Annotated in this window: 58 protein-coding genes and 1 pseudogene (2 of these 59 running past the window's edge); 37 read left to right on the top strand and 22 right to left on the bottom strand. The window is 71.9% G+C overall.

Annotated features, from left to right (window positions below; genetic code table 11):
• Positions 1–757, top strand: the 3' portion of a protein-coding gene (locus tag AC1DPN_RS15295) for a pentapeptide repeat-containing protein (RefSeq protein WP_477085626.1). 47 nt of this gene lie to the left of the window's left edge; only the last 757 of its 804 coding nucleotides appear in the window; its start codon lies beyond the left edge, outside the window; it ends in the stop codon at positions 755–757.
• Here the strand turns inward: AC1DPN_RS15295 and AC1DPN_RS15290 are convergent.
• The 3 genes from AC1DPN_RS15290 to AC1DPN_RS15280 form a co-directional block, all read right to left on the bottom strand.
• Positions 754–2688, bottom strand: a complete 1935-nt coding sequence (locus AC1DPN_RS15290) for a glycosyltransferase family 2 protein (RefSeq protein WP_477085625.1) — start codon at positions 2686–2688, stop codon at positions 754–756. The two genes, AC1DPN_RS15295 and AC1DPN_RS15290, sit on opposite strands and share 4 nt — an antisense overlap.
• Positions 2689–2805: 117 nt before the next feature.
• Positions 2806–3681 (bottom strand): LLM class F420-dependent oxidoreductase, encoded by an 876-nt coding sequence (locus AC1DPN_RS15285; protein ID WP_477085624.1) that lies wholly within the window; start codon positions 3679–3681, stop codon positions 2806–2808.
• Between the two features lie 62 nt (positions 3682–3743).
• Entirely contained in the window at positions 3744–4613 is an 870-nt protein-coding gene (locus AC1DPN_RS15280; RefSeq protein WP_477085623.1) for a UbiA family prenyltransferase, read from the bottom strand.
• A 123-nt stretch (positions 4614–4736) separates the two neighbouring features.
• Here AC1DPN_RS15280 and AC1DPN_RS15275 point away from each other — a divergent pair, with 123 nt between their 5' ends.
• The 3 genes from AC1DPN_RS15275 to AC1DPN_RS15265 are packed head-to-tail and all read left to right on the top strand — an operon-like array spanning position 4737 to position 7356.
• On the top strand, positions 4737–5798 hold the full coding sequence (locus AC1DPN_RS15275; RefSeq protein ID WP_477085622.1) for a type III polyketide synthase: 1062 nt from the start codon (positions 4737–4739) through the stop codon (positions 5796–5798).
• Positions 5795–6319 (top strand): isoprenylcysteine carboxyl methyltransferase family protein, encoded by a 525-nt coding sequence (locus AC1DPN_RS15270; protein WP_477085621.1) that lies wholly within the window; start codon positions 5795–5797, stop codon positions 6317–6319. Before AC1DPN_RS15275 ends, AC1DPN_RS15270 begins: the two co-directional genes overlap by 4 nt.
• Positions 6316–7356 carry an NAD(P)/FAD-dependent oxidoreductase gene (locus AC1DPN_RS15265; protein WP_477085620.1) on the top strand — a complete coding sequence of 347 codons (1041 nt, stop codon included), beginning with the start codon at positions 6316–6318 and terminating at the stop codon, positions 7354–7356. Before AC1DPN_RS15270 ends, AC1DPN_RS15265 begins: the two co-directional genes overlap by 4 nt.
• Here the strand turns inward: AC1DPN_RS15265 and AC1DPN_RS15260 are convergent, their stop codons facing one another.
• Complete coding sequence (locus AC1DPN_RS15260) at positions 7357–8073, bottom strand: SDR family NAD(P)-dependent oxidoreductase (RefSeq protein ID WP_477085619.1); 717 nt, start codon at positions 8071–8073, stop codon at positions 7357–7359.
• Positions 8074–8173: 100 nt separating this feature from the next.
• Here AC1DPN_RS15260 and AC1DPN_RS15255 point away from each other — a divergent pair, with 100 nt between their 5' ends.
• Positions 8174–9058 (top strand): helix-turn-helix transcriptional regulator, encoded by an 885-nt coding sequence (locus AC1DPN_RS15255; protein WP_477085618.1) that lies wholly within the window; start codon positions 8174–8176, stop codon positions 9056–9058.
• Here AC1DPN_RS15255 and AC1DPN_RS15250 read toward each other — a convergent pair.
• Positions 9023–9490 (bottom strand): NUDIX hydrolase, encoded by a 468-nt coding sequence (locus AC1DPN_RS15250; protein ID WP_477085617.1) that lies wholly within the window; start codon positions 9488–9490, stop codon positions 9023–9025. The two genes, AC1DPN_RS15255 and AC1DPN_RS15250, sit on opposite strands and share 36 nt — an antisense overlap.
• Positions 9491–9499: 9 nt before the next feature.
• Positions 9500–9901, bottom strand: coding sequence for a hotdog fold thioesterase (locus tag AC1DPN_RS15245; protein ID WP_477085616.1), 402 nt, complete (start codon positions 9899–9901; stop codon positions 9500–9502).
• 137 nt (positions 9902–10038) lie between these two features.
• Here AC1DPN_RS15245 and paaI point away from each other — a divergent pair, with 137 nt between their 5' ends.
• From paaI to paaZ, 4 genes are all read left to right on the top strand, one after another.
• On the top strand, positions 10039–10476 hold the full coding sequence (gene paaI, locus AC1DPN_RS15240; RefSeq protein ID WP_477085615.1) for a hydroxyphenylacetyl-CoA thioesterase PaaI: 438 nt from the start codon (positions 10039–10041) through the stop codon (positions 10474–10476).
• 140 nt (positions 10477–10616) lie between these two features.
• Entirely contained in the window at positions 10617–11354 is a 738-nt protein-coding gene (locus tag AC1DPN_RS15235; RefSeq protein WP_477085614.1) for an enoyl-CoA hydratase/isomerase family protein, read from the top strand.
• Positions 11351–12202 (top strand): 3-hydroxyacyl-CoA dehydrogenase family protein, encoded by an 852-nt coding sequence (locus AC1DPN_RS15230; protein ID WP_477085613.1) that lies wholly within the window; start codon positions 11351–11353, stop codon positions 12200–12202. The genes AC1DPN_RS15235 and AC1DPN_RS15230 overlap by 4 nt, the downstream gene beginning before the upstream one ends.
• Positions 12203–12215: 13 nt before the next feature.
• Positions 12216–14279: a phenylacetic acid degradation bifunctional protein PaaZ gene (gene paaZ, locus AC1DPN_RS15225; protein WP_477085612.1), complete on the top strand. Its 2064-nt coding sequence runs from the start codon at positions 12216–12218 to the stop codon at positions 14277–14279.
• A 4-nt stretch (positions 14280–14283) separates the two neighbouring features.
• Here paaZ and AC1DPN_RS15220 read toward each other — a convergent pair whose 3' ends face one another.
• Positions 14284–14910, bottom strand: coding sequence for a TetR/AcrR family transcriptional regulator (locus tag AC1DPN_RS15220; protein ID WP_477085611.1), 627 nt, complete (start codon positions 14908–14910; stop codon positions 14284–14286).
• Between the two features lie 110 nt (positions 14911–15020).
• Here AC1DPN_RS15220 and paaA point away from each other — a divergent pair, with 110 nt between their 5' ends.
• Genes paaA through AC1DPN_RS15190 form a run of 6 tightly spaced genes read left to right on the top strand, consistent with a single transcriptional unit; the run spans position 15021 to position 19530 of the window.
• Positions 15021–15980 carry a 1,2-phenylacetyl-CoA epoxidase subunit PaaA gene (gene paaA, locus AC1DPN_RS15215; RefSeq protein ID WP_477085610.1) on the top strand — a complete coding sequence of 320 codons (960 nt, stop codon included), beginning with the start codon at positions 15021–15023 and terminating at the stop codon, positions 15978–15980.
• A complete protein-coding gene (paaB, locus tag AC1DPN_RS15210) occupies positions 15977–16285 on the top strand; it encodes a 1,2-phenylacetyl-CoA epoxidase subunit PaaB (protein ID WP_477085609.1) in 309 nt (102 codons plus the stop codon). The genes paaA and paaB overlap by 4 nt, the downstream gene beginning before the upstream one ends.
• A complete protein-coding gene (gene paaC, locus AC1DPN_RS15205) occupies positions 16282–17097 on the top strand; it encodes a 1,2-phenylacetyl-CoA epoxidase subunit PaaC (protein WP_477085608.1) in 816 nt (271 codons plus the stop codon). Before paaB ends, paaC begins: the two co-directional genes overlap by 4 nt.
• A complete protein-coding gene (gene paaD, locus AC1DPN_RS15200; RefSeq protein WP_477085607.1) occupies positions 17094–17612 on the top strand; it encodes a 1,2-phenylacetyl-CoA epoxidase subunit PaaD in 519 nt (172 codons plus the stop codon). The genes paaC and paaD overlap by 4 nt, the downstream gene beginning before the upstream one ends.
• Complete coding sequence (gene paaE / locus AC1DPN_RS15195) at positions 17613–18725, top strand: 1,2-phenylacetyl-CoA epoxidase subunit PaaE (protein ID WP_477085606.1); 1113 nt, start codon at positions 17613–17615, stop codon at positions 18723–18725.
• Between the two features lie 31 nt (positions 18726–18756).
• Positions 18757–19530, top strand: coding sequence for an enoyl-CoA hydratase/isomerase family protein (locus AC1DPN_RS15190; protein WP_477085605.1), 774 nt, complete (start codon positions 18757–18759; stop codon positions 19528–19530).
• On the opposite strand, the gene AC1DPN_RS15185 is transcribed toward AC1DPN_RS15190, so the two are convergent.
• The 4 genes from AC1DPN_RS15185 to AC1DPN_RS15170 all read right to left on the bottom strand — a co-directional run bounded on the left by AC1DPN_RS15185 (position 19527) and on the right by AC1DPN_RS15170 (position 23559).
• Entirely contained in the window at positions 19527–20828 is a 1302-nt protein-coding gene (locus AC1DPN_RS15185; RefSeq protein ID WP_477085604.1) for a dihydrolipoamide acetyltransferase family protein, read from the bottom strand. The genes AC1DPN_RS15190 and AC1DPN_RS15185 overlap by 4 nt on opposite strands.
• Before the next feature lie 5 nt (positions 20829–20833).
• Positions 20834–21877 carry an alpha-ketoacid dehydrogenase subunit beta gene (locus tag AC1DPN_RS15180; RefSeq protein ID WP_477085603.1) on the bottom strand — a complete coding sequence of 348 codons (1044 nt, stop codon included), beginning with the start codon at positions 21875–21877 and terminating at the stop codon, positions 20834–20836.
• Positions 21874–22983 (bottom strand): pyruvate dehydrogenase (acetyl-transferring) E1 component subunit alpha, encoded by a 1110-nt coding sequence (pdhA, locus tag AC1DPN_RS15175; protein ID WP_477085602.1) that lies wholly within the window; start codon positions 22981–22983, stop codon positions 21874–21876. Before pdhA ends, AC1DPN_RS15180 begins: the two co-directional genes overlap by 4 nt.
• A 105-nt stretch (positions 22984–23088) precedes the next feature.
• Complete coding sequence (locus AC1DPN_RS15170) at positions 23089–23559, bottom strand: Lrp/AsnC family transcriptional regulator (protein WP_477085601.1); 471 nt, start codon at positions 23557–23559, stop codon at positions 23089–23091.
• A 140-nt stretch (positions 23560–23699) separates the two neighbouring features.
• Here AC1DPN_RS15170 and AC1DPN_RS15165 point away from each other — a divergent pair, with 140 nt between their 5' ends.
• The 5 genes from AC1DPN_RS15165 to AC1DPN_RS15145 all read left to right on the top strand — a co-directional run bounded on the left by AC1DPN_RS15165 (position 23700) and on the right by AC1DPN_RS15145 (position 27861).
• The gene (locus AC1DPN_RS15165; protein WP_477085815.1) at positions 23700–24152 is read left to right on the top strand and encodes an S-ribosylhomocysteine lyase; all 453 of its coding nucleotides are present in this window, start codon (positions 23700–23702) and stop codon (positions 24150–24152) included.
• The gene (locus AC1DPN_RS15160; RefSeq protein WP_477085600.1) at positions 24149–24868 is read left to right on the top strand and encodes a 5'-methylthioadenosine/adenosylhomocysteine nucleosidase; all 720 of its coding nucleotides are present in this window, start codon (positions 24149–24151) and stop codon (positions 24866–24868) included. Before AC1DPN_RS15165 ends, AC1DPN_RS15160 begins: the two co-directional genes overlap by 4 nt.
• An 81-nt stretch (positions 24869–24949) precedes the next feature.
• The gene (locus tag AC1DPN_RS15155) at positions 24950–26476 is read left to right on the top strand and encodes an MmgE/PrpD family protein (RefSeq protein WP_477085599.1); all 1527 of its coding nucleotides are present in this window, start codon (positions 24950–24952) and stop codon (positions 26474–26476) included.
• Positions 26476–27369, top strand: coding sequence for a methylisocitrate lyase (gene prpB / locus AC1DPN_RS15150; protein WP_477085598.1), 894 nt, complete (start codon positions 26476–26478; stop codon positions 27367–27369). Before AC1DPN_RS15155 ends, prpB begins: the two co-directional genes overlap by 1 nt.
• A gap of 90 nt (positions 27370–27459) precedes the next feature.
• Positions 27460–27861 (top strand): RidA family protein, encoded by a 402-nt coding sequence (locus AC1DPN_RS15145; RefSeq protein WP_477085597.1) that lies wholly within the window; start codon positions 27460–27462, stop codon positions 27859–27861.
• 53 nt (positions 27862–27914) lie between these two features.
• Here the strand turns inward: AC1DPN_RS15145 and AC1DPN_RS15140 are convergent.
• The 3 genes and pseudogenes from AC1DPN_RS15140 to AC1DPN_RS15130 form a co-directional block, all read right to left on the bottom strand.
• Positions 27915–28952, bottom strand: a pseudogene (locus AC1DPN_RS15140) (GtrA family protein); the annotation flags it as partial.
• 5 nt (positions 28953–28957) lie between these two features.
• The gene (locus AC1DPN_RS15135; protein WP_477085596.1) at positions 28958–29884 is read right to left on the bottom strand and encodes a phosphodiester glycosidase family protein; all 927 of its coding nucleotides are present in this window, start codon (positions 29882–29884) and stop codon (positions 28958–28960) included.
• Positions 29885–29946: 62 nt separating this feature from the next.
• The gene (locus AC1DPN_RS15130; RefSeq protein WP_477085595.1) at positions 29947–30564 is read right to left on the bottom strand and encodes a TetR/AcrR family transcriptional regulator; all 618 of its coding nucleotides are present in this window, start codon (positions 30562–30564) and stop codon (positions 29947–29949) included.
• 99 nt (positions 30565–30663) lie between these two features.
• Here AC1DPN_RS15130 and AC1DPN_RS15125 point away from each other — a divergent pair, with 99 nt between their 5' ends.
• Positions 30664–32103 (top strand): FAD-dependent monooxygenase, encoded by a 1440-nt coding sequence (locus tag AC1DPN_RS15125; RefSeq protein WP_477085594.1) that lies wholly within the window; start codon positions 30664–30666, stop codon positions 32101–32103.
• Between the two features lie 68 nt (positions 32104–32171).
• The gene (locus AC1DPN_RS15120) at positions 32172–32867 is read left to right on the top strand and encodes a Clp protease N-terminal domain-containing protein (protein WP_477085593.1); all 696 of its coding nucleotides are present in this window, start codon (positions 32172–32174) and stop codon (positions 32865–32867) included.
• Between the two features lie 91 nt (positions 32868–32958).
• On the opposite strand, the gene AC1DPN_RS15115 is transcribed toward AC1DPN_RS15120, so the two are convergent.
• The gene (locus AC1DPN_RS15115; RefSeq protein ID WP_477085592.1) at positions 32959–33315 is read right to left on the bottom strand and encodes a cupin domain-containing protein; all 357 of its coding nucleotides are present in this window, start codon (positions 33313–33315) and stop codon (positions 32959–32961) included.
• Between the two features lie 68 nt (positions 33316–33383).
• Between AC1DPN_RS15115 and AC1DPN_RS15110 the strand changes: the two genes are divergently transcribed.
• Positions 33384–34703, top strand: a complete 1320-nt coding sequence (locus tag AC1DPN_RS15110) for an NYN domain-containing protein (protein ID WP_477085591.1) — start codon at positions 33384–33386, stop codon at positions 34701–34703.
• A gap of 21 nt (positions 34704–34724) precedes the next feature.
• Here AC1DPN_RS15110 and AC1DPN_RS15105 read toward each other — a convergent pair whose 3' ends face one another.
• Positions 34725–35459, bottom strand: a complete 735-nt coding sequence (locus AC1DPN_RS15105) for a GntR family transcriptional regulator (protein ID WP_477085590.1) — start codon at positions 35457–35459, stop codon at positions 34725–34727.
• Between the two features lie 124 nt (positions 35460–35583).
• Between AC1DPN_RS15105 and AC1DPN_RS15100 the strand changes: the two genes are divergently transcribed.
• The 5 genes from AC1DPN_RS15100 (at position 35584) to AC1DPN_RS15080 (ending at position 40422) form a co-directional block, all read left to right on the top strand.
• Positions 35584–36417, top strand: a complete 834-nt coding sequence (locus AC1DPN_RS15100) for a class II fructose-bisphosphate aldolase (protein WP_477085589.1) — start codon at positions 35584–35586, stop codon at positions 36415–36417.
• Positions 36418–36451: 34 nt separating this feature from the next.
• On the top strand, positions 36452–37240 hold the full coding sequence (locus AC1DPN_RS15095; protein ID WP_477085588.1) for an HAD-IA family hydrolase: 789 nt from the start codon (positions 36452–36454) through the stop codon (positions 37238–37240).
• A complete protein-coding gene (gene dhaL / locus AC1DPN_RS15090) occupies positions 37230–37841 on the top strand; it encodes a dihydroxyacetone kinase subunit DhaL (protein ID WP_477085587.1) in 612 nt (203 codons plus the stop codon). Before AC1DPN_RS15095 ends, dhaL begins: the two co-directional genes overlap by 11 nt.
• A 75-nt stretch (positions 37842–37916) precedes the next feature.
• Positions 37917–38978, top strand: coding sequence for a dihydroxyacetone kinase subunit DhaK (dhaK, locus tag AC1DPN_RS15085; RefSeq protein WP_477085586.1), 1062 nt, complete (start codon positions 37917–37919; stop codon positions 38976–38978).
• A 157-nt stretch (positions 38979–39135) separates the two neighbouring features.
• Positions 39136–40422, top strand: coding sequence for a glycoside hydrolase family 6 protein (locus tag AC1DPN_RS15080; protein ID WP_477085585.1), 1287 nt, complete (start codon positions 39136–39138; stop codon positions 40420–40422).
• Positions 40423–40460: 38 nt separating this feature from the next.
• On the opposite strand, the gene AC1DPN_RS15075 is transcribed toward AC1DPN_RS15080, so the two are convergent.
• The gene (locus tag AC1DPN_RS15075) at positions 40461–41231 is read right to left on the bottom strand and encodes a glycoside hydrolase family 16 protein (protein ID WP_477085584.1); all 771 of its coding nucleotides are present in this window, start codon (positions 41229–41231) and stop codon (positions 40461–40463) included.
• 47 nt (positions 41232–41278) lie between these two features.
• On the opposite strand from AC1DPN_RS15075, the gene AC1DPN_RS15070 reads away from it, so the two are divergent.
• Both AC1DPN_RS15070 and AC1DPN_RS15065 read left to right on the top strand, forming a co-directional pair.
• Entirely contained in the window at positions 41279–41881 is a 603-nt protein-coding gene (locus tag AC1DPN_RS15070; RefSeq protein WP_477085583.1) for a DUF998 domain-containing protein, read from the top strand.
• Between the two features lie 46 nt (positions 41882–41927).
• Positions 41928–42542, top strand: a complete 615-nt coding sequence (locus AC1DPN_RS15065; protein WP_477085582.1) for a dihydrofolate reductase family protein — start codon at positions 41928–41930, stop codon at positions 42540–42542.
• Here AC1DPN_RS15065 and AC1DPN_RS15060 read toward each other — a convergent pair.
• The 5 genes from AC1DPN_RS15060 to AC1DPN_RS15040 form a co-directional block, all read right to left on the bottom strand.
• The gene (locus tag AC1DPN_RS15060; RefSeq protein ID WP_477085581.1) at positions 42523–43626 is read right to left on the bottom strand and encodes a flavin-containing monooxygenase; all 1104 of its coding nucleotides are present in this window, start codon (positions 43624–43626) and stop codon (positions 42523–42525) included. The two genes, AC1DPN_RS15065 and AC1DPN_RS15060, sit on opposite strands and share 20 nt — an antisense overlap.
• Before the next feature lie 46 nt (positions 43627–43672).
• Positions 43673–44788 carry a 23S rRNA (uracil(747)-C(5))-methyltransferase RlmC gene (gene rlmC / locus AC1DPN_RS15055; protein ID WP_477085580.1) on the bottom strand — a complete coding sequence of 372 codons (1116 nt, stop codon included), beginning with the start codon at positions 44786–44788 and terminating at the stop codon, positions 43673–43675.
• Between the two features lie 10 nt (positions 44789–44798).
• Entirely contained in the window at positions 44799–45308 is a 510-nt protein-coding gene (locus AC1DPN_RS15050) for a mycothiol transferase (RefSeq protein WP_477085579.1), read from the bottom strand.
• A 109-nt stretch (positions 45309–45417) separates the two neighbouring features.
• The gene (locus tag AC1DPN_RS15045; RefSeq protein WP_477085578.1) at positions 45418–47553 is read right to left on the bottom strand and encodes an alpha/beta fold hydrolase; all 2136 of its coding nucleotides are present in this window, start codon (positions 47551–47553) and stop codon (positions 45418–45420) included.
• Between the two features lie 32 nt (positions 47554–47585).
• Entirely contained in the window at positions 47586–48677 is a 1092-nt protein-coding gene (locus tag AC1DPN_RS15040; protein ID WP_477085577.1) for a class I SAM-dependent methyltransferase, read from the bottom strand.
• A gap of 111 nt (positions 48678–48788) precedes the next feature.
• On the opposite strand from AC1DPN_RS15040, the gene AC1DPN_RS15035 reads away from it, so the two are divergent.
• From AC1DPN_RS15035 to AC1DPN_RS15005, 7 genes are all read left to right on the top strand, one after another.
• Entirely contained in the window at positions 48789–51539 is a 2751-nt protein-coding gene (locus AC1DPN_RS15035) for a helix-turn-helix transcriptional regulator (RefSeq protein ID WP_477085576.1), read from the top strand.
• An 88-nt stretch (positions 51540–51627) separates the two neighbouring features.
• Positions 51628–52248 (top strand): hypothetical protein, encoded by a 621-nt coding sequence (locus tag AC1DPN_RS15030; RefSeq protein WP_477085575.1) that lies wholly within the window; start codon positions 51628–51630, stop codon positions 52246–52248.
• A complete protein-coding gene (locus AC1DPN_RS15025; RefSeq protein WP_477085574.1) occupies positions 52241–52522 on the top strand; it encodes a hypothetical protein in 282 nt (93 codons plus the stop codon). Before AC1DPN_RS15030 ends, AC1DPN_RS15025 begins: the two co-directional genes overlap by 8 nt.
• Positions 52523–52531: 9 nt before the next feature.
• Positions 52532–52825, top strand: a complete 294-nt coding sequence (locus AC1DPN_RS15020; protein ID WP_477085573.1) for a DUF1905 domain-containing protein — start codon at positions 52532–52534, stop codon at positions 52823–52825.
• A 31-nt stretch (positions 52826–52856) separates the two neighbouring features.
• A complete protein-coding gene (locus tag AC1DPN_RS15015; RefSeq protein ID WP_477085572.1) occupies positions 52857–53510 on the top strand; it encodes a hypothetical protein in 654 nt (217 codons plus the stop codon).
• 22 nt (positions 53511–53532) lie between these two features.
• Positions 53533–54210 (top strand): alpha/beta fold hydrolase, encoded by a 678-nt coding sequence (locus tag AC1DPN_RS15010; protein ID WP_477085571.1) that lies wholly within the window; start codon positions 53533–53535, stop codon positions 54208–54210.
• A gap of 63 nt (positions 54211–54273) precedes the next feature.
• A protein-coding gene (locus AC1DPN_RS15005; protein ID WP_477085570.1) for an FAD binding domain-containing protein crosses the window boundary here: on the top strand, positions 54274–54480 show its 5' portion. It continues 585 nt past the right edge of the window; only the first 207 of its 792 coding nucleotides appear in the window; its start codon is at positions 54274–54276; its stop codon lies off the right edge, out of view.

The raw sequence follows: 54480 nt of genomic DNA, 5'->3' as shown, positions 1-54480 counted from the left end.
CCGGTGCGTCGGCCTGTGCTGTGTCGCGCATGCACTGACGCGCTCGTCGGACTTCGCGTTCGACAAGCCGGCGAGCACGCCGTGCCGGAACCTGCAGAGCGACTTCCGCTGCGGCATCCACACCGAGCTCCGGGAGCGCGGGATGCCCGGCTGCACCGTCTACGAGTGCTTCGGGGCCGGGCAGCAGGTCACGCAGGTGCTCTACAGCGGGCGGAGCTGGCGCGACGAGCCCGAGATCGCCGCCGACATGTTCGCGGACTTCGGGGCCGCGCGGACCGTGCACGAGCTGCTCTGGTACCTGACCGAGGCGCTGGACCTGGCAGCCGGCACCATGCACGCCGAGGTCGCCGCGATGGTCGACGAGCTCGCGGCGCTGACCGCCGACCTCGACGCGCTGCGCTCGGTGGACGCGTTGAGCTACCCCGGCGTCGTGGGACCGCTGCTCGACCAGGTCGTGGCGATCGCGCGCGCCGGTGCGCACGGGCCGCAGCACCGCCGGGCCGACCTCGTCGGGAAGCGGCTGACGGACCTTCGCGACGCCGACCTGCGCGGCGCGAGCCTGCTGGGAGCCGACCTGCGCGACGCCGACCTGCACCGCGCCGACCTGCTGGGAGCCGACCTACGGGGTGCCGACCTGCGCGGCGCGGACCTGTCGGGCGCCTTCTTCGTGACGCCGAGCCAGATGGCCTCCGCCCGCGGCGACGCGTCGACCCGGCTGCCGGAACGGCTCGGCGCGCCTCCGTCGCACTGGGGCTAGGACCCGTCACCTGCGCGGAGTCGGACGAGTCGATGGGCCGTCTTGCGGATCGGGGGCAGAAGCTGGAACAGGCTCAACGCGGCGAAGAACAGCGTGTTGATCCCGACGAACAGGCCCAGCGCCTCGAACCAGGACGACTGCAGCACCGAGTACGGCAGGGGGCTCCATGCCGGCACGACGAACGGGACGAGCGCTGGGAGGGCGAACGCCGCCATCGCCGGCCGCGGCACGTAGTTCCACCCAGCCCGCTTGTGCGTCGCGATCTGCACGAGCGAGGTGACGAAGCACCACTGCAGCGCCAGGGCATACGCGAGCTCGAGGACCAGCGGCGCGGCCAGGAGGCGTCCCCGCCATCCGGCGGCCCACGCCGTCAGCACCCGCTCGACGAAGAAGATCGAGCCGACCGCCAGCCAGAAGGGCGACCACATGATGTTGTCCGTCGCCAGCAGGGCGATCGCGAGCATCAGAAGGTACGAGTTCAGCGCGAGCACGCCGTACCCGAGAGCGAGCTGCTGACCCCAGTACTGCGCCGTCGTCCGCGTGAACCCGTACGCCGCGACGTTCTCGACAGCACCACGCTGCCAACGCAGCCGCTGCCGCCACAGGGCGCGCCACGTCGGCATCACCTCGGTGACGACGCGGCACTCCGTGGGCGACCTGAGCTCGGCCCCGAGCGACTTCAGCGCGAGAGTGAGCTCGTTGTCCTCAGTCAGCGCGAGGGTGTCGTACACGTGCCCGTGCGAACCGGGGACCAACGAGCCTCTGGACTCCGCCACGGCGCGCAGCGCGTACGCCCGGAACACCGACGCCGTGCCCGTCAGCACGAAGACACGCCCCTCCCGCCGCGTCAGGGTGCGCTGGTACCGCGTGAACTCGTTGCGCTGCGCCTGCCCCAGCAAGCCCGCGCCCTCCTCGCCGGAGAACAGTCCACCGACCGCCATGAGGTCGATGTCGTCCTCCAGCAGCCCCATCGCGACCTCGAGGAACTGCGGGCCGATGGTCGAGTCGGCGTCCATCACCAGCACGACGTGGTCGGCGCCGTCGTCCTGCAGCAGCGTGTCGAGTGCCTGGTTGAGCGCGCCGGCCTTGTGGTCGGTGTTACCGACGGTCTCGAAGACCTCCGAGCCGTTCTCGAGCGCGATCCTCACGGTTGCGTCCGTGCAGTTGTCGGCGACGACGAGCACACGGGCCGGCGGTCTCGTCTGGCTCTCGAGCGAGGCCAGCGTCCGACCGAGGACCGCCTCCTCGTCGTGCGCCGGGATCACGACCGTGCAGTGCAGCGTCAGGCCCGGGGCGTCCGCCTCCGGAGGGAACGCCGAGACCGGCCAGTCCGGCAGCCGGTCGACCTCCAGGGCGCGCGTCGCGACGGGCCCCAGGACGCGTCGGGTCATCACAGCAGCGGTTCCGGAGATCGGCTCGACGAGCCCTCGGCCGCGGGACAGGACCCGCATGGCCACCGCCGCCTGGAAGGCCAGCATCCCGACGAGACCTGCCGCGAGGCCGAGGCCCAGGCCGATCATGATCCCGGGACGAGGCGCAGCGATCTGCACGTCGACCGGCAGCATGGCCGTCGCGGCGTCGACCGCGACCTGCTGGTCGTCCGGGACGATCCGGGGCTGCTGCGTCGCCAGCATCCAGATGGAGCCCCCCAGCATCACCGCCGCGAGCACGGCCAGGACCAGTGCCGTCCAGCCGAGCCGAGCGGACCGGCGCTGCCAGGTCAGCCGCGGCGCGGCTGACGGCTGAGGCTCGTCCGGCACGGTCGTGGCCGATGCGCGGCGGAGTCGGCTGCGGCGCAGGCTGAGGATGATCGCCACGAGTGCGACCAGGAGCAGCACGTCCCCGATCCAGATCAGGATGTCGCCGACGCCGCCGAACCCCAGAGCGGCCAGGACGACGCCCGCGAGCGCCAGGACCAACCACAGCGGCACGATCGGCACCCTCTCGTCATATGGCTGCTCCGAGACTAGCGGGGTGCAGCCGGTCGCCGTGGTGATACGTGCCGACGTTCGACGTGCTGGCTGAGCTCCTGCCAGCTGAGCTGTGTGCTAGTTCAGCTCCGCCAACCGCGGCACCGCCGGTGCGACGTTGTCGCGGACCCAGGCGGCCAGGCTCGTGGCGGGCGGGCGCAGGATCACGGTCTCGACGCCGAGCGCGCGGTAGGGAGTGATCTTCTCGACGAAGGCGTCCACGTCGCCGGTCATCAGGTCGTCAGCGCCGTGCAGCATCGTGATGCGGATCTCGGCGGGGTCGCGGCCGAGGTCGGCACAGTGCCCGTGCAGCACCTCGATCTTGTGGGCGACCTGCTCGGGCGTGGTCGCGAACAGGTTGCACGCGTCGCCGTACTGCGCCACGAGCCGCAGCGTCTTGCGCTCCCCGCCGCCGCCGATCATGATCTCCGGCGTCGCCAGCGGGAGCGGCGAGCAGAGCGTCTCGGCGAGCTGGTAGTGCGTGCCCTCGTACGGCCCGTTCGTGCTCGGGTCGAACATCTGCCGGCAGATCTGGAGGGTCTCCTCGAGGCGCTCGAAACGCTCCTTGAGCGGCGGGTACGGCACTCCGAACGCTTGGTGCTCCTCCTCGTACCAGGCGGCGCCGATGCCGAGCGTGGCACGACCGCCCGAGAGCACGTCGAGAGTCGCGACGATCTTGGCCAGCAAGCCGGGGTGGCGGTACGTCACGCCTGTGACGAGCACGCCGAGCTGCACCTGGGACGTCACCCCCGCGAGGTAGCCGAGCGTCGCGTAGGCCTCGAGCATCGGGTCCTCGCGCGGGAAACCGGCGGCGATCATCTGGAAGTAGTGGTCCATGACCGAGACCCAGGCGACACCGGCCTCCTCTGCGGCGGCGGCCGTGTCCGCGAGCTCCTGGCGCAGGGCCGCGGGGGGCACCGAGTCGAATCGCATGAGGTGGACACCGACGCGCACGGGTAGCTCCTTCGACGATCAGCAGGACACCAAGCAGCCTGCCCCTTCGAGTGCGCTCTAAGTCAACTGGCGGAGTAGACGACCCAGTCCGACGCCACGAGCAGGACGACGTCCACTGCGGCGACGGCGATGGCTGCGGTGAAGGGCAGCCGGCTACGGCCTCCGCTGAGCGCGATCGTGGTGCCGAGGATGGCCAGTCCGATGGCGAGGACGAGCGCGGCGGCGCCGCGGATCGACGGTTCTCCGGGCGGCGCGAGCACGACGAGCACGGTCGCCGCGACGAGCGCCGCCGCGGACCCGATGCTCGTGGCGGTCGCACCCACGCGGTGCGGCAGACCGCGGACCCCGGTGGCGGTGTCGTCCTGGAGGTCCGGGATGACGTTCGCGCCGTGGGCACCGATGCCGAGCAGCGCTCCACCGACGATCGCCCACCATGCCGCCGTCGGGTGGCCCGGCAGCGCCAGCGCGATCGCGAGCGGCAGGAAGCCGAACGAGAACGCGTACGGCGCCCACGACCACACCGTGCTCTTGAGCCGGAGGTTGTACGACCACGCCGACGCGACCGTCGCCAGGTGCACGAGACCCGCACGCCACCCCAACGACATCGACAGGACGACGCACGCCCCGAGAGCGACGAGTGCGGCGGCGCGTACGGCCGAGACGGTCAGCCTGCCGTCCCCGACGGGCTTGTCGGTGCGGCCGACCGCGGCGTCCCGCTCGGCGTCGATCCAGTCGTTCGACCAGCCGATCGAGAGCTGACCCGCGAGGACCGCGGCACCGACCAGGCCTGTGGTCCGTGCGGGGGCGCCGGCTCCCGCGGCCATCGCGACCGCGAACGCGCTGACCGCGACCGTCGGACCCGGGTGCGACGCGAGAGCCAGATCCACGGCGCGACGCGCGACCGAGCGTTCGCGGACCGGCTCGTCGACCATCGTGCTCCCTCGCTCGGAATGCGGTCATCGTCGCAGGTCTCGGCACACGGCACGGTCTGCGCCCACAGCCGGCACCGTCCGTGTCAGGAGCGCGCCACGCCGTCCGCATGGCACGATGCGCGAATGGTGCGAATCGCCTCGATCGCGGCCGTCCTGCCCGAGCACGCGCACGCGCAGACGGAGATCGCGGACATGCTCGCGCCCCTGCTCACCGCGGACGAGCGCCTGTGGCCGACCATCCGCCGGGTGCACGCCGCCGAGGGCATCGAGACCCGCCACCACGCGCTCGCGCTGGAGGAGTACGCCGGGCTCACCACCTTCGACCAGACCAACGACACGTTCCTGCGGGTGGGCACGGACCTCGCCGCGGACGCGTGCCGGCGCGCGCTCGCCGAGGCCGGCCTGACCGCGACCGACGTGGACTACGTCCTGTTCACGTCGGTGACCGGGATCGGCGCCCCGTCGATCGACGTGCTCCTGGCCGACCGGCTGGGCATGCGCTCCGACGTCAAGCACCTCCCCGTGTTCGGACTCGGCTGCGTCGGCGGCGCCGCCGGGATCGCACGCGTGCGTGACTACCTGCAGGGGCACCCGCACGACGTGGCGCTCCTCGTGTCGGTCGAGCTGTGCTCGCTGACGCTGCAGAAGGGCGACTGCTCGATGGCGAACATCGTCTCGAGCGGGTTGTTCGGCGACGGAGCGTCGGCGGTCGTGATGGTGGGTGCGGGACGCGACGAGCCGGGAGTCGAGGTCGTCGACACGCGTAGCGCGCTGTACCCGGACACGCTGGACCAGCTCGGCTGGGACATCGGCGGCAGCGGCTTCCGGATCATCCTGTCGCCGAGCCTGGCCGACCTGGTCGAGGAGCATCTCGGCCGCGACGTCACCGACCTGCTCGCGGCGCACGGCCTCAAGGTCAGCGACGTCGGCACGTGGGTGGCGCACACCGGTGGCCCGCGGATCCTCGAGTCGGCGGCACGCGCGCTCGGGCTGCCCGACGAGGCCCTCGCGGCGAGCTGGGCATCGCTGGCCCGGGCGGGGAACCTCTCCTCGTCGGGCGTCCTGCACGTGCTGGCCGACGAGCTCGACGCAGGCGGGCAGCTGCCGGGCTCCGTCGGCGTGATCTTCGCGTTCGGGCCGGGTGTGTGTGCCGAGCTGGTCCTGCTGCGGTGGCCGGAGCGATGACCTGGTACCTGGTGCTCGTCCTCGCGACCGGCGTCGAGCGCCTCGCGGAGCTCGTCGTCGCCAAACGGCACGCGGCCTGGGCGTTCGCGCACGGTGGCGTCGAGACCGGGCAGCGGCACTACCCGCCCATGGTCGCCCTGCACACCGGGCTGCTGGTGGCGTGCCTCGTCGAGGTGCAGGTGGCCGACAGGCCGTTCTTGCCGGTGCTCGGGTGGACCGCGTTCGCCCTGGTCCTGGCCTCTCAGGGGCTGCGGTGGTGGTGCATCGCCACGCTGGGCAACCTCTGGAACACCCGCGTCATCGTGGTTCCCGGGGTCGCACTCGTGCATCGCGGGCCGTACCGCCTGCTGCGGCACCCGAACTACGTCGCGGTCGCGGTCGAGGGCGCCGCGCTCCCCCTCGTGCACACGGCGTGGGTGACCGCGCTGGCGTTCACGGTGCTCAACGCGATCCTGCTGCTCGGCTTCCGCATCCCCACGGAGGAGCGTGCGCTGCGCTCCGTGGCGGTCACGCAGGCGTGACCCCGGACGTCGACCTCCTCGTCGCCGGGGGTGGGCCGGTCGGGCTCGCCGTCGCGATCGAGGGCCGGCTCGCGGGCCTGCGGGTGGTCGTCGTCGAGCCGCGTTCGACGCCGATCGACAAGGCGTGCGGCGAGGGCCTGATGCCCGGGGCGGTCGCGGCCCTGGCACGGCTGGGAGTACACCCGGAGGGACACACGCTGACGGGCATCCGCTACATCTCGGGCGACCGGGCGGCCGACCACCTGTTCGCACGCTCGACGGGCCTCGGGGTGCGCCGCACGACCCTGCACCTCGCGCTCGCGATCCGCGCGGAGGAGCTCGGCGTCGAGGTGGTCCCGGGCAAGGTGGACACCCTCGCCCAGGACGACGGCTCCGTCACGGCCGCGGGGATCCGGGCGAGCTGGCTCATGGCCTGCGACGGGCTGCACTCGACCGTGCGACGGCAGGTCGGGCTCAGCCGGCCGCGCCACGCGCGCGACGACCGGCGGTACGGCGTCCGACGGCACTACCAGGTTGCGCCGTGGACCGACCTCGTCGAGGTGCACTGGGGCCGGCACGTCGAGGCGTACGTGACCCCCGTGGCGGACGACGTGGTCGGCGTCGCGATGCTCGGGCCGTCGCACCACGACTACGAGCGCAGCCTCGACGGGTTCCCCGACCTCCGTCGCAGGCTCGGCGCGGCCGAGACCGTCGGACCACCGCGGGGCGCCGGTCCGCTGCTGCAGAAGACCCTGCACCGCACCGAAGGGCGCGTCCGGCTCGTCGGCGACGCCTCCGGGTACGTCGACGCGCTGACCGGCGAGGGTGTGCGTGTCGGCCTGGCGCAGGCCGCGGCGGCCGTGCGGACGCTCGACGACGACGTGGGTCGTTCCAACGCGGCGTACGAGAAGTCCTGGACCGCCGCGACGCGCGACTACCGGATGCTCACGAGCGGTCTCGTCGCGGCCGCCACCTCACCCCTGCGCCGCAGCATCGTCCCGATCGCGGCGAGCATGCCCGGCCTGTACGGCGGGATCGTCGAGCGGCTCGCGCGCTAGCTACCAGGACACGGGACCGGACGCGTCCGTGAACGTCCCGGTCGGAGCACCCGGTGCCACGGTCGCCGCACGGACGGTCGACTCGGCGCCCTGCTCGACGGTCTGCGTTCCCCGGAACCCGTTCAGCCCGGTCGCCGTGTAGCCCGGGTCGACCGCGCTGACCTGGAAGCCGGTCAGCGCTTTCGCGTACTGCGTCGTGATCATGTTCAGCGCTGCCTTCGACGACGGGTAGGTGAGCGCGTGCAGGGTCGACTCGAACCGGTCGGGGTCCGTGGTGACGCCGAACGAGCCCATCCCGCTCGACACCATGACGATCCGAGGTTGCGACGACCGGTCCAGCAGCGGCAGGAAGGCGTGGGTCGTGCGGACGGGTCCGAGGACGTTGACGCCGAAGACGGGCAGGAAGTGCGCGGCGACCGCCTCGCGCGGCGGGACGAACTGGCCGGGTACGCCCGCGTTGTTGACCAGGACGTCGAGCCGACCGCAGGCCCCGTCGACCACGGCGGCCGCAGCCGCGACCGAGTCCTCGTCGAGGACGTCGAGCTGGACCGCGCGTACGTCTCCTGGCAGCTCAGCCGCGACCTTCTCGCCGGCCTCGACGTCGCGGGCTCCGAGCCAGACGGTCCAGCCGAGCGCGGCCAGTCGGCGCACGGTCTCGCGCCCGATGCCCTGGGTGGCGCCCGTGACGAGCGCGACAGTGGTCTCTGGTGTGTTCATGCGTCCACCGTGCGCGCCCGGAGCCGGGGACGCCAGGACCCGCCGACCCTAGGACCGGCGGTCCCAGGCTCCGCGGCGGCCGACGCGGCATCCTGGACCCATGGACCGACCCGAGCTGGCTCGCGTGCTCGTCCGCGCACGGACCGCCCTGACCCCGCAGGACGTCGGGCTCCCCGCGGGCACCAGGCGTCGCGTCGCCGGGCTCCGCCGGGAGGAGGTGGCGCAGCTGGCCGGGGTGAGCACGGACTACGTGGTGCGCCTCGAGCAGGGCCGCGGACCTCAGCCGTCCATCCAGGTGCTCGCGGCCCTGGCACGGGCGCTGCGGATGAACGACGACGCCCGCGACGAGCTGTTCCACCTGGCCGGCAGCGCACCCCCGCTGCCCGGGCGGGTCGACGAGCACGTGAGGCCGAGCGTCCAGCGACTGCTCGACCGGCTGGCCGACCTGCCGACCATGGTGCTCAGCGCGCGCGGTGACGTCCTGGCGTGGAACGCCCTGGCGTCCGCGCTGCTGGGTGACTGGTCCGTCGTGCCCCGTCGGGAACGGAACATCACCTGGCAGCGGTTCCTCGGCGCTCCCGACCCGCGCCGCAGCCGGGTCGCCATGAGCGAGGACGAACGTGCCCAGACGGCCGCGCAGTCCGTGGCGTCGTTGCGTGCCACCGCGTCCCGCTATCCCCACGACCCGTCGGTGCGCGACCTGGTGACCGAGCTGCGCAGAGACAGCCCGTCGTTCGACGAGCTGTGGCGCGCCGGCGGAACGGGCACCTGGCGGATGAACCGCAAGACCATCGAGCACCCGAGCCTCGGTCCGATCACGCTCGACTGCGACTCGCTGCACGTGCTCGACTGCGACCAGACCGTCATCGTCTACTCCGCCGAGCCGGGGACGCCCGAGGCAGAGTCGCTCGCCCTCCTGCGCGTCATCGGCACGCAGTGGATGGACGGCTCAGATCTCGAAGTCCGCCGGACCATCACGCCGTAGGGCACGCGCGATGCGGTCGCGCATGTGCTCGGACATCGGCGGCAGCGCGTCCAGCGGGAAGAACGCGGCCTCGGTGTTCTCCTCGTCGCCCGGCGTCGGCTCCCCCGACACCCAGCGGAACCGGAACGTGTGGTCGAGGTACTGCGCGCGGTCGCCGTTCTCGTACTGCATGGCCGGCAGCGTGTTCACCCAGGCCAGCCGCTCGGGGACGGCGACGACGGAAGCCTCCTCGAGGACCTCGCGTGCGGCCGCGACCGCGGGCTGCTCGCCGGGGTCGATGATCCCGGTGACCGGCGTCCACGCGCCGTTGTCCGCGCGGCGCACCAGGAGGACCTCCTGCTCCCTCAGGACGACGGCGGTCACCCCCGAGAGCCAGAGCAGCTGGTGACCGACGGCGGCGCGCAGGTCCTCGACGAACGGCGGCGTGGGCACGGTCCGATCCTAGGCGGGGCGGTCGATCACGAGGTTGGTGATGCGGATCGTGCACAGCCGCGCGCCGCGGTCGTCGGTGAGCACGACCTCGTGGCTCGTCGTGGTGCGGCCCAGGTGTATCGCGGTCGCGACCCCGGTCACCGTGCCCTCGCGAACCCCTCGGTGGTGCGTGCCGTTGATCTCGATGCCGGCGGCCGTCTTGCCCATCGTGGAGGCGTGGATGACCGCAGCCCACGAACCGAGAGCCTCGCCGAACGCCATCGACGCACCGCCGTGCAGCAGGCCGAACGACTGGGTGTTCCCGGCGACCGGCATGGTCGCGACGACCCGCTGGGCGGACTGCTCGAGGATCTCGATCCCCAGCGCGCGGTCCAGCTCGCCCAGCTCGATGGTCCAGGGCTCGTGGCTCATGGTCACTCCTTCGACGGTCAGATCGGTGACGACAGCCAACCAGGTCGCGCACCGGGCGAGGCGTGAACCACCGGCCCGTAAGGTGGCGACCAGGTGACGTCCGTCCAGGAGAAGCCCGAGTCTTTCGCGAGGTGGCGATGACAGAGACCAGCCCGACGTCCGAGGATGCGCCGAGCACCCCGAACGCCATGCTCGAGCGCGACCGGGCCTCGACCGCGCTCGGCATCGTGCTCGTCGAGGAGTCGCCAGGGCGGGCGGTGGCGACGATGACGGTCACCGCCGACATGCTCAACGGCTTCGACATCGCGCACGGGGGCCTGATCTTCGCGCTCGCGGACACCGCGTTCGCGGTCGCCTGCAACGAGGGCGAGGGCATCACGGTGGCCGCGGGTGCCGAGATCTCGTTCCTGCGCCCGGCGACGCGTGGTCAGACGCTGACCGCGACGGCAGAGCGTCGCGTCAGGGCCGGCCGCTCGGGGCTGTACGACGTGCGCATCACCGACGACGACGGCGAGGTCGTCGCTGAGTTCCGTGGTCGGAGTCGGACGATCCGTCGGCCCGCGCACCTGGATTGACGGGTCCCGTCCCACCTGACAAAGTGCAGAACGAACGGTCAGTAAGTAACCCAGGGATGACGGGCCATGGCACAGGGACATCCGACCGGCGGGGCACCGACGCCCACCGTCCGGCACCAGAGCGCGGCGGCGGCGGCCTGATGCCCACAGTGCGCATCGACGAGTCCCGGGCCGACCGCGTCCACGCCACCCTGGACCGACCCGAGGCGAAGAACGCGATCAACGCGCAGATGGTCGCCGAGCTGCACGACCTGTGCGCCGACCTGGAGCGCGAACCGCGCATCCTCGTCCTGCGCGGGAGCGACGGAGTGTTCGCGTCCGGCGCCGACATCGCCGAGCTCCGCGAGCGCCGTGGCCCCGATGCGCTCGCGGGGGTCAACTCCGGCCTGTTCGTGCGGATCGCCGCGCTGCCGATGCCCGTGATCGCGGTGATCGACGGGTGGGCGCTGGGCGGTGGTGCCGAGCTCGCCTATGCCGCGGACTTCCGCATCGCGAGCACGACCGCGCGGATCGGGAACCCCGAGACGAGCCTGGGGATCGCCGCCGCGGCCGGCGCCTCGTGGCGGCTGGTCGAGCTGGTCGGCGAGCCGCTCGCCAAGGAGATCCTGCTCGCCGGACGCGTGCTGACCGCGGACGAGGCCCTCGCGGTCCGGCTGGTGACCGAGGTGCACCCACCGGACGACGTCGCGGCCGCCGCCGACCGGCTGGCCGACCGGATCGCCGCGCAGGACCCGCTCGCCGTCCGCTGGACGAAGTCCCTCATCCACACGCCGCGTGCCCAGCACCCAGCAGCCGACAACGCCGCGCAGGCAGTCTTGTTCGAGTCGGACGAGAAGCTCGCACGCATGACGGCCTTTCTCGATCGGAAGAAGCGATGAACATTCCCGAGTCCGTCGGCGTGGTCGGGGGCGGTCGCATGGGGGCCGGGATCGCCCACGCGTTCCTCCTCGCCGGTGCGCACGTCACAGTCCTCGAGCGCGACGACGCCACGGCCGGTGCCGCCACCGCGGCGCTGAACCGCGTCGTCGTCGCCAGCGTCGACCGCGGCACCACGAACGAGAGCGTCGAGGCCCTGACCGGGCGCGCGACGGTCACCGCCGACATCTCCGCGCTGGCCGGCTCGGAGCTCGTGGTCGAGGCCGTGCCCGAGGACTTCTCGCTCAAGGCCGAGATGCTGGCTCGCCTGGAGGACGTGCTCGCGGACGACGCCTTCCTCACCACCAACACGTCGTCGCTCTCGATCGACGACCTCGCCGCAACGCTGCGACGGCCCGAGCGGTTCGTCGGGCTGCACTTCTTCAACCCCGTGCCGAGCTCGTCCCTCGTGGAGATCGTCCGCGGTGCGCAGACCGGCCCGGAGGTCGTCGAGCGGGCGCTGGCCTGGGTCGAGGCACTGGGCAAGACGCCGATCGTCGTCAAGAACTCCCCCGGGTTCGCGAGCACGCGCCTCGGTGCGATCGTCGCGCTCGAGGCCATCCGCATGCTCGAGCAGGGCGTCGCGTCGGCCGAGGACATCGACACGGCGATGGTGCTCGGCTACAAGTACCCGGTCGGCCCGCTGCGGCTCACCGACATGGTCGGGCTCGACGTGCGCCTCGGCATCGCCGAGCACCTCGAACGCACCCTCGGCGACCGGTTCGCCGTGCCCGAGCTCCTGCGCGAGCTCGTCGCCGAGGGCAAGCTCGGCCGCAAGTCCGGCCAGGGCTTCTTCACCTGGAACTCCTGAAGGGACCTCCGCGATGACGACGATCGAGACGACGACCACGCGGCCGGTCGACGCCGGCCAGGTGCCCCTCCTGCCCAGCTACGTGCGCGGCGCGTGGTGGACCCCTACCGACGGGACCGTCGTGCTCGACGCGTCGACGGGCGAGCCGATCGCGCGGGTCGGCAGCACCGGGGTCGACCTCGGCTCCGTCGTCGACTTCGCGCGGACGGTCGGGCAGCGCAGCCTGGGCGCGCTGACGTTCCACGAGCGCGCGCTCGTGCTCAAGGCGCTCGCCCTCGACCTGACCGAGAAGAAGGACCTCCTGTACGAGCTGAGCAGCCGGACGGGCGCGACCCGACGCGACTCCTTCGTCGACATCGACGGCGGGATCGGGGTGCTCTTCACGTACGGCAGCAAGGGCCGTCGCGAGCTGCCGAACTCCCAGGTCATCGTCGACGGCCCGCCCGAGAACCTGTCCAAGGACGGATCGTTCGGCGGCCAGCACGTCTACACGCGCATCCCCGGCGTCGCGTTCCAGGTCAACGCCTTCAACTTCCCGGTCTGGGGCATGCTCGAGAAGTTCGCGCCCGCCTTCCTCGCCGGGGTGCCGACGATCGCCAAGCCGGCGACGCCGACCGCCTACCTGACCGAGGCGTGCGTCCGGCTCATGGTCGAGTCCGGCCTGCTGCCCGCGGGCTCGCTCCAGCTCGTCGTCGGCTCGGTGCGCGGGTTCCTGGACACGCTCGACGTGCGTGACCGCGTCGCGTTCACCGGGTCGGCGTCGACCGCGAAGGGGCTCAAGACCGACGACGCCGTGATCTCGGGCGGTGTCGGGCTGACGTGCGAGACGGACTCCCTCAACGCCGCGATCCTGGCGCCCGACGCCGTCGAGGGGACACCGGAGCTCGACGCGTTCGTCGCGTCCGTGGTCAACGAGATCACCTCGAAGGCGGGCCAGAAGTGCACCTGCGTCCGCCGCGTGATCGTCCCGGAGACGATGGTGGACGCGGTGGTCGCGGCGCTCGGGGCACGGCTCGACGCACGCACGGTCGTGGGCGACCCGCGCGTCGACGGGGTCACCATGGGGCCGTTGGCGAGCCTCGGTCAGCTCGAGGACGTGCGCGCGAGCGTGTCCGCGCTCATCGAGGGCGGCGGCCGGATCGTCTACGGGAGCCTCGACGACCCCGTGAGCGGCGACGGCGCTTTCCTCGGTCCGGTCGTGCTGCGCTTCGACGACGCGGACGCGGACGCGGTCCACGAGATCGAGGCGTTCGGGCCGGTGACGTCCGTGCTCGGGTACGTGGACGTGCCGGACGCGATACGGCTGGCCAACCGCGGCGGCGGATCGCTGGTCGCCACGATCGCGGGAGCAGACCCGGACGCGGTCCGTGCGCTGTTCGACGGCATCGCGCCGTTCCACGGTCGCGTCCTCGTCCTCGACCGCGACGACGCCCGGTCCAGCACCGGGCACGGCTCGCCCATGCCCCAGCTCGTGCACGGTGGGCCGGGACGGGCCGGTGGCGGCGAGGAGCTCGGCGGCATCCGGGCGGTCAAGCACTTCATGCAGCGCACCGCCGTGCAGGGCACCCCGGCCGCGCTCACCGGGATCACGCAGGAGTGGCGCGCGGGGGCGCCGTCGACCTCGGGCGGCGAGCACCCGTTCCGCAAGTCGCTGGCCCGGCTGCGGATCGGCGACGCGGTCGAGTCGGCCGCCCGCGAGATCACGCTCGACGACATCGCTCACTTCGCCGAGTTCACCGGAGACACCTTCTACGCCCACACGGACGAGGAGGCTGCGGCCGCGAACCCGTTCTTCCCCGGCCGGGTCGCCCACGGCTACCTGCTCCTCGCGTGGGCCGCGGGGCTGTTCGTCGACCCCGCGCCGGGTCCGGTCCTGGCCAACTACGGGCTGGAGAACCTGCGGTTCGTCACGCCGGTGTCACCGGGCGACACCGTGCGCGTCACGCTGACCGCCAAGCAGATCACGCCGCGGGAGACCGAGGACTACGGCGAGGTCCGGTGGGACGCGGTGCTGCGCAACCAGCTCGACGAGACGGTAGCGACGTACGACGTACTGACGCTGGTGAGCAAGGACTGACGCGTCAGACCAGCAGCCCGTCGAACGCGACGGCCACGACGTCGTCGGCCAGCTGGTCGACCGTCAGGCCCCTGCCGGGCTTGTACCAGTCGACGATCGAGTTCACCATCCCGAAGAGCAGGCGCGTGACGGTCCCGGAGTCGATGTCCGAGCGGACCGACCCGGCCGCGACCGCCTCGTCGACGAGCAGGGCCACCTGGTGGTCGAACGCGCGGCGACGCTGCAGCGCGTCCCGCTCGACGGCGGTGTTCCCGCGGACCCGCAGGAGCACCGTCACGTAGGGCAGGTCGTGGACCAGCACGCCGACCGCGGCCCGGACGACGAAGCGGAGCCGGTCGGCCGCTGAGCCCGTCGTCGCACCCTCGAGGACCAGGACGTTCTCGAGCTTGCCGAGAGCACGGTCGAGGGCCAGGCGGAGCAGGTCCTCCTTGCCGCTGACGTGGTAGTACACGGCCGACTTGCTGGTGCCCAGTCGCTCGGCCAACAGCCCCATCGAGGTCGCGTCGTACCCGAAGTCGTTGAACGCGGCCACCGCGATGTCGAGGACGGACTCCAGGTCGTACGGGTCGCGCCCGGACCGGCCGTTGCCCCCGCCGCCCGAGGGCCGAGTGCTGCTGCCGGGCTGCGTCATGGGCACCAACCTAGCCGAGCGGACCCTTTGATCGGGCTCCTGAGCCGTGGTAATTTTACTGAACGATCGGTAAGTTGCCACAGGTGTGCGACTCGGACAGGAGGCTCGCGATGGCGGTCCCCACGAGCACGGAACCCACGGTCGACGCGACGGCCGAGGCGCGTTTCCTCGAGCTCATCGGGAGCGACTCCCGCATCGAGCCGACCGACTGGATGCCCGACGCCTACCGCAGGACGCTCGTGCGCCAGATCTCGCAGCACGCCCACTCCGAGATCATCGGGATGCAGCCCGAGGGCAGCTGGATCACCCGCGCGCCGAGCCTCAAGCGCAAGGCGATCCTCATGGCGAAGGTGCAGGACGAAGCGGGCCACGGGCTGTACCTGTACGCGGCCGCGCAGACGCTGGGCACCGACCGCGAGACCATGTTCGAGCAGCTCATCGCCGGCACCGCGAAGTACTCGTCGATCTTCAACTACCTGACGCCGACCTGGGCGGACATGGGCTCGATCGGCTGGCTCGTCGACGGTGCGGCGATCTGCAACCAGGTGCCGCTGTGCCGCGCCTCCTACGGCCCGTACGGCCGCGCGATGGTCCGCATCTGCAAGGAGGAGTCGTTCCACCAGCGCCAGGGCTTCGAGATCCTGCTCGCGCTCATGAACGGCTCGCCCGAGCAGCGCGCGATGGCGCAGGAGTCGGTGAACCGTTGGTACGCGCCGGCCCTGATGATGTTCGGGCCGCCCGACCAGGACTCCCCCAACTCCCAGCAGAGCATGGCCTGGAAGATCAAGCGCTTCAGCAACGACGACCTGCGCCAGCGGTTCGTCGACATGCTCGTCCCGCAGGCCGAGGCGCTCGGCGTGACGCTGCCCGACCCTGACCTGCGGTGGAACGAGGAGCGCGGCCACTACGACTTCGGCGAGCTCGACTGGTCGGAGTTCTACGACGTCCTGGCGGGCAACGGCCAGGCGAACGCGGTGCGGGTGGCCAAGCGGCGCGACGCGCACGAGGCAGGCGCGTGGGTGCGTGAGGCGGCGCGGGCGTACGCCGACCGACAGGCGGTGCGGTCATGACCGGCCCCGGCGACTCGGGCACCCGCGAGGTGTGGCCGCTGTGGGAGGTCTTCATCCGGTCCTCGCGCGGCCTCTCGCACGTGCACGCCGGCTCGCTGCACGCGCCCGACGAGACGATGGCCGTGCGCAACGCCCGCGACCTCTACACCCGCCGCAGCGAGGGCGTGTCGGTCTGGGTCGTCCGCTCGTCGGACATCACGGCGTCCGACCCCGACGCCAAGGGCGCGTTCTTCGAGTCTCCGCGCGGCAAGGACTTCCGGCACGCGACCTACTACACGGCCTCCGAGGGGGTGCCGCACCTGTGAGCGTCGTCCGACCTCCGTCATCGGTCGTCACCGCCGAGGCCATCTCGGCACAGGTGGGCGACGGGCTCGTCGCGTCCGAAGCCGTCGCGCGGTACGCCCTCGGGCTGGGCGACGACGCGCTGGTCCTGGCGCAGCGGCTCGGCGAGTGGATCGCCCACGGTCCCGAGATCGAGGAGGACATCGCCCTCGGCAACATCGGGCTCGACCTGCTCGGGCACGCCCGGAGCCTGCTGACCTACGCAGGCTCGGCGTGGGGAAAGTCGGAGGACGATCTCGCGTACTTCCGCGACGAGCCCGAGTTCCGCTGCCTGCAGCTGTTCGAGCAACCGATCGGGGACTTCGCCCAGACGATCGCCCGGCAGCTCATCGCGTCGACCTACTTCGTCGCGCTCTACCGCGCGCTGTCCGGCTCCGACGACCCGACCCTGGCGGCGATCGCCGCCAAGGCGGTCCGCGAGGTCGACTACCACCTCGACCACTCGGTCCAGTGGCTCCTGCGCCTGGGGCTCGGCACCGACGAGTCGCACCGGCGGATGCAGCGCGGGATCGACGCCATGTGGCCGTTCGTCGACGAGCTGTTCCGCCCGCAGCCCGAGCTCGACGAGCTTGCCGGGATCGCCGTCGACCCCGCGTCGCTGCGTGCGGAGTTCGAGGCCACGGTCCCCCGGCTGGTCGTCGAGGCCGGGTTGGCCGTGCCGAACGGGACCCGCGCTCGCGGCGGCGGCCGCCACGGCGTCCACTCCGAGGCGTTCGGCCCGCTGCTCGCCGAGATGCAGGTGCTCGCGCGCGCCCACCCCGGGGTGACGTGGTGAGCACGCTCGAGGCCGTCGCACGGCCGCGTCCCGAGACCGACGCCGAGCGGGCGGTCTGGGACGTCGCTGCCACGGTCGTCGATCCCGAGGTGCCGGTACTCACGATCGAGGACCTCGGCGTGCTGCGCCGGGTCCGGCTGCACGACGGCGCGGTGTCGGTCGACATCACGCCGACGTACTCGGGCTGCCCCGCGGTCGACGCCATCCGCGACGACGTCGTGCGCGCGCTGGCCGACCACGGGTACCCCGACGCCACGGTGAACGTCGTCCTCGCCCCGGCGTGGACGACGGCGTGGCTCAGCGACGCCGGCCGGACCAAGCTCGAGGAGTTCGGGATCGCCCCGCCGCGGGTGCAGGCGCCCGGTGACCCGGTCGACCTCGGCCTCGGCATCCGCTGCCCGCACTGCGGCTCGATGCACACGCGGGTGCTCTCGCGGTTCGGGTCGACGTCCTGCAAGGCGCTCTACGTGTGCCAGCGCTGCCTCGAACCCTTCGACTACTTCAAGGACCACTGAGTGACCCCCCTGCCGGCCGCCCCGTCCCGGCGCCGGGCCCGGTTCCACACCCTCACGGTCTGCGCGGTGCGACCACTCACCGACGATGCCGTCGAGGTCACGCTCACCGTGCCCGACGAGCTCGCCGACAGCTACGACTACGCACCCGGTCAGTACGTCGCCGTGCGCACCTCGATGGGCGGCGAAGAGGTGCGGCGCAGCTACTCGATCTGCCAGGCACCCGTCGCCGGCGAGCTGAAGGTCGCGATCAAGCGGGACCTCGGCGGGTTGTTCTCGACCTGGGCCGTGTCCTCGCTGAGGCCGGGCATGCAGCTCGACGTCATGAGCCCCGAGGGGCGGTTCACCTCGCAGCTGGGCGGCTCGGCCACGTCGTTCGTCGGCATCGCCGCGGGCTCGGGGATCACGCCGATGATGGCGCTCGTCGAGAGCACGCTGGCCGCCTCGCCGCAGAACCGGTTCTCGCTCGTCTACTCGAACCGCACGGCGATGGACACGATGTTCGTCGACGAGCTCGCCGACCTGAAGGACCGGTACCCCGACCGGCTCGCGCTGTTCCACGTGCTGACCCGGGAGCGGCGCAGCTCCGACCTGCTGTCCGGACGGCTGGACGCCACCAGGCTCCGCAGCATCCTCGACGCCCTGATCCGCCCGGACGACGTCGACGAGTGGTTCGTGTGCGGCCCGTTCGACCTGGTGCAGCTGTGCCGCGACACCTTGGCCGACCTGGGCGTCGACGTCTCGGCCATCCGCTACGAGCTCTTCAGCACCGGACGCCCCGATCGCCCGGACGGCCAGTCGGGCCGGCCGGTCGAGCGCGCCGACGACCACCAGGTGCACACCATCACGTTCCGACTCGACGGGACCACGGGCACCGTGACGAGCCCCGTGCACAGCAACGAGAGCATCCTGAACGCCGCGCTGCGGGTCCGGGGCGACGTGCCCTTCGCCTGTGCGGGCGGCGTCTGCGGGACGTGCCGTGCCGTGCTGACCGAGGGCACGGTCGAGATGCGGGAGAACTACGCGCTCGAACCCGACGAGCTCGAGCGCGGCTACGTGCTGACCTGCCAGGCGATCCCCACCAGCGACTCGGTTGCCGTCGACTACGACGCGTGACCGCCCACGACGACGAGCGAAGGACCACGACATGGCCGTCCACCTGACCATCGCCGACGACGTGGCAGAGATCGTGCTCGACGACCCCGCGAGGCTCAACGCGCTCGACGACGACGCGATCGGGCGGCTGTCGGCGGCGTACACCCAGGCGGCCGCCGCCGGGGTCGGTGCCGTGCTGCTGCGCGGCGAGGGTCGCGCGTTCTGCGCAGGTCGTGACATCTCCGACGTCGACCCGTCGACCGACGACGCGCGGGGGTACCTCGACGACGTCGTCACTCCCCTGCTGCGCCAGATCGCCGCGTTCCCGGCGCCCACGTTCGCGGCCGCCCACGGCGCGTGCCTCGGTGTCGGCCTCGGACTGCTGGTGGCGACCGACGTCGTCTACGTGGGCGAGCGCGCGAAGATCGGATCGCCGTTCGCCGCCCTCGGGGCCACCCTCGACTCGGGCGGGCACGCGCTGTTCTTCGAGCGGCTCGGGGCGCACCGCACCCTCGACCTGATCTACACCGCCGAGCTGATGACGGGCCGGGAGGCGGTGGCCGAGGGGCTGTTCAGCCGGGTGGTGAACGACGACGAGCTCGTCGCGTTCACCCGCGAGCGCGCGCTGCGGGCGGCGCACGGTGCCACCGCGGCTTACCTCGCGAGCAAGCAGCTGATCGCGACGTTGCGCGACGAGCGCGTCGGCCTCTGGTCGTCGCTGGCCGCCGAGAACGCGGCCCAGGGCCGGCTCACGCAGACCGCCGACTACCGCGAGGGGTTCGCGGCGTTCCAGCAGAAGCGCACGCCGGTGTTCGGCTCGCGCTAGACGTCGCCGAGCAGGACCAGCGGCTCCTCGATGCAGCCCGCGACGTAGGTCAGGAAGCCCGACGCGACCCCGCCGTCGCACACGCGGTGGTCGAACACGAACGAGAGCGTGACGACCTTCCGGACGGCCAGCGCACCGTCGACCACCCAGGGCCGGTCGATGATGCGGCCGACGCCCAGCATCGCGACCTCCGGGTGGTTGATGATCGGCGTCGAGCCGTCGACGCCGAAGCCGCCGTAGTTGTTCAGCGTGAACGTCCCGCCGGACAGCGACGCCGGCGCGAAGTGACCGTCCTTCGACGCCTCGACGAGGGTCGCGACCCGGTCACGGAGCTCGCGCAACGTGAGGGTCTGCGCGTCGTGGACCACGGGCACCAGGAGGCCGCGCGACGTCTGCGCCGCGAACCCAAGGTTGATCTCCGCGTGCTGCACGATCTCGTCGGTGTCGTCGTCCAGCGAGGAGTTCAGCACCGGGTACTTCTGCAGCCCCGCCACCGTGAACCGGGCGATCAGCGCCGTGAGGCTGAAGCGCTCGCCGGTGACCTCCTGCAACCTGGCCTTCGCCTCGAACAGGCGGGTCGCGTCGACGTCGAGCCAGACGGTCGCCTCGGGGATGACGCGTCGCGACGTGCTCAGCCGGCTCGCGACCAGCTTGCGCATGCTGGTCAACGGGATCCGGACGTCCGCGGGACCGGCGTCAGGAGTCGGCGCGGCGAACTGAGGCGCCTTCGCTGCGGTCTGAGGCGCCTGCGCGGCGATCGCCGCCTCGACGTCCTCGCGCCGCACGAGCGATCCCGGACCCGATCCGGCGAGCTGGCTGGCGTCGAGCCCGTGCACCCGGGCGAGCTTGCGGACGATCGGCGAGACCACCGGCGACCTCCGGGAGGAGTCGCCCGACGGCGTCGTAGGAACAACCGCCGTCGCGCCGAAACGGCCCTGCTGGGGGCGCCCACGCCGGACGGTCGGCTCGCGGGTCCCGTAGCCGATGAGCACGGCGCCCGACCCCGAGTCCGACGGGTCCTCGCGCAGTGCGGTGCCCGGGACGACGTCGGCCGCCGGCGCGGCGTCGAGGATCGTCAGCAGCGGGGAGCCCTTCTCGACGACCTGCCCCGGGACGGCGTCCAGCCGCTCGACGACCCCGCCGTACGGCGACGGCAGCTCGACGATCGACTTCGCGGACTCCACCTCGACGACGGGCTGGTCGACCACGACCACGTCGCCGGGCGCGACGAGCCAGCTGACGACCTCGGCCGACGTCAGACCCTCGCCGAGGTCGGGGAGCAGGAACTGCCGGCCCATCGAGGTCACCACTCCCACGTGTCGAGCGCGGCCAGGACCCGCTCAGCGGTCGGCAGGTAGTACTCCTCGAGCTTCGGTGCCGGGTAAGGGATGTCGAACCCGGCGATGCGCAGGACCGGAGCGGCGAGGTGAAAGAACTGGCGCTCGGTGACCCGCGCAGCCACCTCCGCGCCGTACCCGCCGAACTGCGCGGCCTCGTGGATCACCGCCGCGCGCGACGTCTTGCGCACCGAGGCGCCGACGGTCTCGTCGTCGAACGGCGACAGGCTCCGCAGGTCGACGACCTCGACCGAGAGGCCCTCCTCCGCACCGAGGTCGGCCGCCTGGATCGCCGTCCGTACCGTCGGCCCATAGGCGAGGAGCGTGACGTCCGTCCCCTCGCGCACCACCTGGGCCCGGGTCATCGGGGCGGTACGCACGGGCAGGTCGACCGCGTCCCTCTGCCAGTAGCGGCTCTTCGGCTCGAGGAAGATCACCGGGTCGTCGCTCTCGATCGCCTCGCGCAGCATCGAGTACGCGTCCGCCGCGTTCGACGGCGTCACGACCGTGAGGCCGGGCGTGTGCGTCCAGTACGCCTCGGACGAGTCGGAGTGGTGCTCGACGCCCCCGATTCCGCCCGCGTACGGGATCCGGATGACCATGGGCAGGCGCACGCGACCCTTGGTGCGGTTGGACATCTTCGCGACGTGCGAGGTGATCTGCTCGAACGCCGGGTAGCTGAACGCGTCGAACTGCATCTCGACGACGGGACGCAGGCCGTACATCGCCATGCCCAGCGCGGTCCCGACGATGCCGGACTCCGCGAGCGGGGTGTCCCACACCCGGGACTCTCCGAACTGGGCGTTCAGCGCGTCCGTGACCCGGAAGACGCCCCCCAGCGGGCCGACGTCCTCGCCGAGCACGACGACGCTCGGGTCTGCGGAGAGCGCGTCGCGCAACCCCGCGTTCAGGGCCGCGGCGATCGTCGGCGACGGTCCGGGCCCGGCGGGAGTGGCCGGGCTGGCGGGCGTCTGCGGGGCCGGGGCCGCCGCCCTGTCGAGAACCGTCATCGGTCGCCTCCGGTCTCGGTTGCTGCCAGCTCGTGCTCGAGGAAGCTGCGCTGCTCGCGCAGCGCCGGTCGATCCGCGCTGTAGACGTGGTCGAACAGCTCGAGCGGGTCGAGGACGGCCTCGGTGTTCATCGCGTCACGCGTGGCGGCGGCGAGCTCCTCGGCGGCCGCGGCGATCTCGTCACGCAGCTCGTCGGTGAGCACGCCGGTCGTCCTGAGGTACTTCTCCAGCCGCTCGACGGGGTCGAGCGCGCGCCACTGCGCCTCCTGCGCCTTGTCGCGGTACCGCGTCGGGTCGTCCGAGTTCGTGTGCGCCTCCATGCGGTAGGTCAGGCCCTCGATCAGGGTCGGGCCGAGCCCCGCACGCGCCCGCTCGACGGCGGCGCTGACGACCGCGAACATCGCGGCGACGTCGTTCCCGTCGACGAACCAGCCCGGCATCCCGTAGCCGATCGCGCGGTCCGCCAGGGTCCGCGCGTGCATCTGCTTGGCGACCGGCACGGAGATGGCCCACTGGTTGTTCTGGATGACGAACACGACGGGCGCCTGCCAGACGGACGCGAAGTTGAACGCCTCGTGCGCGTCCCCCTCGCTCGTCGCCCCGTCGCCCAGGAACGTGACCGCGACCGTCGACTCGCCCTTGAGCCTGGCGGCAGTCGCGAGCCCGACCGCGTGCAACGCCTGGGTCGCCAGAGGCGTGGACTGCGCCGAGATCCGGTGCTCGTAGGGGTCGTAGCCCGCATGCCACTCACCGCGGAAGAACGCGAGGATCTCGACGGGACTCACGCCACGGGTCAGCAGGGCGATCGTGTCCCGGTACGTGGGGAAGAGCCAGTCGCGCTCGCCGAGCGCTGACACCGTGGCGATCTCGCACGCCTCCTGACCGAGCGCCGAGGGGTAGGTGGCGAGCCGTCCCTGCCGCGTGAGCGCCGTGACCTGGGCCTCGAAGCGGCGCCCGACCACCATGCCGCGGTAGAGCGACACGAGCCGGTCGGTGTCGGGCATCGTGAGTCCGGCGGTCTGCTCGCCGGCGACCGCGACGCCGTCGGCGTCGATCAGCCGCACCGGCAGGCGCGTCGGGGTCACGGGGTCAGCGACGTTGCTCACAGCGCCATGGTCACCCCGCACGCGGCCCCCGACCATGCGGTGCGGACGCGTCGGGACAGATGGCCCGCCACGCGCGAGGACCGTGCCGAAATGTCCGTCCAGAGGCTAGGAAATGGGCCAGACGTCCTGCGCCAGCCCGGGCACCGTCCCGTCGCGGGAGTCGAGCACGATGTGGGAACGCGTCGAGACGACACCCGGCATCGTGTTGATCTTTCGCATGATCACGTCGCTGAGGCTGTCGTTGTCGGGGGCGCTCACGGTGAGCACGAAGTCGATCCCTCCGCTCACGGCGAGCACGTTCTCGACGTAGGGCAGGTCGGCCAGCGCGTCAGCCATGTCCTGCCACGGCGTCTCACGCACGTTGACGATCACGATCGCCGTCACGTGCAGACCGAGGGCCTTGCGGTCGACCTTGGTGGTGAAGCTCTTCAGCACGCCGTTCTCGATGAGCCGGTTGATCCGCGTGTTCGTCGCGGTGCGCGAGATGTGCACGCGCTCGGCGACCGCCCGGACCGAGAGCCGGGAGTCCTTGCTCAGCTCGGCGATGATCGCCCGGTCGATGCGATCCAGAGCCATGCCCCACGTCTCCCTGGCTGAACTGGTGACCCATCCTCGTCTCAGGTTAGCCGCCCGGTCGTCCGCTCCCCGCGGAGAAGGGGGACAATGGTGGCTCCGCCGAGCACCCAGAAGGACGCCCTCCCGTGAACCAGCCCCGCATGAACGTCGAGTCGTTCAACCTCGACCACCGCACCGTCGTCGCGCCCTACGTGCGCCTCGCGGACACCAAGCGTCTGCCCGGCGGTGACGAGCTGAGCAAGTACGACATCCGGTTCACGCAGCCGAACGTCGCGCACCTCGAGATGCCGACCGTGCACTCGCTCGAGCACCTGTTCGCGGAGCACTCCCGCAACCACTCCGACCGGGTCGTCGACTTCTCGCCGATGGGCTGCCAGACCGGGTTCTACCTGATCCTGCAGGGCGTCTGGACCTACGACGAGGTCCTCGACCTCGTGCAGTCGACGCTCGAGGACATCACGAACGCCACCGAGGTCCCGGCCGCCAACGAGGTGCAGTGCGGCTGGGGCGCCAACCACACGCTCGAGGGTGCGCAGGACGCGGCGCGAACGTTCCTCGCCGCCCGTGACGAGTGGAGCACGGTGACCGCGTGATCGCCGTCGATGCGGTCCTCGTGACCGCGATGTCCGACGAGGCCCAGCCGTTCATGGAGCGCGCGGACGTCGTCGGCGACCCGACGCAGATGGGCCACGCCGAGCACCGGCTGCTCACCGTCGGCGGCCGGCAGGTGCTGCTGGTCCAGTGCGGGATCGGCCTGGTCAACTCCGCGACCGCGGCGGCCGTGGCCATCCAGGGCACGCACCCCCGCGCCGTCATCAGCGCCGGGACGGCCGGCGGTGTGGGCGTCGACGTCCGGGTGGGCGACGTCGTCGTCGGCTCGGAGTACGTCTACTCCGGTGCCGACGCCCGCGCCTTCGGCTACGAGCTCGGCCAGGTGCCCGGCATGCCCGAGGTCTACGAGGCCGAGCAGGTGTTGCACGAAGCGGCGGTCGGTGCGGCCGTCGACCTGCGCGTGCTCACCGGGACCGTGCTCTCCGGCGACGCCTTCATCGACGCCAGCCGCGTCGAGCGCATCCGTACCTCGTTCCCGACCGCGGTCGCGATCGACATGGAGTCCGCGGCGCTGGCGCACACCGCGCACCTCTACGGCGTGCCGTTCCTGTCGGTGCGCGGCATCTCCGACCTGTGCGGACCCGTGGCCGGCAGCGACTTCCTCACGCACGTGGACGACGCCGCCGACCGGTCGGCCGCCGTGGTCCTGGAGGTTCTGCGACGCCTCGCTGTCGGCGACATGGCGCACGCGCGCTGACCCTGCGCAGCAGTTCGTCGGGTACGGCGGTGCTCGCGTTAGCCTCAGGGCTGCGCCCCGTCCGACACAGGAAGTGAACCGATGACCCAGAACCATGCCGTCCGCGTCCACCCGAGCGCGGACCGGCTGGCCCGCACGGACCAGCTCGCCTGGGCGATCGCGTCGGTGGCCGCCGACCCGGTCGCCGTGCCGGACGCGGTCACGGACATGATCATCAACCGGGTGATCGACAACGCCGCGGTCACCGCCGCGTCGCTGACCCGGACTCCCCCGTCGGCCGCCCGGGCCCAGGCCCTCGCACACCCGTACGCGGGGGCACGTCACGGCGCCACGGTCTCGGGCGTTCCGTCCGACACTCGCGTCAGCCCGGAGTGGGCCGCCTGGGCCAACGGGGTCGCGGTGCGCGAGCTGGACTACCACGACACCTTCCTGGCCGCGGACTACAGCCACCCGGCCGACAACATCCCGCCGCTGGTCGCGGTCGCGCAGCACACGGGCCGGTCGGGTGCCGAGCTCGTGCGCGCCATCGCCACCGGGTACGAGATCCAGGTCGACCTCGTCCGCGCGATCAGCCTGCACGCGCACAAGATCGACCACGTCGCCCACCTCGGTCCGTCGGTCGCCGCCGGCCTGGGCACGCTGCTCGACCTGCCGCCTGAGGTGATCTTCCACGCGGTCGGCCAGGCGCTGCACACCACGACGGCCACGCGGCAGTCGCGCAAGGGCGAGATCTCGTCGTGGAAGGCGTACGCGCCGGCGTTCGCGGGCAAGGTCGCCATCGAGGCCGTCGACCGGGCGATGCGTGGCGAGACGTCGCCCACCCCGATCTACGAGGGCGAGGACGGCGTGATCGCCTGGATGCTCGACGGGCCGTCGGCCGCGTACGACGTGCCGCTGCCCGCTCCCGGTGAGGCCAAGACGGCGATCCTCGACACGTACACGAAGGAGCACTCGGCGGAGTACCAGTCGCAGGCGCTCATCGACCTGGCCCGACGCCTGCACACCGAGCGCCCCGACCTCACGAACCCGCACAACGTGGCGTCGATCGTGATCCACACGTCGCACCACACGCACTACGTGATCGGCTCGGGCGCGAACGACCCGCAGAAGTACGACCCGGCGGCGTCCCGCGAGACGCTGGACCACTCGATCCCGTACATCTTCACGGTCGCGCTGCAGGACGGCGCCTGGCACCACGTCACCTCGTACGCGCCGGAGCGCGCGGGCCGCCCGGACACGGTCGAGCTGTGGCACAAGGTCACCACCACCGAGGACCCCGCGTGGACCGCCCGGTACCACTCGACCGACCCCGCCGAGAAGGCGTTCGGCGGACGCGTCGAGATCACGACCACGGGCGGCGAGGTCGTCGTCGCCGAGATCGCCGTGGCGGACGCCCACCCGCTCGGCGCCCGGCCGTTCGCGCGCGCTCAGTACGTCGCGAAGTTCCGCACGCTCGCCTCGGGCGTGCTCGACCACGCGGAGGTCGAACGGTTCCTCGACGTGGCGCAGCGCCTGCCCGAGCTGACCGCGGACGAGCTGTCGGGCCTCACGATCGTCGCGCCGCCCGGGCTGCTCGCCTCCGTGCTCGTGTCCGACGGGATCTTCTGATGCTCTACGCGACGACGACCCCCGCCGACAAGCGGGTCGCCCTGCGCGCCGGGCTGGCCTCGGGCCGGCTGCTCCAGCTCCCGGGCGCGTTCAACCCGCTCTCGGCACGCCTGATCCAGGCCAAGGGCTTCGACGGCGTCTACGTCTCGGGCGCCGTGCTGGCTGCGGATCTCGGCCTGCCCGACATCGGGCTGACGACGGCGACCGAGGTGACGCAGCGCGCCGGGCAGATCGCCCGGATGAGCGACCTGCCCGCGATCGTCGACGCCGACACCGGCTTCGGCGAACCGATGAACGTGGCGCGCACTGTCCAGGGTCTCGAGGACGCGGGCCTGGCCGGCTGCCACATCGAGGACCAGGTCAACCCGAAGCGCTGCGGACACCTGGACGGCAAGCAGGTGGTCGACGACGACACCGCGCTCAAGCGGATCCGGGCGGCGGTCGAGGGGCGGCGCGACCCCAACTTCCTGGTGATCGCCCGCACGGACATCCGCGCGGTCGAGGGGCTGTCCGCGGCCGTGGACCGCGCCAAGGCCCTGGTCGACGCCGGTGCGGACGCGATCTTCCCGGAGGCGCTCGTCGGTCCGGCAGAGTTCGCCGCCCTGCGCGCGGCCGTCGACGTCCCGCTGCTCGCGAACATGACGGAGTTCGGCAAGGGCGAGCTGCTGACGGCGACCCAGCTGCAGGACCTCGGCATGAACATCGTCATCTACCCGGTCACCCTGCTGCGTCTTGCGATGGGCGCCGCGATGGCGGGCCTGGACACGATCCGGGCCACCGGGTCCCAGGAGAGCCTGCTGGACCGGATGCAGACGCGCGCGGAGCTCTACGAGCTGCTCGACTACCCGTCCTACAACACCTTCGACGAGGGCGTGTACAACTTCCACCTCTGACCTGCTGGTCCGCGTGGGTTCTGCCGGCCGTCTGCCTGCGTCTGCGTCCGGGCGGCGCGAGTGTCAGTGGTCGGTGGAATCGTCGGGTTCATGGAGATCACCCGTCTGCAGCCGGCCGGTCTCGTGAAGAGCCCGGCGTTCAGCCATGTCGCCGTCGTGCCCCCGGGTGCGACGACCATCTACGTCGGCGGCCAGAACGGCGTCGACGACACCGGCGCGGTCGTCTCGGACGACGTCGCCGAGCAGTCCGTGCGCGCGGTCGAGAACGTCGCCGTCGCGCTCGACGCCGCCGGGGCCTCGCTCGCCGACATCGTGCAGTGGACCGTGCTCATCTCGTCCGAGGCCGACCTGAGGGCGGCCTACGGGGCCATCGCGCCGCGGCTCGCGGGGCCCGGAGCCCCACCGCTGGTCACGGCGGCCCTGGTCGCGGGGCTGGGCGTGCCCGGTGCACTCATCGAGGTCAGTGCCGTCGCCGCGGTCCTGGCGGGCTGAGGAGCAGCGTCGTGCGGGAGTCGATCCGCTACCGGTTGCGCGAAGACGACCGTGCGCTGGAGCTGGTAGCTGGCGACGAACATCGCGAGCTCGGTGAGGACCTTGGCGGGCAGGAGGCCGACGCCGAGCCCGGTCATCGCGGAGAGCAACCCGTAGTTGGCCGCGAGCAGCGTGGCGGCCAGGGTCCAGTACTGGGCGGCAGCGGCTCCCAGCGGCTTGTCCCGACCCCGGCTGAACACCAGCCGGCGGTTGACCGCGAAGTTGACCGAGGAGCTGAGCAGGCGCGCGCCGAGCACCGCGACGAGCAGGTTCCCGGTGAGCGCCACGAGCACCAGGAGCGCGACCGTGTCGACGAGGAAGGCGAGCAGCGACGACGCGGCGAAGCGCACGAGCGGGGCGTAGATGCGCGCGGAGTCGACGATCGGCCGGAAGTGCGACGAGGCGTTGCCCTCGAGGTAGACCGTCTCGATCGGCACCTCCTCGACCGGCACTCCGTCCTGCGACGCCCGCAGCAGCAGGTCCAGCTCGTACTCGAAGCGGTCGCCGGGCACGCTGAGCAGCCAGTCGAGCATCGAGGCCGGGTATCCCCGCAGGCCGGTCTGGGTGTCGTGCACGGGCAGGCCGGTAGCGGTGCGGACGAGGACTCCGGTCACCGCGTTGCCGAGCCGACTGCGCAGTGGCACAGGGCCGGTGAACCGGCGCGCACCCAGGACCATCACGCCGGTGTGCTCGGCTGCCACCGCCCCTGGTCGGCCGACCCCACGGTCGACCGCGTGCACGGCGACCCGCTCGGCCACGCGCAGGATGTCGGGCACCAGGTGCTGGCCGTCGCAGTCCGCGCAGACCACGTCGTGCCCGTCGAACCTTTGCGCGGCGAACGCGAACCCGGTGCGCAGGGCCGCGCCCTTGCCGCGGTTGAGGTCGTGGGCAAGAACCGTGGCGCCGAGCCGCCGAGCGTCCTCGAAGGTCGGCGAGTAGGCCGAGCCACTGCCGTCGTCGACCACCAGTACCGCGAGGTCGTGGGCGCGCAGATCCGCGACCAGGGCAACCAGACGGTCATCCGGCTCGTAGGCCGGGATGAGCACGATCATCGCCGTCAGCCCGCGATGTAGAGGATGTCGGAGGTGCCGCGCTCCTGGCCCTTGCCCAGCGGGTCGTTCACCAGCGAGCCGTTGAACACCATGGTCGACGAGCCTCCGCCGTCGATGTTGTAGGCGGTCGTGGCGCCCAGGCCCTGCATGATCTCGGCCAGGCCGGTCATGGTGACGCCCTTGCTGTACCCCGGGCTGCGGCCGTCGACGACGACGAACACCAGGTGGTTGTCGTCGATCACGCCGATCGCCGTGCGTGGCTGGTCGCCCTGGATCGAGTGGTTGCCGATGTTGGTGTCCACCTCGACGTCGTCGATCCCGTCGACGATCTGACCGTCCTCCAGGAGCGCCGGGCCGAACGACAACGTGTTCCAGACGCCGTCGGCCACGAGCTGGTCCGCGGTCGTCGTCGTCTCGTCGTAGACCTCGACCGAGCCGTCCCGGTAGAACGCGAGCCCCTCGCGGGCACCCTCGTCGCGGTAGACCACGCCGTTGCGGATCACGATGCCGGTGTCACGGAAGCCGTAGTAGTCGCCGTTGATCGCGAAGATCGCGCCGTTGTCGGCCGCGATGTCGGAGGTGTCCTCCGTGATGTTCTGCCCGAACGCGTCCTGCGCGAACGCGGACCGCAGCGTGGTCGCGTCGGACAGGGTGACGTCGGCGACGTAGTACGTCACGGTGTCGTCGCCCGAGCCCGTCGTGACCGTGGAGATCGTGATGCCCGCCGAGCTCGACTCGTACGAGGTGCCGGTGACGACGGCGTCGGTGGCGGGTGCGGCAGCCACCTCCCCGGAGACCTGCGCCTCGTACGCGGAGGCGTCGGAGATGGCGACGTGCTCGATGACGTAGCGGTTGACGGCCCAGGCACCCGCGCCGACGAACGTCAGCGAGAGCGTCAGGACCCCGGCGATGAGAGGGGTGCGCTTCTTCATGCACCGTGTCTACGGACCGGGTCTGTCCGCCCGAGGTGCGAGGGCTGTGCGACGTCTGTGCGCTAGCGCGCCCACAGGGTGCGCTCGGCGACGAGGCACAGCCGCTCCGCCGTCTCCGTCTCGCTCAGTCCACGGCCGGTGAAGAGCTGGTCGAACGACTCGAAGCCCCCCAGGAGCCACAGGACGTCCGCGGCCTCCTCGACCGTGATCCCCGGCGACAGGTGTCCCTGCTCGGCGAGACGCTCGGCGAGCCGGAGCTGCCCCTCGGCCCGACCGCGCTCCACCACCTCGAACGCGCGCCGCACAGCGTCGGGCTCGAGGGACCACATCGAGTAGATCGTGCGCGACACGTCACGCTCCGCCGCGTACACCGAGGCGGCCGCGCGCAACGCCTCACGGACCGCGTCGCGGGCGTCGGGCAGCGCGACGGCGTCGACGATCCGCTGGAACCCCGTGCGCACCAGCATGTCCTGGCCGAGCGCCTCGAAGAGTCCCGCCTTCGACCCGAACACCAGGTAGACGGTCGATCGGGCCACGCCCGCCTCCTGCGCCACGCGCTCGATGCTGAGCGCCTCGCTGGGCGCGGCACGCAGGCGGTCGCGCATCGCGTCGAGGATCCGTCGGCGGGTCTCGTCCGCCGCCGCCGCGCGTGCCTGCTGGGTGTACTTCCGCGTCGTCACGATCAACATCCTACTTTCACTTGACACCAAGTCCGACAAAAGACACTCTGTCGTGTGAAAGACACACTGTCCGATGAAACACACAGAGAGATCCTGACCATGACCACCACCAGTTCACCTACCGTGATCGTCGTCGGAGCCGGGCCCGCCGGCCTGACCGCGGCGATCACGCTCGCCCGGCTCGGCGTCCGCACCCTCGTGGTCGAGCGCCGCACCGCGCTGTCCGACTTCCCGCGTGCCACCGGCATCAACCTGCGCACGATGGAGCTCATGCGCGCCTGGGGGCTCGAGGACGCCGTCCGCGCCGGGGCGATCGACGCGAGCACGACCGGCTGGATCGGGCCGAACCTCGCGTCGATCGAGGGAGTCGCCGTCTCGATGGGGTTCCCGTCCGCTGCCGTGGCCGCGGCGATCAGCCCGACGACGCCCGTGCTCGCCCCGCAGGACCACCTCGAACCCGTGCTCCTCGAGCACCTCGCGACGTTCGACTGCGTCGAGGTACGGCTCGGGACCGAGCTCGTGGACCTGGTCCAGGACGCCGAGGGCGTGACCGTCACGCTGCGCGACGAGCACGCGACGACCACCGAACGCGCGCTCTACGCGATCGGTGCCGACGGAGCGCACAGCGCGGTCCGCGACCGCGTCGGCCTCACGATGGACGGGCCCGGCGACGTGGGCGCCTACCTCGCGGTCCTGTTCCGCGGTCCGGTGGCGCGCATCGTCGGTGATCGCCGGCACGGGCTCTACATGATCGCGCGCCAGGGTCCGCCGTGGGTGTTCCTGCCCACAGACAACCGTGACCGTTGGGTGTTCTCCATGACCTGGGACCCGTCGCGGGAGTCTCGCGACGACTACCCGGTCGAACGCCTGGTCCAGCTCCTGAGGGGCGCGGCAGGCGCCCCGGACCTCGACCCGGAGATCGTGTGGACGGGCGACTTCACGTTCACCGCGCAGATCGTCGACCGCTACCGGGCGGGCAGGACGTTCGTCGTCGGCGACGCCGCGCACCGCACGACACCGCGCGGTGCCACGGGGATGAACACGGCTGTCCACGACGGGTACGACCTCGGCTGGAAGCTCGGCTGGGTGCTGCGCGGTTGGGCCGACGAGTCGCTGCTCGACACGTACGAGGACGAGCGGCGACCGGTCGGGATGCTGAACATGCAGCGCTCGGCGATCGAGGCGGCGCACCGTGACGTCTCCGAGGACTACCTCGACGACGTCGTCGACCGGATCCGGCACCACTGGCTGGCCGACGGCTCCACGTCCACGCTCGACCTCCTCGGCGAGGGGCTCACGTTCCTGACCGCCGTCGAGGGCGAACCGTGGCCCGAGGGCTCCGGCGGCGTCCCCGTGACCCGACGGCTCGTCGACCCGGCAGCAGCCGAGGCGCTGCGCCTCGGCGCGACCGGCTCCGTGCTGGTTCGTCCCGACGGCCGGCCGGTGCAGCAGTGGACGTCCTCACCGGAGGGCCGGGACCTCTGCATGGCCATCCGTCGCGCAACCTCCCGACTCGTGGACTCCCCCGTGCCGGTGTGATGCGCGCTCGACCGCCGTGCGACAACCCTAGGTTGACGTTCTCTCGATCGTCAACCTAGGGTTGACGCATGACGACGAACCCCGTCCAGATCCCCGTCCGGCTCGACGACCTCATCGACGCGATCACCGCGCACGAGAGCGACGTCCTCAACCAGCTCTCCTCCGCGGTCCTCACCGCCCACCACGTGAGCGCCCTCGCCGACCACCTGATCGGTCACTTCGTCGACCAGGCGCGACGCTCCGGCGCGTCGTGGACCGACATCGGGGCGAGCATGGGCGTGACCAAGCAGGCGGCGCAGAAGCGGTTCGTCGCCAAGGAGCCCGCCCTCGACGCCCAGCAGGGGTTCGCGCGGTTCACCGCGGCCGCGGGCAACGTCGTGGTGGCGGCGCAGGAAGAAGCACGGGCGGCCGGCAACGACCGGACGACCGCCGCGCACCTCGTGCTCGGCCTGCTCGCCGAGCCCACCGACCTCGGCGGGCGTGCGCTGCTCGCGGGCGGCACCACGGCGGACGACGTCCGCGCGGCGGTGGCTCTGCCGCCCGCCGTCGCCGAGGTCCCGGCCCTGATCCCCTACGACGCGAGCGCGAAGAAGGCCCTCGAGCTGACGTTCCGCGAAGCGGTCCGGCTCGGCGCGGAGCACGTCGGCACGGAGCACGTTCTGCTCGCACTGCTCGAGGTCGAGAACGGCGACGGCCCGCTGACGTCGCTCGGGCTGACGAAGGCGTCGGTCGACGAGCTCGTCGCCGCGAGCTCGCCGGCCTGACGCCGGGCGCGCGACCGGTCGCACGCCACGGCCGCGCGATCGTGCCGAGCGCGGTCGTGCCGAGCGCTGTCGCAACGAGGCCGAGACACCGTCAGGAGCGGCTGTGCTCCGCCGGGCCGAAGACGACGAGCACGTGCAGGTCCTCGGTGACGTCGACGAACCGGTGCGGCTCGAGGGCGGGCACGAACGCGACCGAGCCGGCCGTGACGTCGACCGTCAGGTCCGGGGTCCACAGCCGGCCGCGCCCGCTCAGCACCACGTAGACCTCGTCCTCCGTGTGCGGCTGCTGGCCGTCGACCGCGCCCGCAGCCAGGACGACGCTGCCGACGCTGAGATCAGGCACGCGCAGGTGCTCGGAGTAGCCACGGGGGCCCGGCGATGCCGCGTCGGTCAGCAGGTGCATGCCGACCAGTGTTCCGCCGAGCCGGCCCGACCGTCGAGTGTTCATGGTCACCGTCGAGGTCGATCGAGCGTCGTGGCGGACGGGGAGGGCGCGAACCGAGGATGATGCGACGGGTGAGCACATCGAGCGTGACCTCCGCCGACCGCACCGAGACCGGGCGCCGGTTCCGGACCGCCCTGTTCGTCGACTTCGACAACGTCTACATCGGCCTGCAGCGCCTGGACCCGGTCGCGGCCGAGGCCTTCGCGACCGATCCCGCGCACTGGCTCAGCGAGCTGGAGAGCGGCACCGACTCGGAGGGCGACTTCACGCGTCGGTTCCTGGTCCGTGCGTGCTACCTCAACCCGTCCAAGTTCTCGAGCTTCCGGCCGAACTTCACGCGTGCGGGGTTCCAGGTGGTCGACTGCCCGTCGCTGACGCAGCAGGGCAAGAGCAGCGCCGACATCAACCTCGTGCTCGACGCCGTCGACGCGCTCGCCGCGCCGACGCACTACGAGGAGTTCGTCATCGTGTCCGCCGATGCGGACTTCACTCCCCTGGCTCTGCGCTGCCGTGCGGCGGACCGGCGGGTCACGATCATGACCGCGAGCCCCGCGGCGGCCGCCTACCGCGCGGTCGCGGACCACGTGATCACCGCCGACGACCTGGCCGAGCTGGTCACGAGCACGGCGTCGACGCTCAACGTCGAGGCGCCGCGGGTCGCGACGCCCCCCGCCACGCAGCAGAAGGGTCGGACGGCGCCGGCCAAGAAGGAGCCGCCCGTCGAGGCACCGGTCGAGGCTCCCCTCGTGGCCGCGAGCGAAGTCGCCCGCAAGGCGATCCTGCAGCGCGTCCGCACCGCCGACCGACCGCTGACGCTCGGAGCCGTGGCTGGCGCGGCGCAGAAGGCCGACTCGACGCTGACCGGTTCGAGCTGGGGCGGAGCCGGTGGCTTCCTGCAGTGGCTGGCCCGCAACGTGCCCGAGGTGGCGTCGTCGTCTCGCCCGCCGGGCTACGTCTGGGACCCGAAGCGGTTCGGCGAGGCCGACCTGCCCGGTGCGGTCGCCGAGGCCGACACCGACCCGAGCGCGCTGCAGCGCCAGGTCACCGCCGTGACCGACACCCCGGGGCTGAGCCAGTCGAACTACCGGGTCCTGCTCACCACGCTCGCCGCCGACCTCGCCGCGCACCCGTTCGACCGTGCCGAGACCTCCCGCCGCGTGCGCAAGGCATGCCAGGAGGCCGGCGCCGCCGTCGGCCGCTCCACCGTCAACTTCGTCATCTCCGGCGCGCTCTACGGCGGCCAGCAGCTGACGGCGAAGACCACCGCCAAGGACCTCGCCGCGGCGTGGTCGGAGAACGTGATCGGCCTGTGCCGCGGCGCGCGCATGGAGCTGAGCAACGGCGACGTCGCCGCGATCCGCGAGTGGGTGGGCGGCGGGCTGCTGAAGTAGCGCAGGGCTGACGCGGCGGCCTCAGCGGTCGTAGTCGAAGCCCAGGCGCATCCGGTCGCCGCGGAAGACGATCGAGCTGTACTCGAACGGCCGGGCCAGCGCGTCGAAGATCACGTCCTGCAGCTGGAGGGCCGGCTCGCCCCGACGCATGCCCAGGTGGCGGGCGTCGGCGGTGGAGACGGCGACGGCCTCGAGGTCCTCGCGCACGTGCTTCATGGGCAGTCCGTAGTGCTCCTCGAGCACGACGCACAGCTGGTTCGCGACGACGTCGTGCTCCGGCAGCCCGGGCGCCAGGCGTGCCGGGACGTAGGAGCGGTGCAGGCTGATCGGCTCGCCCTGCACCGAGCGGATGCGGACGACGACGTAGGTCTCCTCGTCCTCGGTCAGCCCCAGGCGTTCGCGCACGCCGGACGACGGGGTCTCCAGGGTCAGCGAGACGAGCCGGGTCGACGTCTCGTAGCCCTGCGACTCGAGCTGCTCGCGCACGCCGCGGTAGGCGGGCGAGACGGCGTTGATCTTGGGCGTCGCGACATAGGTTCCCTTGCCCGGCACGCGGATCAGCAGACCGTCGCCGACGAGCTTGGTCAGCACGCCGCGCACCGTCATCCGGCTCAGCCCGAACATCTTGTTGAGCTCGTTCTCGGACGGGATCCGCTGTCCGGGCGCCCACTGACCGCTGACGATCCGCTCGTGCAGGATCTGCTCGAGCTGGACGTAGAGCGGGGTCGACGAGTCGCGCTCCAGGACGTCGGTCATGGTGGACAGACTTTCACGAATCGCTCTGCGCTGGTCGTGCATGAGTAGACCTGTCTAGACTGCCGACGATCGGACATATCGATCGGGCCGGAGGGCCGGGCACATGATCGCGTCGACGCTGACGATGACACGAGACGCCCGAGCGCGCGGATACGCGGTCCCCGCGGTCAACATCCTCGACGACCTGAGCCTGCGGGCCGTGATCGCGGCGGCCGTCGAGGCGCGGTCCCCGCTGATCGTGCAGATCTCCGTGAAGACGGTCCGCTCGATCGGCACGGACCTCATGACGACGATGTTCCGGTCGGCCGCCGAGCCGACCGACGTGCCGATCGCGCTGCACCTCGACCACTGCCCCGACCGGTCGGTGATCACGGACGTGATCCGGGCCGGCTGGTCGTCGGTGCTGTTCGACGCGTCCGACCGCGCGCTGCAGGACGCCGAGCGCGAGACCGCCGAGGTCGTCGCCGAGGCGCACGCGCAGGGCGTCGAGGTCGAGTCCGAGATCGAGAACATCGTCGGCGTCGAGGACGGCGTCGGCTCCGACGTCGCGCTGCACGCCTACGACATCGACACCCTGCTCGGCGTCGCCGAACGGACCGGCGTCGACCTGCTGGCACCCCAGCTGGGCACCGCCCACGGCGAGTACCGCGCCAAGCCCGTCCTGCGGCCCGACCGCGTCCGTGAGCTCGCTGCGCGCACCGACCGACCGATCGTCCTGCACGGCGGGACGGGCCTGTCCCGCGCCGACTTCCAGACCTTCATCGACGCCGGCGTCTCCAAGATCAACATCTCGACGGCCGTGAAGGTCGCCTACATGCACGCCGCCGAGGCGCACCTCGCGAGCGCCCGCGAGCGCGGCAAGTGGGACCCGCCGAGCATGTTCCGGGACATCTCGTCGGCGGTCCAGGCCGCGATCGCCGAGTGCATCGACGAGTTCGGCTCGGCGGGACGAGCATGAACGCGACGAGCACGAGCAGGCGGGACGGGGCACCATGCCGGCGCTGATCTTCGACTGCGACGGCGTTCTCGCCGACACCGAGCGCGACGGCCACCTGCCCGCGTTCAACCAGACGTTCGCGGACGCGGGTGTGCCCGTCCACTGGTCGCAGGAGGAGTACGGGCACCTGCTCGCGATCGGCGGCGGCAAGGAACGGCTCGCGTCGGTGTTCACGCCGATCTTCGTCGAGACCGCGCACCTGCCGTCGGACCCGGACGAGCAGCGGGAGCTGATCGCCACCTGGCACAAGGCCAAGACGAAGACCTACACGGACCTGGTCGCGGCGGGCGTCATGCCGGCCCGACCCGGCATCGCGCGGATCGTCGAGGAAGCCCGAGCCGCGGGCTGGCAGCTGGCGGTCGCCTCGACCTCGGCGGAAGCCTCCGTGCGTGCGGTGCTCGAGCACGCCGTGGGCGCCGAGCGTGCCGCCGACTTCGCCGTGTTCGCGGGCGACGTGGTCCCGGCCAAGAAGCCGGCGCCCGACATCTACCTGCTCGCCCTGCGCGAGCTCGGGATCGGGCCGCAGGAGGCGATCGTCGTCGAGGACAGCTCCAACGGCCTGCGGGCCGCGCTGGGCGCCGGCGTCCGGACCGTCGTGACCGTGAGCAGCTACACCGCCGACGAGGACTTCACCGGGGCGTCCCTCGTCGTCTCGTCGCTCGGCGACCCGGACCAGCCCGCCACGGTCCTCGCCGACCCGCACCACCTCGAGCCCGCCGGCGAGGTCTCCCTGGCACATCTCACGCACCTGCTGACCGAGAGCGAGCAACCCCGTGTCCCCTGACGTCGAGTCGGTCGTCCGCATCATCGCCGACACCTGCATCGAGAACGAGAAGTACTTCGGCGACCTGGACTCCGTCGTCGGCGACGGCGACTTCGGCTTCTCGCTGGCGCGGGGGTTCGAGAACGTCGTCGCCCAGTGGGACTCGTTCGACCGCACCGACCCGGCCACCTTCCTGCAGAAGGTCGCGATCACCATGACCGGCCGGATCGGCGGGACCTCCGGTCCGATCTGGGGAACCGCGTTCCTGCGGGCAGCCGGTGCGATCAAGGGGAAGCCGTCGGTGACGGGCGAGGACGTGGTCGCGATGCTGCGGGCCGCGATCGAGGGCATCAAGGCGCGCGGCGGCGCGGACCTCGGGGAGAAGACACTCCTGGACGCGCTCGCCCCGATGACCGACACGATCGAGGCGAACCTCGGCGCGGACGGCAAGGAGATCGCGAAGCTCGCGGCGGAGTCGGCCAGGGAGGCCGCCGAGGCGACCCGTCCCATGCAGGCGCGACGCGGCCGCGCGTCGTACACGGGCGAGCGCAGCATCGGCTCGCTCGACCCGGGCGCGGTGGCCGTCGCCGTGCTCGCAGAGAAGGTCGCCGAGAGCTGGTGACACCACACGTCCGCGCACGGGGGCGACGCGGCGGCAGGACGCAACCGAACACGACGATGTGTGGAGGCAGTACTGATGAAGAAGTTCGTCAACGACCCCAAGAACTTCGTCCCGGAGATGCTCAAGGGGATCGCCCTGGCCAACCCGGACACCCTGCGCTACGTCCCCGAGTACAACCTGATCATGCGGGCCGACGCCCCGAACCACGACAAGGTCTCGATCATCCAGGGCTCCGGCTCGGGCCACGAGCCGGCGCACGTCATGGTCGTCGGCAAGGGGATGCTCGACGGCGCCTGTCCCGGTGACGTGTTCGCCGCGCCACCGATGGAGTACGTGCTGGAGACGGCCAAGCTGCTCGCCTCCGACAAGGGCGTCCTGCTCCTGGTCAACAACTACACGGGCGACAAGATGGCCTTCGAGATGGCGGCCGAGGTCGCGGAGGCCGAAGGCCTGACCGTGCGGACGCTGTTCATCAACGACGACGTCGCGGTGAAGGACTCGACCTGGACCGTCGGCCGCCGTGGTGTCGCGGGGAACTTCTTCGTCATGAAGGCCGTGGGCGCAGCCGCCGAGGCCGGGGCCTCGCTGGACGAGCTCGTGCGCATCGGCGAGAAGGTCAACTCCGTCACCCGGACCATGGGCATCGCCCTCACCGCCTGCACTCCCCCGGCGAAGGGTTCCCCGCTCTTCGAGCTCGGGGACGACGAGATGGAGATCGGCGTCGGCATCCACGGCGAGCCGGGACGTCGTCGCGCCAAGCTGGTGAGTGCCGACGAGATCGTCGACGAGCTGCTCGGCGCCGTCGTGCCCGACCTGCCGTACGCCTCGGGTGACGACGTCGCGCTCATGATCAACGGCCTGGGCGGCACCCCGATCAGCGAGCTCTACCTGCTCTACGGGTCGGCGCACGAGAAGCTCGCGGCACAGGGCATCACCGTCGGACGCAGCTACGTCGGCGAGTACTGCACGTCGCTGGACATGGCCGGCGCGTCGCTCACGCTCGTCCAGCTCGACGACGATCCTAGACCGCCTGTTCTATGTGCGGGTCTTTTTTGGGTTTCAGGTTTTCGACGCACGTCGGAGCCACCGGTGGGTGCGGGTGCGGCGACGGCGACACAGGCGCGTCTTCGGGCGTGACCGCCTCCGGAGCGACGTGCGCCACGCTCGGCGGGATTCTGCATTACCGGTACACCTTGCGCAGCGCTGTCCGATTCGTCATGCTCTGGGAGACGGCGATGGGAGCGCTCCCCGTCGTCGCGAGACTGGTCATCCGACAACGACGTAGGAGACTTCAGTGCCCCGTCCCTTGGTACGAACACGTCTAGCACTGCTCGCGGCCGCGGCCGTGGTAGCGCTCTCACTCGGCGCCGCCGCCCCCGCCAGCGCTGACAACGGCCGAGAGCCCGGATCCGGGACTGGTCTGTACACGCCACCGCCGGACGAGGGCGCGCTCCTGCAGATCGCAGAGCTGACCTCCGCGGGCCAGTCGGCCGACGCGGCCGCGATCTCGACGATGGTGAACACCCCTCAGGCCGTGTGGTTCACCGGCGGGACGCCGACCGAGGTGAAGAAGGCCGTCAAGAAGACGATGCAGCAGGCGAAGCTCACCAACACCATCCCGGTGCTCGTCGCCTACAACCTGCCGTTCCGGGACTGCGCCCAGTACTCGGCGGGTGGGGCCGCGAACACGGCTAGCTACCTGGCGTGGATCGACGCGTTCGCGGCGGGCGTCGGTCAGCGGCAGGCGATCGTGCTGCTCGAGCCCGACGGCCTGGGCATCATCCCTTGGTACAAGCCGATCACTGACCCCACGCACAACGAGTGGTGCCAGCCGGCCGAGCTGGACCCGGCCACGGCAGCGCCCGACCGGTTCACGCAGCTCAACGGCGCGGTCGACCGGCTCACCGCTCTGCCGAGCACGACCGTCTACCTCGACGGCACGCACAGCGGCTGGCTGGGTTCCGGCGACGCCGCCGACCGCCTGCACAAGGCCGGGGTCGAGAAGGCCGACGGGTTCTTCCTCAACGTGTCCAACTACGAGCTCACGGAGCGCCAGGTCAAGTACGCGTCGTGGATCTCGCAGTGCCTCTGGTACGGCACCAACCCGGCCGAGGGCGGCTGGCGCGTCGGGCACTTCGACTACTGCGGCAGCCAGTACTACCCGGCCACGGCCGGCGACTTCAGCACGTGGGGCCTGACCGACCAGTGGTACGTCGACAACGTCACGAACGCCGCGAACCCGCCCGGCGGCCCGGAGGTCCTGGCGCACGCGGTGATCGACACGAGCCGCAACGGTCAGGGCCCGTGGACCGCACCGCCGGGGAGCCCCTCGGGCGACCCGCAGGTCTGGTGCAACCCGCCCGACCGCGGCCTCGGCCTGAAGCCGACGCTCAGCACCGGCAACCCGTACGTGGACGCCTTCCTGTGGGTCAAGATCCCGGGCGAGTCCGACGGCCAGTGCACGCGGTGGGCTCCCGACGGGGGCATCGACCCGGTCCGCGGGTACGCCGACCCGGCCGCTGGTGACTGGTTCAACGAGATGGCCCTCGAGCTCGTGCACAACGCGAACCCGGAGCTGTAGGGGCAAGGCGACGACCGGGGCGGCGAGTGTCGCCCCGGTCAGCCGTCGCCCGCGATCCGGTCGACGACGAGCTCCGGGACCGCCGAGTCGTCGCCACCGACCGACCGCTCGGGGAAGTCGAACACGGCGAGCATCAGCTGCATCGGGTAGGCAGGCGGCCGGGGGCAGCTGCGCACGACCGCCCCGTCGACGGAGAACGACGCAGAGTCCGGGGACCATTCCACCGCGTAGGTGTGGAAGTCGGCGACGTCGATCGGCAGCTGTACGGCCGCGAAGTCCTCGGTGACGTCCGGGTCGCGGAACGCGTGCAGCCCCATCCCGACCGCGGCCGACGACCCCGGCACGACCGCGTCGCCGAACACCTCCATCACGCAGATCTCCGCGCACCTCTCGGGACGGTCCTCGAGCCCGACGAGCCACAGCGCCACCATCGACCGCGGCGTGATCACGGCCCGCGCCCGCATCTCGAGGTGCCCACCGGACGGCGTCCAGCCCAGGAACGTCTCCTGCGCCTCGCGCACGACGAGGCCCTCGCGGTACGGCTGCTGGCCCAGCGTGCTGCCGACCGGGCCGGACCGGTTCCCCGTCTGCAGGCCCGACACTCGCATGGGCGGCCGGTGGTCGTCGGCGCACCAGAGGCCCCGGTCGGGCGGGATCGACAACCGCAGGCACGAGTCCTGGACCGCATAGGTGGCGGCGGTCTGCGCACGCGAGCTCCACGCGGGCAGGTAGTGCGGGAACCACCGCTCCCGGTCGAGGTCGGCCCCGTCGAAGTCCTCGACGACCCATCCGTGCGTACCGTCGGCCACGAACCCAGTGTCGTCCGGATGTCCCGCACCAGCACGAGATGAGACCGATGCGCACCGTCCCCGGCTGGGCGCTCGCGTCCGCGATCGCCGCCCCGCTCGGGATGATCGGTGGGTGGACGCTCGCCGCGACCCGTCAGCCGACGTTCGACCCGACGCGCGAGACCATCAGCGCACTCGCCGCGACGACCGCGACGGACGCCTGGATCATGACGGCCGGGCTCGCGATCACCGGCCTCGCGCACCTGGTCACGGCGACTGGGTTGCGGCCGGTTCCTCGGGCGGGCCGTGCGCTCCTGGCACTCGGTGGGGCCGCGACCCTGGCCGTCGCCGCTCTGCCGTCGGACGTCGCCCCGCGCGCGCACGGCATCGCCGCGACGGTCGGCTTCGGGGCGCTCGCGCTCTGGCCCGCGTTCTCGACGACTGCGCTCCCGACCCGCTCCCCGGGCGTGCTGCGACCGGCGGTCTCCGTGACCGCGTCGGCGGTGCTCGTCGGGCTGCTCGCCGCGTTCGGTGCGGAGCTCGCTCGGGACGGGGACGCAGTCGGGCTCACCGAGCGCGCGCTCGCGGGTGCGCAGTCGCTGTGGCCGCTCGTCGTGGTGGTCGCTCTGCGACGGTCAGATGCCGGACAGGCGGCTCCGACCATTCCCTGAGCGCGCAGGTCCTCCGTACGGTGAGGTCCGTCGAGAGGAGTCGATCGTGGGGATCGTGCGAGTCAGTTCTTCCGTCTCGTTGGACGGCTTCAGCGCCGGGCCGGACACCTCGGAGGCGGCGCCGCTGGGCATCGGCGGCGAGCGCCTGCACCGCTGGTTGTTCCCGTCCGACGGCGACGACCGAGCGAACGAGACGAAGCCGGCTGAGGCCGACGCCGAGGTCGCGACCGAGGTCTTCCGCACGACGGGTGCCGTGATCGTCGGCCGGCTCACCTACGACATCGGCGTCGACCTCTGGGGTGACGTGCCGTTCCCGGTGCCGACGTTCGTCGTCACGAGCCGCCCGCACGACCCGCGCCCGATGGCCAGCGACACCTTCACGTTCGTCACGGACGGCATCGGCAGCGCGCTCGACCAGGCGCGCGCGGCCGCGGGCGACCGGGACGTCCTGGTGATGGGCGGCGCCACCATCCAGCAGCAGTACCTCGCGGCGGGGCTGGTCGACGAGGTCGTGATCAACCTGGTCCCCGTGCTCCTGCACCGCGGCGTCCGCCTCTTCGACCACACGGACCCGGGCACGACCGAGCTGGTGCGCACCGGCCTCGTCGCCACCGACGAGGCCACGCACCTCACGTTCCGCGTCAGGAACGACGCCGGCTGATCGCCCGCGCGATCTTGCGGGCGTCCAGACGGAGCTCGCGGAACATCCCGCTGATCGGGTTGGTGAAACCCGTGAAGTAGAGGCCGGGGATCGAGCGCTCCGGCACCCCGCGGTCGTCGAGCACGCCGAGGTCTCCCACCAGCGGTTCCAGTCCGCGCCGGTAGCCGGTGGCCAGCAGGACGACGTCGGGGGCCACCCGGGACCCGTCGGCGAGCACGACGTCCTTCGCGTCGAAGGACGCCACGGCCGCGACCGGCTCGATGCGTCCGGACTGCACGCCCGCGATGAGTCCGACGTCCTGGAGCGGCACCGACCCCTCGCTCACACGCGAGAGGAGCCCCGTGGTCGGCCGCGGCAGCCCGTACGACGACAGGTCCGGCACCTCGACGCGCGCGATCAGGGAGGCGACGAGGTCGATCGTCCGCACCGGCATGTGGCGCACGAGGATGCCGGTGGCCTGCGCGGGCCAACCGAAGTTGGACCGCCGGACGATGTGGGGCGCCGTCCGCACGGCTAGCCGGACGCGCGAGGCGCCACCCTCGGTCAGGTCGACCGCGATCTCGGCACCGGTGTTCCCGACGCCGACCACCAGCACGTCCCGTCCCGCATAGGGCTCGGCGTTCCGGTAGGTCGACGCGTGCACGACCTCGCCGTCGAACTCCCCCGGCCAGGCCGGCGGGACGGGGGTGTGGTTGTACCCGGTCGCGACGACGACCTCGGGCGCGCTCATGATCCCCGCGCTCGTGTCGAGGAGCCACCGGCCGTCGTTGCCCTGGGAGATCCGCGTGACCTCGACACGTGTCTGCACGCGAAGGTGGTGGTGCTCGACGTACTGCTCCAGGTAGGAGACGACGTCGTCACGCGCCACCCACCGGCCGTACCGGCGCGGGAACGGCATGCCCCCGAGGCGCGACAGGTGCCGGGTGGTGTGCAGGTGCAGCCGGTCGTAGTGCCGTCGCCAGGAGGCCCCGACGGCGTCGGACTTCTCGAGCACGAGGGCAGGGATCCCGCGGCGGTGCAGGGCTGCTGCGGCAGCGAGCCCAGCGGGCCCACCACCGACGACGAGGACAGGGTCGACGGCCATGCGCATTCCTACCGCGTCCTCGTCGTTTCTCCCGTGCGCACCGCCGTCAGACACGTTCGAGGAGGGTCAGCACCTCGTAGTGCGTCGTCTGCGGGAACATGTCGAGCAGCTGAGCCCTGACGGGGCGCAGCGACGGCATCGCGGCGAGGTCGCGGGCCAGCGACTCGGCGTTGCAGCTGGAGTACACGACGTGGTTCGTCGCCGACGTCTCCAGGTACCCGGACAGCTCGGCGCCGATGCCGCGCCGCGGTGGGTTGACGATCACGAGGTCCGGCGCTGCTCTCCCGAGCGCGAAGGTCGTCGCGTCGCCGGCGTCGAAGTGCACCCGGTCCGCGCCCATCTCCGCAGCGGACAGCCGGGCGCTGGCGATCGCCTCGACGCTCGTCTCGATCCCGACGACGTCCCGGTCGCCGGCGGCGACGTGCAACGCGAACCCACCGACCCCGCAGTACAGGTCCCAGACGCTCTCCGGCGAGACGCCGGACACCCAGTCGGTCGCGTGCCGGTAGAGCGCGGCCGCGACCTCGGTGTTCGTCTGGAAGAAGCTCTGGGGGCGCAGGTGCAGGTCGATGTCGTTGACGCGCATCCGGAGCGTCGACTCGTCGGTCAGCAGGATCTCCTGGTCGCCCTCGAGCACGGCCTTGTGGTCCGGCAGCAGGTTCACCGACGCGACCCGCAGCATCGGCAGGGCGTCGAGCAGCGCGCCCAGGTGCTTGCGGATCCGGGCGACGGGCTCCTGGGACCGCAGGACGAACCGCACCATGAGCTCACCGTCGGGCGACTCCGTGACCAGCAGGTTCTTGAGCTCGCCGGTGCGCGAGACGAGGTCGTAGGGCGTGAGGTTCGCGTGCGCGACGAAGGCCGCCAGGACCGGGAAGACCGCCTGCAGGGACGCCGGGTAGAGGCCGCACTCCCGAAGATCGACGCCGTGGCCGGCGGCATCGAGGATGCCCAGCGTCGGCTCGGACGCGGTGCCCGTGACCACCATCTTCGCCTTGTTGCGGTACCCGGACTCGCGGCCCGCGAAGGGCGGGAGCCAGTCGACGTCGTCGCCGAGCAGCCCGATCACGTGGTCCTGCTTCTCGGCGAGCTGGTCGTCGTGCGGTCGGCCCATCCACGTGCACGAGCGACAGAGCTCGGCGTCGAAGTAGGGGCAGCGCATACGGCCGAGCCTACGTCGCGCGCTGCAGCAGACCCCGCACGAACGACGCCTGCCCCGCGTGCTGCAGGCTGTCGCCGATGATGCTCACCAGACGCACCCCGAGCGTCACCGGCGGGTCCCAACGGACGTCGACCACGCGGTCGAGATCGGTCTCGGACAGACCCGTCAGGTAGGCGACCGTGGCACTCGCCACGGCGTCGTAGTAGCCGAGCAGCTGCTCGGCGGTCACCTCGACCTGGCCGACCTCCTCGCTCGTCTGCCCGTACCCGCTCGCGGAGTCGTCGAACGGCAGGGCGAACCGGCCGGCCCACCCCTGACCGGTCCACACCTGCTCGGTGCCTGCGACGTCGGCGACCTGCGCGTCCTCGCCGCGGGCCGCGTGCCACGCGAGCCACGCGATCGTGTTGGCCTCGGCGTCGGCACGCCAGGTCAGCTGGACGACGTCCAGCCCACCGACGGCCCGGTGCAGCACCCCGCCCACGCGGCTGTGCGACTCGATCAGCAGTTCGGCGACGTCCATGCGGTCTCCCGGCGGTCGGTGGTCGAGCGTCGAGTCGACCGTAACCGCACCTGGCGGTCAGGGCGCCCGGTGGCCCGTCCAGCGCGTGCCCGGCGAGCGGACGCCGTGGCTAGACCAGGTCGGCCAGCATCGCCGCCGCACGGGCGGCACCGTCGGTCGCGACGGGCCGGTACCGCACGTCGCGGCCGACCTCCTTGACGATCGCCTCCGCGAGGCCCTCCGGGTCGAGCGCGTCCTCGTAGGCCAGGTGACGGCCCGCCTCGTAGCGGTCGAGCCGGCGGCGGACGTGCAGGTTCTGCTCGAAGTGGTGCCGCAGCGGGACGTAGACGAACGGCTTGTTCAGCGCGGTGAGCTCCATCGTCGTCGTGAGTCCGCCCTGCACCACGGCGACGTCGCACGCCGCGAGGTGACGGAACAGGTCGGGGACGTACCCGAGCACCGTCGAGCCGTCGTACGCCGGAAGCGACTCCGGGTCGATCCGGGGACCCGTGACGAACGCGAAGCGCACCTCCGGCGCACGCTGGCGCACCAGCGGGACCACGTCCATGACGCGCCGCAGCAACGAGGCCCCGACGCCCGAGCCGCCGACCGTGACCAGGCAGAGCTTCTCCCCCGGCCCGATGCCCAGCGACTCCCGCACGCGCGCGGCGTCCTCGAGCTCCGCCGGGTCGAACCCGGTCACGTACCCCGCGAAGTCGAAGTTCTCCTCCGTCCACGTGCGGATGCTCGGCAGACCCGGACCGAAGTCGTCCTCGACGATGTCGTCGGGTTCGCCCACGAACACCGACCGGTCACGCACGCGCGCGAACCGGGCTCGCTGCTCGATCATCTCGGCGTTGTAGTCGGCCGTGAGCGCTGCCTCGCGGGCCCCGCCGTCAGGCATCGGGAGCCAGCCGACGAAGTCCGTCATCCACGCGAACGAGAAGCGCTTGAGCTCGGGGTTCTCGTGCAGGAAGTAGTCGACGTCCCACGCCTCGTCGCCGATCACCAGGTCGTAGTCGCCCTCCGCCACGACCTCGTCGAACACCATGAAGTTGTGGACGAGGATCTCGTCCATCCGGCGGATCGTCTGGAACGCGTGCAGGTCGTGCTCGCCCGCCTCGTGCTCGATGTGCCCGGACTCGTTGCGCAGCCACGCCGACGCCGGGTGCACCCGCTCGCCGTGCTGCCCGAGCACACGGGTCACCGGGTGCTGTGCGAGCCAATCGATCTGGAGCTCGGGCTGCAGGGCGCGCAGCTCGGACGCGATCGCGACGTCGCGCTGCGCGTGCCCCAGGCCGATCGGCGACGAGAGGTAGAGCGCGCGCCTCGGCCTCGCCGACGCGCGGATCCACCGCGGCTTCGCCGGGCGTGGGTGGAGCCTGTCGACGAAGGCCGCGATCAGGTGGTTGACCTTCACCGGGTCGCGAGCGGACGGCCCGTGCCCGGCGCGCTCGAGCAGGACCAGGTCGCCCCCGGTCAGCTCGGCGAGCTTCTCGCCGAACGCCTGCGGTCGGATGCGGTCCTCGGTGCCGTGGACCACGACGACCGGACAACGCACCAGCCCGGCGAGCGGGGCGATCGGCTCGCACACCGCCCCTTCGCACCCGATCCGGCCCGCGGTCGTGTCGACGAGCGTCTGCGGGCTGATCTCGTGCGCCCACCCGATGCAGTCCTCGATCTGCTTGGTCGAGTGCGGCTCGGAGAACATCTTCGCGAAGAAGAAGTCGACGAAGTCGTCGTAGCCGCCGCCCAGCCAGTAGTGCTTGTTGTACTTGGCCCAGCCCGTGCTGCTCTCCACCGGCTCGTCGAACGGCACGTGGTCGCGGCCCGGAGTCGCGACGTCGAGCCCGCACGAGGGGGCGATGGCGAACAGGCCCTCGACCCGCGACGCGTGCTTGGCGGCGACGTGCACCGCCCACGACGCGCCGCACGACTCCGTGACGAGCACCGCGTTCTCGGTGCCGGTGGCGTCCATGACGGCGACGATGTCCGCTGCGTACTCGCCGTCCGTGTACGCAGCCGCGCCCGAGGGCCGGCTCGACCGGCCGCTGCCGCGGCCGTCGAACGTGATCACGCGGTAGTGCCGGGCGAGGAAGCCGATCTGCGCCTTCCAGAACCGCGAGGGCACGATCGACCACGTCGGGACGAGGAGCACCGTCGGACGGCTCGGGTTCTCATACGTCTCGTAGGCGAGCTCGACCCCGTCGCGCACCACCACCCCCGCCGTGTCGGGGATCGCGGACCTGCTCGGGTGATCGCTCACCCGAGCAGTGTCCGCCTCACGGACGTCCGTCGTCACGGACGGACCTCGAACACGTTGTTGAACGGCGTCGTCGCGGCGGTCCGGAACGCGGAGAACCCGGCAGCCGTGGACACGTCGCGGATCTTGGCCGGGCCGGCCTGGGTGCCCAGAGCGAGCCCGACGTCCTGGCTCAGCGACGCGGGCGTGCACAGCAGCGTCGAGAAGCCGTAGTACGCGCGGCCGACCGTGTTCAGGTTGTCCTCGACGTGGTCGCCCGCCATCGGCTCGACGACCATCCACGTGCCGTCGTCCGCGATCGCGTCACGCACGTGCCGGGCAGCACCCACGGGGTCGCCCATGTCGTGCAGCGAGTCGAACATCGCGATCAGGTCGTACCCGGTTCCGCTGAAGCCGGTCGCCGGGGCGACCTCGAACGTCACGCGGTCGTCGACGCCCGCCGCACGAGCACGCTCGCGCGCCACGGCGATGGACTCGGCGTGGTAGTCCGAGCCGATGAACGTCGCGTTCGGGAACGCCTTGGCCAGCAGGATCGTCGACGCCCCGTGCCCGCAGCCGACGTCTGCCACCTTGCCGCCCGCCTCGAGCTTGGCCGCGACGCCCTCGAGCGCCGGGATCCACTCGGCGAGCAGGTGGCCGTTGTACATCGTCCGGAAGAAGCGCTCGCACCCGTGGTGGACATCGCCGTTGTGCTCGTGCCAGCCGAGCCCGTCGCCGTCACGAGCGACCGAGAAGATGTCGGGAGCGTCCCGGACGGTGCCGAGCGCGAGCTGGAAGAAACCCGCCAGGTAGGCGGGGCTGGTCGGGTCCGCGAGCGCGACCGCGTGCTCGGCGGGCAGGGTGTACCGCCGGGTCTCCGGCTCGTACTCCACGTACCCACCGGCTGCCTGGTTGTTCAGCCACTCGCGGGCGTACGGCTCGCTCGTCGTCGTCTGCTCCGCGAGCTCGGCCGGCGTGATCGGCCGACCGTCCGCCATCGCGGTGTAGTAGCCCAGCTTGTCGCCCATCACCACCAGCGCGGTGTTCAGCGTCGCGCCGACCTCGTCGACGGCTCGGAAGACGAACGACATGAGCTTGTCGGGGTCGATGGTGCGCTGGGTCAGGGCTCGGACGGCTGTCTCGGTCATGGTGCTGCACTCCTCGGTGAGGTTTGTCGGATGTGTCGTGATCCACGTTCGCGGGGTGCGCACCGCCATCGCATCAGGGGACCCCCCTGGTCTGCTCCCTAGACTCGGCACGTGCTGGTCGGCCGCGAGCGCGAGCGCCAGGTCATCGCGACGCTGGTGGCTGCCGCACGCGTGGGCGAGAGCGGCACGCTGGTCCTGAGCGGCGAGGCGGGGATCGGCAAGAGCGCACTCCTGGAGGACGCGGCGGTGGCGGTCGTCGCCGCCGAGATGCGGGTGCTGCGGGCCGCGGGGATCGACGCCGAGCAGGAGGTGCCGTTCGGCGGCCTCCTGCAGCTGCTGCGCCCCGTCCTCGAGCACCTCGACGCGCTCCCGGCGCCGCAGGCGGAGGCGCTGGGCTCTGCCCTCGCGCTCACGCCCGGTTCGGGCGGCGAGCGGTTCGCGGTCGGCGCCGCGGTGCTCAGCCTGCTGAGCCGGGTGGCCGAGGACGCGCCGCTCGCAGTCATCGTCGACGACGCCCATCTGCTGGACCCGGCCTCCGCGCAGGCGCTGTGCTTCGCGGCCCGCCGGCTCACGGCAGACCCGGTCGTGCTGCTGTTCGCGGTGCGCGACGAGGCACCGTCGATCGTGGGCTCGGCGGGACTGCCGACGCTCGAGGTCACGGGCCTCGCGGACGACGCCGCCGCGACGCTCGCCGGGGCGCTCGGCCGTCGCCTCTCGGACCCGGCCCGCGCGCGGCTGCTCGCCGCCACCGGTGGCAACCCGCTCGCCCTGCTCGAGCTCACGGACGACGGCGTCGACGCGCTGCCACCCGGCGCGCCGGTCCCGGTCAGGGCGTCGCTGGCCAGGACGTTCGCCCGTCGCGCGGACTCGTTGTCGGGGCCTGCACGGACCGCGGTCCTCGTCGCGGCCGCCGCGGGAGGAGACGTCGCGGCGATCACCACGGCGTGCGCGCTGCTGGACGTCTCGGTGACCGACCTCGACGAGGCCGCGAGTGCCGGGCTGCTCACGGTCGGCCCGACCCACGTCGAGTTCCGTCACGACCTGGTCCGTTCGGGCATCTACGCCGAGGCCGACGTCGCGACCCGGCGAGCCGTGCACGCCGCGCTCGCACGCTCGGTCCCGCCCGACGACGTGGACAGGCGCGCCTGGCACCTCGGCGAGGCCACCGCGACGCCGGACCCCGACGTGGCCGACGTCCTGGACGACGCCGCGCGTCGCGCCCAGGCCCGTGGAGCGCACGCCGTGGCGGCCGCCGGGTTCGAGCGGTCGGCCGGGCTCTCCCCGGACCCGGCCGCGCGCGTGGAGCGGCTCGTCTCGGCAGCGGAGAGCGCCTGGCGCGCGGGCTCCCCTGCCGTGGCGCTCGACCTGCTCGAGCGCGCGTCGTCACTCCCGCAGACGTGGGACCTGCACGTGCGTGCCGCCTCGCTCGGCGGCACCGTCGCGGCCCGGACGGGGTCGGTCGAGCGAGCTCGCGACGTGCTGGTCGACGCGGGGTCCGCCGCCGCGGAGCACGATCCGGACGCCGCGATCGCGCTGCTCGCCGACGCTGTCCTGGCCGCGCAGTTCGCCGGCGACATCCCGGCGGCCGCCGCAGCGGCGGAGAGGATCGGACGCCTCGAGGGCACGACGCCGCGCGCCCGCTGGGTAGGGACGATGGCGATCGCGATCGCGTCCGTCCTGTCCGGGCTCGGCGGCCCCGACCTGCTGCGGGCCGCGATGGCCCAGGCGGACAGCTACCTGACCGACGCCCAGCTGGCGCCGTGGCTCGTGGTCGGTCCGCTCTACCTGCGCGAGAGCTCGGCCGGGCGGGACGTGATCCCTGCAGTCGTGGCGCACACCCGCAGCCGCACGGACATCGGTGTCCTCTCGCTGCTCCTGTTCTACGTCGCGCGCGACCAGGCGACCCGCGACGAGCTGGACGACGCCGTCGCCGGCTACACCGAGGCGATCCTGCTGGCACGGGAGGCCGGGTTGACGACGGACCTGGCAGCCTGCCTCGCCGGGCTGGCGTGGGTCGAGGCTCGTCGCGGCGCGCAGGACGCCTGCCGAGCGCACGCCGAGGAGGCCCTGGCGATCGCGGACGCGCACCACATGGGCTTCTTCCGTGCGTGGTCGATGACAGCGCTGGCTGAGCTCGAGCTCGCCGCGGGCCGTGTCGAGGTGGCACTGGACCGGTTCCGTGCGCTCGACGTCCTGCTGACCGACCTCGGCCTGGTCGACGTCGACCTGTCACCGGCTCCCGAGATCGTCGAGGCGCTCGCGCACCTCGGGCAGGTCGACGAGGCGAGCGCGCTGGCCGCCGAGCTCACTGCGCGGGCGGAGGCGAAGGGTCAGCCGTGGTCGCTCGCGCGCGCCGCCCGCGCTGCGGGCCTGACCTGCGCGGACGCCGACATCGACCTGTGCTTCTCCGTCGCCCTCGCGTATCACGCGCACACCCTCGACGTGTTCGAGACGGCCCGCACCGAGCTCGCGTACGGCTCCCGGCTCCGTCGGCTCAGACGACGCGTCGATGCCCGCCCCCACCTTCGCGCCGCGCTCGCGGAGTTCGAGCGGATCGGGGCGACGCCATGGGCCGACCGGGCGGCCCACGAGCTGCGCGCGACGGGCGAGACGGCCCAACGTCGCACCTCGACCGGGCTGGACCACCTGACGCCCCAGGAGCTGCAGGTCGCGCGGATGCTCGCCGCCGGGCGGACCACGAGGGAGGCTGCCGCCGCTCTGTTCCTCAGCCCGAAGACGATCGAGTACCACCTGCGCAACGTCTACCTGAAGCTCGGCGTGCGGTCGCGCGACGAGCTGGCCAACGCGATCCCGGGACAGTCCCCGAGCGCGGACGTGAGCCCGCCTCAGGAAAGGGCGTGACCCCGGTGGTCGAATTGCGTACATTTGGTGTGATCTACATCACGCGGAGGGGCGCCGCCTACAACTCGAGCCGCCTCATGGGGGACGCATGGAGCCGCCGCGCACGGGACAAGCCGCCGTCGATGCCGGTCTGGCGCGGGTGGGCGGAGTGATGCAAGACGGTGCGGGCTTCTGCCTGAAGTTCACGCGACAGGTCTTCGCGGTCGACGGAAAGTACCGCGACGCCGTCGGGGCCTGGAACGCGTCGCCGACGCAGCACGCCGGCGACCGGCATCCGCCGCCCGCCGTGCCGGTGTGGTTCGACACGGCGTCGGAGCACGGCCACGTGGCGTTCCACGCCGGAGACGGAGTGATCGTCTCGACGTTCAACGAGCACATCCGTCGGTACGACTCCCTCAGCATCGTGGAGGACAAGTTCAACGGCGGGTACATGGGCTGGGCCGAGGACATCAACGACGTCCGGGTGTTCGACCCGGCGCCCGCACCCCTGTCTGTGCTACGAGGAGAGGACAAGATCGTGCTGCTCATCCAGGACAAGGACCACGGATCGAAGGGGGCGTTCGTCCTCGAGGACGGCTCCTGGGACTGGGTCAAGTCGGCCGCCGACATGGACGCGCTCGAGGCCTCGACCGGGCACGCCGCAGCGGTCCTCTCGAACGAGACGTTCCGCGGGTTCACCGCACTGAAGTTCAAGCGCACCAATGACTGACCCCGGCTTCGACTTCCTGACGGGCCAGGACCCGGCGGCGTTCTCGAGCGGACGCGACCCTCTCGGCCGGCTGACGAACGGCAAGCCCTTCGTCGACACGCGCCCGATCGTTCCCGAGACCGGCGAGCCCATGGACCCGAGCATGGACCCCAACCACAGCCTCGACGACTACCCGCAGGACCCCGAGGGCCGACGTCCCGACGAGACCGCGGACGACTGGCACGGTCGCACGGGTCACGTCTGGACCGACCCCCTGCCCCCGACCGGCCCCTAGTCTCGCTGCGTGACCTACGAGTTCGACGCCCCTCTCTGGCGCTGGTCCGCGCGCACGGAGACGTGGACGTTCGTCAGCCTTCCCCCCGAGGTCTCCGACGAGATCCTCGACGTCGCCGGGCCGGCCGCGCGCGGGTTCGGCTCGCTGCGCGTCGAGGTCACCGCGGGGCCGATCGTCTGGCGCACCTCGATCTTCCCGGGCGACTCGGGCTACGTCCTGCCGGTCAAGCGGGCCGTCCGCACCGCCAACGCCGCCGACGTCGGCGACGTGCTGCACGTCGTGCTCACCGTGCTGGACGTGTGAAGGTCAGGATCGCGCGCGCCGATGCACTGGTGTGTTCCTCACCTCGACGCTGGTCGCCTTCCTCGTCCTCGCGGCGGGCCTCTCGGTGCGCTGGATGCTGAGACGGGTGGACGCGCTCGGCCGTGTCGCGCCGTTCCCGAAGATCAGCGTGGGCCTGTGCATCGCGATCGTGATCGGCTGCGCGGTCCCGCTGGCCCTGCACGCCAGGCTGGAAGGAACGCTCGAGCGCGCAGCGTCGCGGGTCGCCGACGGGCCCGTCGGCGTGCACTGCCAGACGGCGGGCGAGACGTGGATCGACATCGGCGCGGAGCTCGGATACGTCCGCTGGGGTCCGGGCGGCGTTCCGGAGCGCAAGACGCTCCTCAAGTACCGGGTCTGCGCGGATCTGCGCTCCTGGCTCTCGTCGGGCAAGGAGAACCCGCGGGAGGACCAGGTCGTCGCCGTGCACGTCCTGACCCACGAGACGATGCACATGGTCGGCATCACGGACGAGTCGGAGGCCGAGTGCGCGGCGATGCAGCGCGACGCCGCCATGGCCGAGGCGCTGGGCGCCACTCCCGCGCAGGCGCAGGCGCTCGCGCACCGGTACTGGCTCGACGTGTACCCGCGGATGCCCGACGGCTACACGGGCGACTGCGGGCCGGGCAGCGTCGGCGACGAGCGCCTCGCAGTCGCACCCTGGTAGCCGCCCACCTAGCGTGGACCGCATGAGCCACCCGATCGCCCTCATCCCAGGAGCAGGTGGCCAGGGCTGGCTCTGGCACCTCGTGGTGGCCGACCTGCGCGCACGCGGGTTCGACGCGTTCGCGGTCGACCTGCCCGCAGCAGACGAGAGCTGCGGCCTGCCCGCGTACGCCGACACCGTCGTCGAGGCCATCGCGGGCCGTCGCGACGTCACGCTCGTCGCGCAGTCGATAGGCGGGTTCACGGCTCCCCTGGTCTGGCAGCGCGTGCCCACCCGGTGTGTGGTCTTCGTCAACGCGATGATCCCGCTGCCCGGCGAGACCGCGGGCGAGTGGTGGGGCGCCGTGGGTTCCCACGAGGCTCTCGTGGCCGCGGCACGCGAGGGCGGCTACACCACGGAGTTCGACGACGACGTGTACTTCCACCACGACGTCCCCGCCGACCTCGTCGCGTACATGAACGAGCACCCGTCGCCCGAGACGGACACCGTGTTCGGCGACGCGTGCGCGTTCACCTCGTTCCCCGACGAGGTCACGGTGGTCGCCGGCCGCGACGACCGGCTCTTCCCGCTCGAGCTGCAGCAACGGGTCGCGCGCGAGCGGGTCGGCGTCGAGCCCGTGGTCGTGCCGGGCGGCCACCTCGCCGCGTTGAGCCACCCGAGAGAGCTGGCCGACGCGATCGCCGCGACGTTCGACGGCTGACCGGCACGCACGGTAGTCCGCGTAACGTCCGTGTCATCGGGGTGAGCAACACTCTGGAGCCTCATGGACCTGACCTCGCTGGACCACATCCGCACACCGCGTACCAGGGCTGACCTGTCGCTCGGTCCCGGCAGCGCGCCGCTGGCCGGAGGCACCTGGCTGTTCTCCGAGCCCCAGCCGCACCTGTCCGAGCTCGTGGACCTGACGAGCCTGGGCTGGGCGCCGTTCGACACGACCGACGGCCTCACGATCGCGGCGACGTGCACCCTG

The organism is Cellulomonas sp. P4_H4 (assembly GCF_056400865.1).
This window is presented reverse-complemented; position numbering and strand designations above follow the sequence as displayed.

What these genes read in the sequence shown, in the direction of transcription:
- AC1DPN_RS15280 (WP_477085623.1), bottom strand. Translation starts at nt 4,613, where the DNA reads ATGGTCGACGAGCCGGTCCGCGAACGCTCGGTCGCGCGTCGCGCCGTG.
- AC1DPN_RS15275 (WP_477085622.1), top strand. Translation starts at nt 4,737, where the DNA reads ATGGTGCGAATCGCCTCGATCGCGGCCGTCCTGCCCGAGCACGCGCAC.
- AC1DPN_RS15270 (WP_477085621.1), top strand. Translation starts at nt 5,795, where the DNA reads ATGACCTGGTACCTGGTGCTCGTCCTCGCGACCGGCGTCGAGCGCCTC.
- AC1DPN_RS15260 (WP_477085619.1), bottom strand. Translation starts at nt 8,073, where the DNA reads ATGAACACACCAGAGACCACTGTCGCGCTCGTCACGGGCGCCACCCAG.
- AC1DPN_RS15255 (WP_477085618.1), top strand. Translation starts at nt 8,174, where the DNA reads ATGGACCGACCCGAGCTGGCTCGCGTGCTCGTCCGCGCACGGACCGCC.
- AC1DPN_RS15245 (WP_477085616.1), bottom strand. Translation starts at nt 9,901, where the DNA reads ATGAGCCACGAGCCCTGGACCATCGAGCTGGGCGAGCTGGACCGCGCG.
- paaI (WP_477085615.1), top strand. Translation starts at nt 10,039, where the DNA reads ATGACAGAGACCAGCCCGACGTCCGAGGATGCGCCGAGCACCCCGAAC.
- AC1DPN_RS15235 (WP_477085614.1), top strand. Translation starts at nt 10,617, where the DNA reads ATGCCCACAGTGCGCATCGACGAGTCCCGGGCCGACCGCGTCCACGCC.
- AC1DPN_RS15230 (WP_477085613.1), top strand. Translation starts at nt 11,351, where the DNA reads ATGAACATTCCCGAGTCCGTCGGCGTGGTCGGGGGCGGTCGCATGGGG.
- paaZ (WP_477085612.1), top strand. Translation starts at nt 12,216, where the DNA reads ATGACGACGATCGAGACGACGACCACGCGGCCGGTCGACGCCGGCCAG.
- AC1DPN_RS15220 (WP_477085611.1), bottom strand. Translation starts at nt 14,910, where the DNA reads ATGACGCAGCCCGGCAGCAGCACTCGGCCCTCGGGCGGCGGGGGCAAC.
- paaA (WP_477085610.1), top strand. Translation starts at nt 15,021, where the DNA reads ATGGCGGTCCCCACGAGCACGGAACCCACGGTCGACGCGACGGCCGAG.
- paaB (WP_477085609.1), top strand. Translation starts at nt 15,977, where the DNA reads ATGACCGGCCCCGGCGACTCGGGCACCCGCGAGGTGTGGCCGCTGTGG.
- AC1DPN_RS15190 (WP_477085605.1), top strand. Translation starts at nt 18,757, where the DNA reads ATGGCCGTCCACCTGACCATCGCCGACGACGTGGCAGAGATCGTGCTC.
- AC1DPN_RS15185 (WP_477085604.1), bottom strand. Translation starts at nt 20,828, where the DNA reads ATGGGCCGGCAGTTCCTGCTCCCCGACCTCGGCGAGGGTCTGACGTCG.
- AC1DPN_RS15180 (WP_477085603.1), bottom strand. Translation starts at nt 21,877, where the DNA reads ATGACGGTTCTCGACAGGGCGGCGGCCCCGGCCCCGCAGACGCCCGCC.
- AC1DPN_RS15170 (WP_477085601.1), bottom strand. Translation starts at nt 23,559, where the DNA reads ATGGCTCTGGATCGCATCGACCGGGCGATCATCGCCGAGCTGAGCAAG.
- AC1DPN_RS15165 (WP_477085815.1), top strand. Translation starts at nt 23,700, where the DNA reads ATGAACGTCGAGTCGTTCAACCTCGACCACCGCACCGTCGTCGCGCCC.
- AC1DPN_RS15155 (WP_477085599.1), top strand. Translation starts at nt 24,950, where the DNA reads ATGACCCAGAACCATGCCGTCCGCGTCCACCCGAGCGCGGACCGGCTG.
- prpB (WP_477085598.1), top strand. Translation starts at nt 26,476, where the DNA reads ATGCTCTACGCGACGACGACCCCCGCCGACAAGCGGGTCGCCCTGCGC.
- AC1DPN_RS15145 (WP_477085597.1), top strand. Translation starts at nt 27,460, where the DNA reads ATGGAGATCACCCGTCTGCAGCCGGCCGGTCTCGTGAAGAGCCCGGCG.
- AC1DPN_RS15135 (WP_477085596.1), bottom strand. Translation starts at nt 29,884, where the DNA reads ATGAAGAAGCGCACCCCTCTCATCGCCGGGGTCCTGACGCTCTCGCTG.
- AC1DPN_RS15125 (WP_477085594.1), top strand. Translation starts at nt 30,664, where the DNA reads ATGACCACCACCAGTTCACCTACCGTGATCGTCGTCGGAGCCGGGCCC.
- AC1DPN_RS15120 (WP_477085593.1), top strand. Translation starts at nt 32,172, where the DNA reads ATGACGACGAACCCCGTCCAGATCCCCGTCCGGCTCGACGACCTCATC.
- AC1DPN_RS15115 (WP_477085592.1), bottom strand. Translation starts at nt 33,315, where the DNA reads ATGAACACTCGACGGTCGGGCCGGCTCGGCGGAACACTGGTCGGCATG.
- AC1DPN_RS15105 (WP_477085590.1), bottom strand. Translation starts at nt 35,459, where the DNA reads ATGACCGACGTCCTGGAGCGCGACTCGTCGACCCCGCTCTACGTCCAG.
- AC1DPN_RS15100 (WP_477085589.1), top strand. Translation starts at nt 35,584, where the DNA reads ATGACACGAGACGCCCGAGCGCGCGGATACGCGGTCCCCGCGGTCAAC.
- AC1DPN_RS15095 (WP_477085588.1), top strand. Translation starts at nt 36,452, where the DNA reads ATGCCGGCGCTGATCTTCGACTGCGACGGCGTTCTCGCCGACACCGAG.
- dhaK (WP_477085586.1), top strand. Translation starts at nt 37,917, where the DNA reads ATGAAGAAGTTCGTCAACGACCCCAAGAACTTCGTCCCGGAGATGCTC.
- AC1DPN_RS15070 (WP_477085583.1), top strand. Translation starts at nt 41,279, where the DNA reads ATGCGCACCGTCCCCGGCTGGGCGCTCGCGTCCGCGATCGCCGCCCCG.
- AC1DPN_RS15060 (WP_477085581.1), bottom strand. Translation starts at nt 43,626, where the DNA reads ATGGCCGTCGACCCTGTCCTCGTCGTCGGTGGTGGGCCCGCTGGGCTC.
- rlmC (WP_477085580.1), bottom strand. Translation starts at nt 44,788, where the DNA reads ATGCGCTGCCCCTACTTCGACGCCGAGCTCTGTCGCTCGTGCACGTGG.
- AC1DPN_RS15050 (WP_477085579.1), bottom strand. Translation starts at nt 45,308, where the DNA reads ATGGACGTCGCCGAACTGCTGATCGAGTCGCACAGCCGCGTGGGCGGG.
- AC1DPN_RS15040 (WP_477085577.1), bottom strand. Translation starts at nt 48,677, where the DNA reads ATGACCGAGACAGCCGTCCGAGCCCTGACCCAGCGCACCATCGACCCC.
- AC1DPN_RS15030 (WP_477085575.1), top strand. Translation starts at nt 51,628, where the DNA reads ATGGAGCCGCCGCGCACGGGACAAGCCGCCGTCGATGCCGGTCTGGCG.
- AC1DPN_RS15025 (WP_477085574.1), top strand. Translation starts at nt 52,241, where the DNA reads ATGACTGACCCCGGCTTCGACTTCCTGACGGGCCAGGACCCGGCGGCG.
- AC1DPN_RS15010 (WP_477085571.1), top strand. Translation starts at nt 53,533, where the DNA reads ATGAGCCACCCGATCGCCCTCATCCCAGGAGCAGGTGGCCAGGGCTGG.